General features: G+C 46.5%; 44 protein-coding genes (1 of these 44 running past the window's edge). 8 read left to right on the top strand and 36 right to left on the bottom strand.

All coding sequences use genetic code 11. The features are described 5' to 3' along the window. The 6 genes from xylB to G632_RS0105390 form a co-directional block, all read right to left on the bottom strand. On the bottom strand, positions 1–51 hold the 5' end (the start) of the coding sequence (gene xylB, locus G632_RS0105415; RefSeq protein ID WP_022768008.1) for a xylulokinase. 1,488 nt of this gene lie to the left of the window's left edge; only the first 51 of its 1,539 coding nucleotides appear in the window; it begins with the start codon at positions 49–51; the stop codon falls past the left edge of the window. A 137-nt stretch (positions 52–188) separates the two neighbouring features. Beyond that, positions 189–2,312, bottom strand: a complete 2,124-nt coding sequence (locus G632_RS0105410; protein ID WP_022768007.1) for a glycoside hydrolase family 3 C-terminal domain-containing protein — start codon at positions 2,310–2,312, stop codon at positions 189–191. Between the two features lie 195 nt (positions 2,313–2,507). Then, the gene (locus G632_RS0105405; RefSeq protein ID WP_022768006.1) at positions 2,508–4,229 is read right to left on the bottom strand and encodes an extracellular solute-binding protein; all 1,722 of its coding nucleotides are present in this window, start codon (positions 4,227–4,229) and stop codon (positions 2,508–2,510) included. Between the two features lie 122 nt (positions 4,230–4,351). Next, positions 4,352–5,224 (bottom strand): carbohydrate ABC transporter permease, encoded by an 873-nt coding sequence (locus G632_RS0105400; protein WP_022768005.1) that lies wholly within the window; start codon positions 5,222–5,224, stop codon positions 4,352–4,354. A 15-nt stretch (positions 5,225–5,239) separates the two neighbouring features. Continuing rightward, positions 5,240–6,181, bottom strand: a complete 942-nt coding sequence (locus G632_RS0105395; RefSeq protein ID WP_022768004.1) for an ABC transporter permease — start codon at positions 6,179–6,181, stop codon at positions 5,240–5,242. Between the two features lies 1 nt (position 6,182). Continuing rightward, complete coding sequence (locus G632_RS0105390; protein WP_022768003.1) at positions 6,183–9,038, bottom strand: glycosyl hydrolase 115 family protein; 2,856 nt, start codon at positions 9,036–9,038, stop codon at positions 6,183–6,185. 173 nt (positions 9,039–9,211) lie between these two features. Here G632_RS0105390 and G632_RS0105385 point away from each other — a divergent pair, with 173 nt between their 5' ends. Then, positions 9,212–10,072, top strand: a complete 861-nt coding sequence (locus G632_RS0105385; protein ID WP_022768002.1) for an AraC family transcriptional regulator — start codon at positions 9,212–9,214, stop codon at positions 10,070–10,072. A gap of 17 nt (positions 10,073–10,089) precedes the next feature. Here G632_RS0105385 and G632_RS18910 read toward each other — a convergent pair whose 3' ends face one another. Beyond that, positions 10,090–12,081 (bottom strand): alpha-glucuronidase, encoded by a 1,992-nt coding sequence (locus G632_RS18910; protein ID WP_022768001.1) that lies wholly within the window; start codon positions 12,079–12,081, stop codon positions 10,090–10,092. A 96-nt stretch (positions 12,082–12,177) separates the two neighbouring features. Between G632_RS18910 and G632_RS0105375 the strand changes: the two genes are divergently transcribed. Next, a complete protein-coding gene (locus G632_RS0105375) occupies positions 12,178–13,083 on the top strand; it encodes an AraC family transcriptional regulator (protein ID WP_022768000.1) in 906 nt (301 codons plus the stop codon). Between the two features lie 976 nt (positions 13,084–14,059). Here the strand turns inward: G632_RS0105375 and G632_RS0105370 are convergent. The 3 genes from G632_RS0105370 to G632_RS0105360 form a co-directional block, all read right to left on the bottom strand. Next, positions 14,060–15,964 (bottom strand): sialate O-acetylesterase, encoded by a 1,905-nt coding sequence (locus tag G632_RS0105370; RefSeq protein WP_022767999.1) that lies wholly within the window; start codon positions 15,962–15,964, stop codon positions 14,060–14,062. Positions 15,965–16,076: 112 nt separating this feature from the next. Beyond that, a complete protein-coding gene (locus G632_RS0105365; RefSeq protein WP_022767998.1) occupies positions 16,077–17,807 on the bottom strand; it encodes an SGNH/GDSL hydrolase family protein in 1,731 nt (576 codons plus the stop codon). A 42-nt stretch (positions 17,808–17,849) separates the two neighbouring features. After that, positions 17,850–19,331, bottom strand: coding sequence for a glycoside hydrolase family 43 protein (locus tag G632_RS0105360; protein ID WP_022767997.1), 1,482 nt, complete (start codon positions 19,329–19,331; stop codon positions 17,850–17,852). A gap of 175 nt (positions 19,332–19,506) precedes the next feature. On the opposite strand from G632_RS0105360, the gene G632_RS22500 reads away from it, so the two are divergent. The 4 genes from G632_RS22500 to G632_RS0105340 all read left to right on the top strand — a co-directional run bounded on the left by G632_RS22500 (position 19,507) and on the right by G632_RS0105340 (position 26,402). Then, positions 19,507–22,284, top strand: coding sequence for a carboxylesterase family protein (locus G632_RS22500; RefSeq protein ID WP_022767996.1), 2,778 nt, complete (start codon positions 19,507–19,509; stop codon positions 22,282–22,284). A gap of 341 nt (positions 22,285–22,625) precedes the next feature. After that, positions 22,626–24,434 (top strand): extracellular solute-binding protein, encoded by a 1,809-nt coding sequence (locus tag G632_RS0105350; RefSeq protein ID WP_022767995.1) that lies wholly within the window; start codon positions 22,626–22,628, stop codon positions 24,432–24,434. Positions 24,435–24,536: 102 nt separating this feature from the next. After that, a complete protein-coding gene (locus G632_RS0105345) occupies positions 24,537–25,475 on the top strand; it encodes an ABC transporter permease (RefSeq protein ID WP_026512402.1) in 939 nt (312 codons plus the stop codon). A 12-nt stretch (positions 25,476–25,487) separates the two neighbouring features. After that, on the top strand, positions 25,488–26,402 hold the full coding sequence (locus tag G632_RS0105340; protein ID WP_022767993.1) for a carbohydrate ABC transporter permease: 915 nt from the start codon (positions 25,488–25,490) through the stop codon (positions 26,400–26,402). 90 nt (positions 26,403–26,492) lie between these two features. Here the strand turns inward: G632_RS0105340 and atpC are convergent, their stop codons facing one another. Genes atpC through G632_RS0105290 form a run of 10 tightly spaced genes read right to left on the bottom strand, consistent with a single transcriptional unit; the run spans position 26,493 to position 33,703 of the window. After that, entirely contained in the window at positions 26,493–26,912 is a 420-nt protein-coding gene (gene atpC, locus G632_RS0105335) for an ATP synthase F1 subunit epsilon (RefSeq protein ID WP_022767992.1), read from the bottom strand. Positions 26,913–26,924: 12 nt separating this feature from the next. Further along, positions 26,925–28,316, bottom strand: coding sequence for a F0F1 ATP synthase subunit beta (gene atpD / locus G632_RS0105330; RefSeq protein ID WP_022766443.1), 1,392 nt, complete (start codon positions 28,314–28,316; stop codon positions 26,925–26,927). Between the two features lie 33 nt (positions 28,317–28,349). Beyond that, complete coding sequence (atpG, locus tag G632_RS0105325) at positions 28,350–29,210, bottom strand: ATP synthase F1 subunit gamma (RefSeq protein WP_022767991.1); 861 nt, start codon at positions 29,208–29,210, stop codon at positions 28,350–28,352. An 18-nt stretch (positions 29,211–29,228) separates the two neighbouring features. After that, a complete protein-coding gene (gene atpA, locus G632_RS0105320; protein ID WP_022767990.1) occupies positions 29,229–30,752 on the bottom strand; it encodes a F0F1 ATP synthase subunit alpha in 1,524 nt (507 codons plus the stop codon). A gap of 29 nt (positions 30,753–30,781) precedes the next feature. After that, complete coding sequence (gene atpH, locus G632_RS0105315; RefSeq protein WP_022767989.1) at positions 30,782–31,321, bottom strand: ATP synthase F1 subunit delta; 540 nt, start codon at positions 31,319–31,321, stop codon at positions 30,782–30,784. A gap of 29 nt (positions 31,322–31,350) precedes the next feature. Further along, a complete protein-coding gene (atpF, locus tag G632_RS0105310; protein WP_022767988.1) occupies positions 31,351–31,848 on the bottom strand; it encodes a F0F1 ATP synthase subunit B in 498 nt (165 codons plus the stop codon). Positions 31,849–31,865: 17 nt separating this feature from the next. After that, positions 31,866–32,147 (bottom strand): ATP synthase F0 subunit C, encoded by a 282-nt coding sequence (gene atpE / locus G632_RS0105305; protein WP_013279572.1) that lies wholly within the window; start codon positions 32,145–32,147, stop codon positions 31,866–31,868. A gap of 58 nt (positions 32,148–32,205) precedes the next feature. After that, positions 32,206–32,976 carry a F0F1 ATP synthase subunit A gene (locus tag G632_RS0105300; RefSeq protein ID WP_022767987.1) on the bottom strand — a complete coding sequence of 257 codons (771 nt, stop codon included), beginning with the start codon at positions 32,974–32,976 and terminating at the stop codon, positions 32,206–32,208. A gap of 10 nt (positions 32,977–32,986) precedes the next feature. Beyond that, the gene (locus G632_RS0105295; RefSeq protein WP_022767986.1) at positions 32,987–33,397 is read right to left on the bottom strand and encodes an ATP synthase subunit I; all 411 of its coding nucleotides are present in this window, start codon (positions 33,395–33,397) and stop codon (positions 32,987–32,989) included. 27 nt (positions 33,398–33,424) lie between these two features. Then, a complete protein-coding gene (locus G632_RS0105290) occupies positions 33,425–33,703 on the bottom strand; it encodes an AtpZ/AtpI family protein (RefSeq protein WP_022766435.1) in 279 nt (92 codons plus the stop codon). Between the two features lie 208 nt (positions 33,704–33,911). Between G632_RS0105290 and G632_RS0105285 the strand changes: the two genes are divergently transcribed. Then, positions 33,912–35,273, top strand: a complete 1,362-nt coding sequence (locus G632_RS0105285) for a GGDEF domain-containing protein (protein WP_022767985.1) — start codon at positions 33,912–33,914, stop codon at positions 35,271–35,273. Between the two features lie 28 nt (positions 35,274–35,301). Here the strand turns inward: G632_RS0105285 and aspS are convergent, their stop codons facing one another. Together aspS and mgtE are read right to left on the bottom strand one after the other, a co-directional pair. Beyond that, positions 35,302–37,110: an aspartate--tRNA ligase gene (aspS, locus tag G632_RS0105280; protein ID WP_022767984.1), complete on the bottom strand. Its 1,809-nt coding sequence runs from the start codon at positions 37,108–37,110 to the stop codon at positions 35,302–35,304. 236 nt (positions 37,111–37,346) lie between these two features. Beyond that, positions 37,347–38,711 carry a magnesium transporter gene (mgtE, locus tag G632_RS0105275; RefSeq protein WP_022767983.1) on the bottom strand — a complete coding sequence of 455 codons (1,365 nt, stop codon included), beginning with the start codon at positions 38,709–38,711 and terminating at the stop codon, positions 37,347–37,349. Positions 38,712–39,079: 368 nt separating this feature from the next. On the opposite strand from mgtE, the gene G632_RS21920 reads away from it, so the two are divergent. Continuing rightward, positions 39,080–39,232, top strand: a complete 153-nt coding sequence (locus tag G632_RS21920; RefSeq protein ID WP_022767982.1) for a hypothetical protein — start codon at positions 39,080–39,082, stop codon at positions 39,230–39,232. Between the two features lie 212 nt (positions 39,233–39,444). Here the strand turns inward: G632_RS21920 and G632_RS0105265 are convergent, their stop codons facing one another. The 14 genes from G632_RS0105265 to G632_RS0105200 all read right to left on the bottom strand — a co-directional run bounded on the left by G632_RS0105265 (position 39,445) and on the right by G632_RS0105200 (position 57,043). Next, the gene (locus G632_RS0105265; protein ID WP_022767981.1) at positions 39,445–41,904 is read right to left on the bottom strand and encodes an adenosine deaminase; all 2,460 of its coding nucleotides are present in this window, start codon (positions 41,902–41,904) and stop codon (positions 39,445–39,447) included. Positions 41,905–41,913: 9 nt separating this feature from the next. Continuing rightward, the gene (locus G632_RS0105260; RefSeq protein WP_026522381.1) at positions 41,914–42,681 is read right to left on the bottom strand and encodes a Crp/Fnr family transcriptional regulator; all 768 of its coding nucleotides are present in this window, start codon (positions 42,679–42,681) and stop codon (positions 41,914–41,916) included. After that, positions 42,674–43,234 carry an NUDIX hydrolase gene (locus G632_RS0105255; protein ID WP_022767979.1) on the bottom strand — a complete coding sequence of 187 codons (561 nt, stop codon included), beginning with the start codon at positions 43,232–43,234 and terminating at the stop codon, positions 42,674–42,676. The genes G632_RS0105260 and G632_RS0105255 overlap by 8 nt, the downstream gene beginning before the upstream one ends. A gap of 11 nt (positions 43,235–43,245) precedes the next feature. After that, complete coding sequence (locus G632_RS18905) at positions 43,246–44,400, bottom strand: serine hydrolase domain-containing protein (RefSeq protein ID WP_022767978.1); 1,155 nt, start codon at positions 44,398–44,400, stop codon at positions 43,246–43,248. A gap of 27 nt (positions 44,401–44,427) precedes the next feature. Next, positions 44,428–46,221: a Na/Pi cotransporter family protein gene (locus G632_RS0105245; protein WP_022767977.1), complete on the bottom strand. Its 1,794-nt coding sequence runs from the start codon at positions 46,219–46,221 to the stop codon at positions 44,428–44,430. Positions 46,222–46,295: 74 nt separating this feature from the next. After that, positions 46,296–47,213, bottom strand: coding sequence for a GNAT family N-acetyltransferase (locus tag G632_RS0105240; RefSeq protein ID WP_022767976.1), 918 nt, complete (start codon positions 47,211–47,213; stop codon positions 46,296–46,298). A gap of 2 nt (positions 47,214–47,215) precedes the next feature. After that, positions 47,216–51,001 (bottom strand): diguanylate cyclase domain-containing protein, encoded by a 3,786-nt coding sequence (locus G632_RS0105235; protein WP_022767975.1) that lies wholly within the window; start codon positions 50,999–51,001, stop codon positions 47,216–47,218. A gap of 351 nt (positions 51,002–51,352) precedes the next feature. After that, complete coding sequence (locus G632_RS0105230) at positions 51,353–51,613, bottom strand: HPr family phosphocarrier protein (protein WP_022767974.1); 261 nt, start codon at positions 51,611–51,613, stop codon at positions 51,353–51,355. Positions 51,614–51,623: 10 nt separating this feature from the next. After that, on the bottom strand, positions 51,624–52,568 hold the full coding sequence (whiA, locus tag G632_RS0105225) for a DNA-binding protein WhiA (RefSeq protein ID WP_022767973.1): 945 nt from the start codon (positions 52,566–52,568) through the stop codon (positions 51,624–51,626). Between the two features lie 3 nt (positions 52,569–52,571). Further along, a complete protein-coding gene (rapZ, locus tag G632_RS0105220; protein ID WP_022767972.1) occupies positions 52,572–53,441 on the bottom strand; it encodes an RNase adapter RapZ in 870 nt (289 codons plus the stop codon). 24 nt (positions 53,442–53,465) lie between these two features. After that, positions 53,466–54,380, bottom strand: a complete 915-nt coding sequence (murB, locus tag G632_RS0105215; RefSeq protein WP_022767971.1) for a UDP-N-acetylmuramate dehydrogenase — start codon at positions 54,378–54,380, stop codon at positions 53,466–53,468. Positions 54,381–54,398: 18 nt separating this feature from the next. Beyond that, on the bottom strand, positions 54,399–55,334 hold the full coding sequence (locus G632_RS0105210) for an ROK family glucokinase (RefSeq protein ID WP_022767970.1): 936 nt from the start codon (positions 55,332–55,334) through the stop codon (positions 54,399–54,401). Between the two features lie 31 nt (positions 55,335–55,365). After that, positions 55,366–56,313 (bottom strand): HPr(Ser) kinase/phosphatase, encoded by a 948-nt coding sequence (gene hprK / locus G632_RS0105205; RefSeq protein WP_022767969.1) that lies wholly within the window; start codon positions 56,311–56,313, stop codon positions 55,366–55,368. 163 nt (positions 56,314–56,476) lie between these two features. Continuing rightward, positions 56,477–57,043, bottom strand: a complete 567-nt coding sequence (locus G632_RS0105200) for a DUF6985 domain-containing protein (protein WP_022767968.1) — start codon at positions 57,041–57,043, stop codon at positions 56,477–56,479. Between the last annotated feature and the right edge of the window lie 628 nt (positions 57,044–57,671).

Here is a 57,671-nt window from a genome sequence, read left to right as displayed (position 1 = left end):
AACCGTCTTGGTTGCTGAAGTTCCAACATCAATTCCTATAAGATATTTCATATTCATACCCCCGTCTCACGCATTAAAATACGTGTTCAAAAAAAATATATAATAATACAACTTAAAATACAACATTACAAATTTGCAGAAAAAATGCCCGTGTTTCTATTCATTTTTACCATGCTTGTATTCGAAATTTACAAAAGCTGTACATCTTTAGCTGCGCATTTAACGCCGGTGAGTTCTTCCGATCTCTTATCGGGCTGTGATGTGCCTGCGTAGATGGTGAAATTCTTGGAAAAGAGATCTCTGACTCCCTCTTCATCTACAGAAGTAAAGGCCTTTCTGTTTATATCAACAACAACCTTTTTCTCTTCTCCTGCAGCAAGGTGAACTCTCTTAAATCCGCAAAGGCTTGGATTAGGGATTGCAAGCTCAAAACCCGTGTCCTTGATGTAGATCTGAACAACCTCGTCGGTATCTCTTTTGCCCTCGTTTACAACAGTAGCTGTAACCTTGGCTCCGGCAAACTCTCCCTTGTCGTCCTTAACAAGCTCAACGTCTACATCCTTTACGCTGCACTTACCATATGTAAGTCCGTATCCGAAAGGATAAAGAGGTGTTCCCTCAAAGTATCTGTAAGTCCTGTTCTTCATGGAGTAATCCTTAAAGTCAGGAAGGTCATCTGCCGACTTATAGAAGGTTACAGGAAGCTTACCTGAAGGTGATACGTCGCCGAAGAGGATGTCCGCAACGTCTCTTCCGCCCTTTGCTCCCGGATACCATGCCTGGATGACTGCAGCAGCCTTGTCCTGTGCAACACCGAGGTTAATGGAGCTTCCGGACATGTTGATGACTATTGTTGGCTTGCCACATGCAAGAACGGAATTAAGGAGCTGTCTCTGAGGAATAGGAAGCTCAAGGTTTACCTTGTCTCCTGATGCAAACTGGTTACCTGCATCTCCTTCCTCGCCCTCAAGGTTCTCATCGAGTCCGACTACAACCACCATTACATCTGAGTAATCAGCGATGGTCTGAACTTCTGAGAGTCTGTCAGGATAGTCCTGATCTGAGAGGTTGCTGAGGTTTGGCTTCCAGAGATCGCATCCTTCAGAATAAAGAACTCTTGCACTTCCCTCTACCTTATCCTCAATACCCTCAAGGACGGTAACGAATCTTGATGATGTTCCATGGTAGTTACCCTGAAGTGCTATTCTTGAATCGGCGTTTGGTCCTACTACACCGATGGTCTTAAGCTTTGTCTTATCCAGTGGAAGAAGTCCGTCATTCTTTAAAAGAACTATACTCTCAGCTGCAGCTCTGCTTGCAACCTTCTGGTGCTCATCGCACTCAACCACTGTAAACGGAATGTTGTCGTACTCAGTCTTATCAAACATTCCAAGAAGGAATCTTGTTGTGAAGAGTCTTACTGCTGACTCTGTAATCTGCTCCTCTGTGATAAGTCCTGCTCTGTAAGCATTCATCATCTTCTGGTAGGTACATCCGCAGTTCACATCGCATCCCATCTCAAGGGCCAGCTTAACCGATTCCTCAGCTGTTGCTGTAACCTTGTGATTCTCGTGGAAATCGCGGATAGCCCAGCAGTCTGATACGAAGTGTCCCTTAAATCCCCATTTGCCACGAAGAAGGTCAACCATAAGTGGCTTGTTGGCGCAGCAGGGCTCTCCGTTGGTTCTGTTGTAAGCTCCCATTACTGCCTCGACATTTCCTTCTTTTACGCAGGCTTCAAATGCAGGAAGGTAAGTCTCCTCAAGATCCTTCTTGCTGGCCTTGGCATCGAAGAAATGTCTTTCTCCCTCAGGTCCTGAGTGAACAGCAAAGTGCTTGGCACAAGCTGCTGCCTTCATGTACTCTCCATCGCCCTGAATTCCTTTTATAAAAGGAACTGCCAGGGTTCCTGTAAGGAACGGATCTTCTCCGTAGGTCTCATGTCCGCGTCCCCATCTGGGATCACGGAAGATATTAACGTTTGGTGACCAGAAGGTAAGTCCTTTGTAAATGTCTCTGTCACCGCGCTTTGCCTGCTCATTGTACTTGGCTCTGCCTTCCTCTGCGATAACCTCTCCGACCTGCTTCATGAGGTCCTCATCAAAGGCTGCAGCCAGTGCAATTGCCTGTGGAAACATGGTGGCTGTGCCGGCTCTTGCAACACCGTGAAGCGCCTCATTCCACCAGTTGTAGGCCGGAACACCCAGCCTGTCTATTGCAGGTGAGTCATAACGAAGCTGAGATGCCTTCTCTTCGACTGTCATCTTGGCAACCAGCTCTTTTGCCCTGTTTCTAGCTTCTTCTCTGTTCATTGCGTACCCCTTTTATTTATGTAATGTTGAAAAAAGGTCATTCTTACAAATATTAGTTTATGCTTCCGGGAGGTTTTTTTCTTATCACATTTTGGCATCTTATTCTTAAATATGGGGAGTCAGTGGGGACGGTTCTTTTTGACTCCCCACAAAAAAGGGCCGCGCCGTAAAGCGCAGCCCCTGAGGAACTTAATATTATGGAAGCATATCTGCATCGCCGAAGTACTCAGCCCACTTAGCTGTTCTCTCGTCGATGATAGCCTGTCCACCTGCTGAAAGGTAATCAGCAATACCGGCTTCCCAAACTGCATCGAAGTCAGCAGTAGAAGCAACTACAGCCTGATCATAAACCTGATCTCTCTTAGCTGAAAGTGTATCACCTACACCTGCCTCAGCCTCGATAACACCAACGTTGACGTTCTTAGGCTCAAGTCCGTCTGCCTTAGAGATCTTGTCAGCAGCACTTACAAGCTCAGGATCCTGTCCGGCATAACCATAAGCGATTGAAAGGTCAGCAAGCTTCTGATCACCGAAGTATGTTCCGTTACATGTGATTGTGTAGTCGATGTTCTTACCTGAGTTCTGGATTGCATCGCCTTCTGCTGCGATGATCTGGATAGCGCCAGACTCAAGAACTTCGTGTGTAACACCCTCTTCACCTGCCTGAAGGTACTTGATTGTCTCAGGCTTTGAAATGAAGTCGAGGTAAAGAAGTGATGCAAGAGGCTCTGTGTTTGTTGTAGGGAAGAAGAGCTTTCTGTCGCCTGCTGAAGAGTAAAGCCACTTAGCATACTTGCCGTCTGAGTTCTGGAAGCAGTCAACCGGTACGAACTTAGCATCAGGACCTACGTTTCTAATAAGGTTAGAGTTGATTGAATCCTCACCGTTTCTGAATACATAATCCCAGTTGTGCTGGAATGCGCCTACATAGCCGGCCTTGATCATATCGTCCTCAGTTGTGTCTCCGCTTCCGTAAAGAGCGAAATCCTTCCACATAAGGCCATCGTTGTACCACTTGTTAAGGAGCTTAACAGCTTCTTTTGTCTGAGGCTCTGTAACCATTCTGTCATCGAATCCGTTGATGTAGTACTCTTTGTCAGTGATCTTAGGATCCATGAAAGATGTGATGATATTAGATGCTCTCCAACCTACATCATAGCTTGTTGAGAAAGGAACCATCTTGGAAGCGTCTTTTCCAAGAAGAGTATCAGCATTGTCTCTGAATGCAACGAGCATGTCTTCGAACTCCTGAGTTGTTGTAGGAGCCTTCATGTTAAGAGCATCGAGCCAGTCCTGACGAACGAAAGTAACGATTCTCTGCTGCTCAGCACGTCTTCCTTCAAGTGCCCAAACTTCGCCTGTCTTAGGATCTTTGTCCCAAAGCATGTTCTGGTCGCCAAGCCAGTTCCAAAGGTTTGGTGTATCAGCCTTGTACTGCTCAATGAGGTCCTGAAGATCGATAACACCGCCCATCTGAGCGTATGTAAGAACTGTAGGATAGCTGTATGTTACGCAGATGTCAGGAGCTTCGCCTGCTGCAAGAAGGTTGTTGATATCATCAACCTCTGTCCATCTTGGAACCTTCTTGAAGGTTACTTCTACGTTGTGCTCCTCGAGCATTCCCTTTTTGATGTACTCTGTGTACATGTTGTTCTCAGGATCTGAACCGCCGTCATTTCCTCTGTCGTAGATCTCTACTGTGATCTTTCTTGTGTCAGCGAACTTACCGTCTGTAAGCTCTGATGCTGTCTCAGGCTCAGCAGCAGGTGCCTCTGCCTGTGTCTCTGTTGTAGCAGCAGGTGTTTCTGTAGTTGCTGCAGGTGTCTCTGTGGTTGCCCCACCGCCCTCTGATCCGCAGGCAACTATTGAAAGAGCCATTGCAGATGCAAGAAACATAGATAATACCTTTTTCTTCATAACTCTACCTCCATATTTTTTATGTGAATTTTTAATAATTACCAACAAGGAAGTTCTGCTCTCGCGCGAGCGCTCGCCAGAACAAGAATTCGTACTAAACTCGAAAATACCTCGCTAAGTACTCATTCTTTAACCGCTCCAAGAGTAACACCATGGATGAAGTACTTCTGCAGGAAAGGATAGATGCACAGGATCGGGATCGTTGAGAACATTACGATGGCTGCCTTAAGTGATGCAGCAAGTCCCGGAGCTGAGAAGCCCTCCTGTGTTGCAACCTCTACCTGGTTGATGTTGTTGATGATGTTGTACAGAAGGAGCTGCAGTGTGTAGAACCTGTCATCTCTCATGTACATCAAGGCATCTGAGTAACCATTCCATCTTCCTACTGCGTAGAACAGTGCAAGTGTTGCAAGAACCGGCTTGGACAGAGGAAGGTAAATGCTGATCAGGATCCTGAAAAGGCTTGCCCCGTCGATCTCAGCTGACTCCCTTAAGCTGTCAGGAATTCCATAGAAGAAACTCCTCATGATGATCATGTTGTAAACACTAAGTACACCGGGCAGGATCAGAACCAGTGGGTTACTGAGCAGGTGGAGCTTTTGCATCAGCAGGTAGTTCGGAATTGTTCCTGCGTTGAAGAACATGGTAATGGTGATAAAAATGTTAATTGCTTTTCTTCCCTTTAAGTGCTCAAAGATAAGGGGATAAGCACAAAGTGTTGTCATTGTAAGAGATGCTATGGTGCAGACAATTGTAAGAAATACAGTCCACACAAATGCTCTTATGTATTTGGGATCCTTAAGTACCGTTGCATAAGCATCGAAGTTAAGTCCCTTAGGTAAAAGATATACTTCATTTCTTACCAGGAAATCCGTACCACTCAAGGATTTGGCAAGAAGGTTCAGCATCGGGATGACGCAGATAAGGCTCACAAAGAGGCAAAATATCACGAACACCCAGTCCCATACTTTATCAGTCGTTGATTTTACTTTCATCTCTTTTGTCCTCCCTTACCAGATTCCTCTCTCGCCAAGCTTACGAGAGATAAAGTTAGCCATCAGCAGGAAGAACACACCAACAACCGACTGGAAGAGTCCAACCGCTGTTGTCAGCGAGAACTGAAGTCCCTTGATACCTACACGATATACATAAGTTGCAATAACGTCTGCCACCTTCATGACCAGGTTGTTCTGGAATGCGAAAGGACGATCAAATCCGCCGCCCAGGATATTTCCGAGGTTCATGATGAGAAGAACCACGATGGTTGGCTTGATGCCGGGAAGCGTGATGTGCCACATCTTCCTGAATCTGCCTGCTCCGTCAACGGCTGCTGCCTCGTAGAGCTCAGGGTTGATGCCGGCAATTGATGCCAGATATACGATAGAGCCCCAACCAAAGTTCTGCCAGATACCGAATCCGATGTAGCTGCCGATCCAGTGAGCTGCGTCGTTGAGGAACGGAATTGATGATCCGCCCATCTTCATAAGAACCATGTTTACAAGTCCGTCGTTTGGTGCAAGGAGCTGCAGAGCCAAGCTGTAGATGATGACCCATGAAAGGAAGTGAGGCATGTAAGCAATGGTCTGCACAACCTTCTTATAACGCTGGAAGCAAAGCTCATTTAATATAAGAGCAAATATGATAGGTGCCGGGAATCCGAAAACAAGATCCAGCAGGTTAAGTGTAAGTGTATTTCTAAGTGCATATCTGAAATCATTATTTCCGAATGCCTTGATAAAATACTCAAAACCGTGATTAGCTGCCAGTGGCAGTTTCCAAACACTCTCTACCAGTGAGTATTTCTTGAACGCAATCTGCACATAGATCATAGGTGCATATTTAAAGATCAAAAGATACAACAGTGGTAAAAATAACATCACATAAAGTTGCCAGTACTTTTTAAGATAGACACCGGCGCCCGCCTTATTTTGGGCCTTAGCTTGCCTGCTCATTTCATTCCTCCTCTAATCCCCTGATATAGCTCTCCCTGGGTCCAAGGTAGGACTCCGGGATTTTAATTCCTTTTTTTATAAGCACTATCCTCTCAAGAACGATGCCGGGACTGCAGCCATAAAACTTAAGTTCATTTTCCCCTTTTACGAGCTTTATCATGTCCGTAACGATCTTGACGCTGTTTATTGCTTCCTCACGCCACTGAGGGCTGAAGAAAAACTGGTTCTCCGGATCTCTGACGGTGTTTATTATCTTTGTCTTGCCGCCGTTAACCGAGTATCCCAGGTACTGCTCCGGCTTAAAAGTAACCGGTGTTGTAGGTGCCAGTAAAAAGACTGCCTCGTACTCACTGTTTTCCGTCGCCATAAATCTGTATGTGACACTGGGTCTTGTCTTTCCCCGATAAAAATCCTCTGTCACAGGAAATGCCTTGATGGCGCTTCCGCTTCTTCCATAAGGAGAAAGAACTTTAAAGCCTCCCTTTTTGGTGTTAGCCTTTTCGGAAAAATGCTCTGCCTCCATGCAGATATATCCGTCGCTCTCAATAAAGAGTCCCTTCGGAGCATCCGCAGGAGAAGCTTCCACCGTTACGTGTGCGCATCCGATTCCAATGCCTTCCACTGTAAACGTGCCTGTGATCTTTTCGGATAAAAGAGCTTTATTCACCGAAAGGGTTATCCGCTCTCTTTTTTTGACCTCGCCCTCTGTTTTTGAAAGCAAAAGCCAGCTGCAATCGGTGCTGATCCTGTATTTGTAAGGGATCTCACTTCCGCTTATCAGGTCAAATTCGATGCTGCTCACATCCGGTCTTAGCATGTCACTCCAGGTCTGGGGGTGATCATTCCATTCAAGGCCCGTCATGTAGTTTTCATCCTCTGCCCTGGAAACAAGCATCCTCGGCGAGTTTGCGCCATATACAAGATGCCTTATGGGATATCTGTTATCCTCTTCGTTCCAGTTGATAAATCCCACATGCTCCGATCTGCCAAAGCCTTTGTAGTAGCCGCCGTCCACCGTTTCATATTCATCAATGATACGGGCATCTTCTTTTACGCAAGCGTCAAGCTGCTCTGCAACATCGTTGGCTTCAATCCTGTTCTGCATTGCAAAGAACTTGTTCCTGCCGGCCAGTATCCACATCTTCATGAGGTTGGCCGTTCCGCAGGCCGGATAGTACAAAAGAGATATGAATGCCGATAGATTCTCGTCATTTATTCTCTTTTTAAGTGCAGCTGATTCCTTAAGTATCTCATCGCTGATGTTAAGGACCATGTCTGCCTCTCCAAAGTGAAGAGGGTGGTAAACATCTGCATTCATGATCTCGTGGCGCCTCTTTTCAAGAAGAGATGTGTAATCCCACAGGATCTTTTTTGCTTTGTTTCTTCCGGAGAGGGGAAGCATACCACCAAACTGCCTCTCCGCCCACTCATTTACGTAAGTCTCAGTGATGGCTGCATCTGTGCCGCCCCACTTATCTATGTCGTAAGCAAGGTCAAGGAAATATGAAAGACCAAGCTCCTGAGTGCCTATATCACCAACATTGGTGACCCAGATCTGTCTTACGCCGAACTCGTAAGCTGCTGTCATCTGCTCCCATACCCTTGGGAGGAAGGTGGCTCCTATCCACTTAAAGGAATAAGGACCACCGTGCATATCCATGTGATAGTACATTCCGAATCCGCCGGGATGATTTCTCATCTCCTTATCCGGAAGTGTTCTTGTGTAGCCGACGTTGTTATCGGAGAGGATTAAAGTTACATCCTCAAGCTCCGGATCACCCATAAGGCCCTTTGTCTTTTCATTGCCGTAGAAGAATTCTTCCACTTCGGAGAAAAGAACTATCTGCCTCGGAACGTTCTTTAGATCATCATCAATGGTCTCTTTGATAAGATCGTTCTGGGTCTTCAAAACGTCTTTTACCAGATCTATGTTATCCTGTAGCGAAGCATCATCCCCAAGTATCCTTGAGTCTCTCTCGCCTCGCATGCCAAGAGTTATTACATTTTCAAAGGACTTGTTTCTTATAAGTCCGTCTCGCCAGAAACGGGTGATTCCCTCTCTGTTTGCCCTAAAGTCCCAGGCATCTCCGTAGATTGAGTTCTCTCCCCGAAGGAGCCTGTACTCCTCTCCGCTTCTCATGCAGGGTTCGTGGTGGGATGTGCTCATCACCACTCCGTACTCGTCCGCAAGTCTTGCGCTCTCAAGCCCCGGTCCGTCCATGCTGAAGTTCGATGCCCACATGGCAGGCCATAGGTAGTTGCCCTTAAGGCGAAGGAGAAGTTCGAAAACTCTCTCATAGCAATTGGCGTTTATTCCGCCGAAGTGCTCTGTGGCCCAATTTCCAAAAGCCGGCCACTCATCATTTATAAAGAATCCTCTGTATTTAACAGATGGCTCTTTGCTGACCATGTTTACTTCATCTGTCAATGAAGCGTTTTTCTTCTTTTTGGGTAATACGTGATTCCAGTTAACAAGTGGTGATACCCCGAGAAGCTCCGAGAGATGGAACAGTCCGTAGATGGTTCCGCGCTTGTCGCTTCCGGCGATGACCACAGCGTGATCAACTCCATCCATCGGGCTGTCTATAACCTGAAAGCTGTAGACTTCCCACTTGCCTCTCACTTCCTCTAAATCTATGAGTCCCTTTTCTTCAAGCTCATCCAGGTAATCGCTCCTGCCGACGGTTCCGTAAATTATCAGGTTCTTACACTTACATCCCTTTGTATATTCACCTGCATGGAACCCTGTTACCAGGTACAGGTCCTGCCTGACCAGTGCTGCTACCTTATTGACTCCGGGAAAAGATTTAGATTCGTAAGTGAACATTAACCTGTTATCAAAACTGACCTTTGACACTTTTACCCCCACCAGGTTTTCTTTCCACTTTTGCTTGTTGATGTTTCCCCATTTGAATGCTATAAATAAATCATAGGGCATGGGATTTTAATACAAATACACAAAAAACCATATATTTTTTGCATTTTCCGATATAAAGTGCACAAGCTCTTTTCCCATGTATAAGGAGAGGTATGAAAAAGTGTCTGAACTTCCCGTATACCGTCATAGACAGCGAGATCATCTGTGAGCACAAGAAGGCCCGTGTCGATCCCACTGACATCAGCACTGTCCACAACCACGACGGATATGAAGTTGTTCTTTTCTTAAAAGGGGATGTAAATATGATGGTGGAACCCGAGCTTTTCAAGATGGAGCCCGGGGACATTTTCTTTATAAGCCCGCTGGTCTTCCATGGTGTTGACCTTGAGGATGTAAGCGGCTATGAGAGGATCGTCATCAACGTCCAGTACGAGTATCTAAAGAGCCTCGGTGATTCCGAGACTGATTTTAGCACGCTCTTTAGGAGCACGAATTCTGCAAACATGAATCACCTGCGCATTCCAAAGGAGTCGATCCCCAAGTTCATTGCCGTGGCAAAAAACCTTGAGGAAGCCCTCCACAGCGAGTGCTACGGCCACAGTGTCCTGGCGAAGGCCTACCTTGCAGAGTTCCTTCTTCTTACCTGCAAGTACTCTGAGAACGTTCCTCCGCAGAAAAAAAGCAGCACTATGCCCGTTGCCGTGGCAAAAGTGCTGGAATATATCGATAGACATCTCTCTGATGAGATCACTATAAATGCCATGTCTGCTGAGCTTCACTACAGCAGTGATCACCTTAGCCGCGCTTTTAGCGAAGCGACAGGTGACTCTTTAAAACATTACATTAATGCAAAAAAAATCGCTCTTGCACAAAAATTATTGCTGGAAAATAATTCCCCCTACGATGTGTGCTTCATGGTGGGATACAACAATTATTCCAGCTTTTCAAGGCGTTTCTCAACGCAGATAGGCGTCTCGCCCAAGCAGTATCAGTTATCGAACCGCGTGGGCTAAGCCTTCATATCTTTTGCTTAATAAATGGTTCTGCCTTTTTCGTCCGGAATGCCACATTTTCTGTAGAAGTAGGAGTTCACCTGATCTCTCCACTCTCTGGCATTATCCAGCTGAAGGTCGAACCTTTCTTTTACCCTTTTGTAGACTTCCTCGGGAACTGCATCTTTTAAGCTGTCCCAGTCTGCTGCAAGACCTCTTGCCTCTTCTTCTCCCTGGAAATGACTGTCGTAGATGTGCTGGATCAGTGTCTTTCCGGTCTTAAGCTTCCAGGTGTACGGAATGTGATGGAAGAAAAGAAGGAGTTCTTCCGGGCAGGTATTCGGGTCGTTGTACAACTTTGCATTTTCCGGGTAGTACTGCTGGGCATAGCCCGTTCCCCTATCTGTTCTGTCAACACCGATCCCAAGGTGATCAGCCCTGTGATAGGTTCCCCATCTTGAGTATTCATAGCCGTCAACGCTTGGTCCGTAGTGGCCGTTTGGTGTTACCATCCAGCCGATTCCAAGAGGTGATGTGTATCTCTCGTAGATCTCTCTTGAGCGAAGAAGCATGCTGCAGAGGATGTCCTCTTCCTTCTTTGGAAGATTCAGTGTCTGAGCGATCCACTCTCTTGCTATTTCTTCAGCTGTGAGCTCTGTGTTAAAAGACAATCTTCCGAATCCGTAGGTATTGGCTGCTGCCAGGTCATCTCCGGTCCAGTTCATGTCATTTCCGGTGTTGATGACTGCTGACATTCCTCCGAGATTGTTGCCCATGGTGCGACCACTTACAATGTCAGCCACAGTGTCTTTTTCCTCATTGCAATGTGTGTGGAAGTCGAGAACTTCCTTGAAAAGAGGGATGAGATAACACAGGTCGATCTGATGGCCTGTGTACTCCTGAGCTGCCTGAACCTCCAGCATCTGGTTGGTCTTTGTAAGGCCACCGAGAAGGGGAGATACGGGTTCGCGGATCTGGAAATCCATAGGTCCGTTCTTTATCTGAAGGATGACGTTGTCATGATATGCTCCGTCAAGGTCCTTGAAGTAATCGTAGCCGGCTCTTGCTCTGTCTGTCTTGGTGTCGCGCCAGTCCTGAGTGCAGTTATAGACAAAGCATCTCCAGATGATGATTCCGCCGTAAGGAGCTATCACATCGGCGAGCATGTTGGCGCCATCTGCCTGAGTCCTTCCGTAGGTGAAAGGTCCCGGTCTTCCCTCTGAATCTGCCTTTACAAGGAAGCCTCCGAGGTGCGGGAGATTGTCGTAAACTTCCTTTATCTTTTTCTCCCACCAGGAGATGACTGATTTATCAAGAGGATCGCAGGTGTCCATGCCTCCGATCTCGATAGGTGATGCGAAGTTAAGGGACATGTAGAGCTTTATTCCGTAACCTTCAAAGATGTCCGAAAGCTCTTTTACCTTATCAAAGTACCTGTCAGTGATGAGGTATGAAGCTGCTCCCTTTACATTTACGTTGTTGATGACAATGCCGTTGATGCCGATGCTGGCCATGAAGCGGGCGTAGTCTCTGGTTCTGTCGTTTATGATGATCTCTTCGTTTTCGAAGAAGAAAGAATTTCCTGAGTATCCGCGCTCGATGCTGCCATCCATGTTGTCCCAGTGGTTCATCATTCTAAGAGGGTTGGATGGAGAGGCTGTCTCGGCTACTTCGTCAGCTCTTTTACCACATGCTATTAGGCGCAGGATTGCGAAGACGCCGTAGAGAACGCCATTTGCGTCGGATGCGCTAAGGTCTATGCCGTTAGTGCTTCCTTTGATGCTATAGCCTTCTGCGGATATTGAAGCGACCTTTGCGATCTTAAGTGTCAGCGCCTTCTTGCCGGCTTCCGGCGAATCCGATACCTGCTCTCCGGTAAGGAGCTCTATGGCTTTTCTGAACTCGCATATTGCATTTGATATGACAACATCAGTGTCTGAAAATCCTTCAAGGGCGATATTCCATGCGCCATCGCCCTCGTAGACTCTGTGGTAATTCAGCCAAAGCTGTGTCCAATCAGTTGTTCCCATAAAAAGTTTTCCCTTCTGTTTCACAAATATTTGCACGCCCTTGGCGTAAAATGCTAGAATATGTACGAGTTAACATAAATCAAAGGAGAATGATCCATGATTGAAGATATTAACGCCCAGTCCAGAGAAGATATAATTTACGACACTTTAAAGGGCGTCCTTCTCTATCACAATACGCTCAACGAATATCCGCTCCACTGGCACAACGAGGTAGAGCTGATCCTTCCTTTGTCAGGGTCATTCCAGGTTAAGTTTCACAACGATTCTTCCGCAGTTGTTAACTGCGTTCCCGGAGATATAATGCTTATCGCTCCCGGAACCCTTCATGAGTACCTGTCTGTTGCACCGGGCGGTGAGAAGATGATCCTTCTCTTTGACTTTACCCGCTACTCACAGGTTTCTCTTATGGTTCCACTCCTTAAAACTCTTCCGCCCTACGTTCATGTTAAGCAGAGCCAGTTCCCTGTGGAAGCTGCGCGCCTTCAGAACTACTTCTGGGACATTGAGCGCCTCTACGGAGAGAGCGATGAATTTCTTCAGATATCTGTATATTCTCTGGTGACTCTGATCCTTGCCCAGATTGGAAGCATGCATCTTGTGGATGCTATTGTTCCCACCGGCACTTCAGATTCCCAGTCCAAAAACATTGAAAAACTAGTGGCTGTAACCAACTACATCGATTCCCACAGAAGTGAGGATCTCTCGGTTGAACAGCTTGCTGAGCTTGCAGGCTTTTCCAAGTACCACTTCGAGAGACTCTTTAAGTCCTCCATGGGCATCTCCTGCTATCAGTACATCACCAAGCGCCGCGTAATGATGGCTCAGGAGCTCCTTGGCGACACCGACCTCTCAGTCATGGACATCGCACTGCAGTCAGGGTTCTTCTCTCTTTCAACCTTCAACCGTGTATTCAAGGATATGAACGGCTGCTCACCCACCGAGTACCGCAAGATGTACCTCCAGGGTGCCGACGTCGCCGGCCGAACCTACACCAAGCAATAAGGTCCGAAAGCTATTGGCTGCTGTCGTCAAAAATTGACTCGGTCACCTTGAGCACGCTCTCGCTCGTCCTCGTTGGTAGCGGTGAGTCACCGGGGACGTTTCACTTTGTCTCATTTTGAGTCAGTGGGGACGGTTCTCTTTGACTCCTTTTCTATATCTTCTGTTGAGTTCTTGTCATATATATAGAAAACAGATCTTCTCAAAAACTTTGTCAGGCAGTTTTTCTATACTTCGAGACAACTTCTGCTCATATATATAGAAAACTCTTCACCCCAAAATCTTTATAAGCTTGTTTTTCCATACCCCAGAAATACTTTTTCTCACATATATAGAAAATTGAATCAACATACTTTTTCAAGTGTCCAATTTTCTATACCATGGACATAGTTTCAATTGTATATATAGAAAATCTTATGATCACACATTTTCTACGCCCCGAAGGCACTTTTCACAATATAGGTAGAAAGAATTTCTTAAACAAAATTCAAAATGCCTTATTTTCTACGCCCAACGGCCACTTTTGGGGATATAGGTAGAAAGATTCTCCACATTCATTTCTATTTTCTGTGCCCATAGATCACTTTTTTCTGTATAGGTAGAAAATAATCCCTAATGCAAAATTTTTCTCTCATACTTTCTACGCCCACAGCCTACTTTTTGCTGTATATGTAGAAAATCAGCAAAACCTCATCTTTCTGCCTGCACTTTCAATCTTGAATGCAACGCCCTTTTTCCTGCCCGCCTTAGTGACCAATATGTTCGGATGAATACCGGAGTCAAGGGACAGTACGCTGGGCGCCGCTTTTTGGCGCCCGGGCAGCACTTGGCTCCGGTATTCACCCGAACTACAATCGCCGGGCGCGGGCAGAATCTTCCGGATCTTGCAAAATGGGTCAATGTGAAACGTCCCCGGTGTCTCATAATGAGTCAAACTGAAACGTCCCCGGTGTCTCAAAACTGAAACGTCCCCGGTGACTCATTTTACTTCGAGTTCGAAGGGGCCCATTGGGAGGTTGGCCTTGTTGTAGATCATGGCTCCCGAATATGTATAGGCAACCAGGTACTTAACCTTCTTTATCTTTTCTACCTTAAGGTTTGTCTGAAGCTGAATTGCTTCGCCGACAATCTTAGCCTTGGCTTCGTACTCTTTTCCTTTATCATCAACTACAACAAAATCGCGGATCTCGCTGCCCTTGCCGATGTCTCTGGCAACCATTCCGTCGGCGTGATCAAACCTGATCTCTACAGTTGAGCCCTTCATAAGGCCTGAACCTGTAGCCTTAACTGAAACAGGAATAGGTGTAGGACCTGTGAACTCGCCGGCATAGCCGTAGCGAAGGTGCGCAGCCCAGAGGGCCAGGCGCTTGCCGATGCGGCGCTTGCCTGTGGGATGAAGATCGTTGTCTTCTCCAAGATCCATGTTTACTGTCATTCCAACCATCGGATCGTCCAGGAGCTTTGCCTGCTTTAATCTGAACTCAGGCCATGGATCGTCCACCGGCTGAATATCTATAACAAAGTTAGGGAGCTGAACCGTGATGTAAGGAAGGTTTTCCTCTCCCCACTTATCTCTGTAGCCCTTTATCATGCGCTTTGAGAGATCAACATAGTCATATGGCTCATAGGTATTTGACTCGCCCTGATACCAGATGATTCCATCTATTGGGAAGTTGTGACAAGGCGCAGTCATGGCGTTGTAAAGACCTGTCGGATGCCAGTTGATAAAGTCTGTGGGCGGAATCTCTCCGCATCTTGCAGCAACCTTGTAGTACCAGGTACCATCAAGCCTTACCTCAGCATCATCGTTGAATATCTTGTACTCCTTGTCCGGAGTTATCCTTCCAAGGCCGTACTCAACGCAGAGTCTTATTGCGATCACATTTCCTTTTTCCCTGGTAAGTCCCTCGGGAATATCATATTTCCTCGGCGGATACTGATACTCTATCCCGCCGACCTTCACTCCGTTAACAAATACCTCGTCCCTGTCTACCATTGTTCCAAGGAACAGTCTTGCGTTCTTTCCGGCAAGTTCCTCAGGCAGGTCAAAGCTCTTTCTGAACCATACCGATCCGCACATTCCGTTTAGCTCAGTATCCTTAAACATCACCGGAATATCCATTTCCTTCCAGCTGCGCTCGTCGAGCTCTTCTTTCATCCACTTCTCTGAAAGTCCCCTGTCAAGCTTATCGAGCTTCTCTCTCCAGAGCGTTCCGTTGATGACGTTTTTGTCCGCCTGATTCTTTCTGAAATCATCGTCGGCGTATTTATCCGCCTCTTCTATAAGTTCGTCATACCCCTCCAGCATCTCTTTTGACATCCAGGAGGAAATCTTGGATCCGCCAAGGGATGCATTTATAAATCCAACAGTCTGACCTGTGAGCTTCTGAAGATATGCAGCAAAGAAGTATCCGGTCGCAGAGAAGTCCATGATGGTATCCTTTTTAACTCTGCTCCATGCGCCGCTCCTCAGCTCCGCCAAAGGTCCGTGGAAATCTGTGTCCTCCACGATCTTGAAGGTCCTGATCCCGGGATTCTCCTCAATCTGAGCAAGAGCAGGATACCTGTCCTTAACCCTTGCGATGGGAAGCTCCATGTTGGACTGACCGGTGGCGAGCCACACGATGCCTATCATTACATCTTTAACCGCGATCTCCTCGTCCTTATCGTCTGAAACGATGAGCTCGTAAGGGCCTCCGCTCTCTTTTGCAGAAAGGTAGATATCAAACCTTCCTCTATCGTCAGCCTTTCCTGTGGACATGAGATTATCGAGCCTTACCTCGATTCCTCTTCCAGGCTCGTCCCATCCCCAAATATGTATTCTTTTACGTCTCTGAATGACCATTCCGTCCGAAATGATCTTTGGAAGTACTAATTTACCCATTTCGTTTTCCCCATGTTTCCCCATAGTCCTTCTATGGCTAATTATACAAAAACATGGCGACATGCTTCTTCACATTTTCCGCCATGTTTTTTCTCATTTTCTGATATCTATTTCAGCAGACTCCAAATCCGAGAATGGTAAACTTCTTATCTTCGTCTACATCCTTCATCTTAATGAGGACTTCCCGTTTCCTGCTCTCCGCCTCATTTACAAGGATCACGGCGTTGCAGTGGGTCCATCCGTTTACGTGAGGATCCGCATCCAGGACCTTCTTACCATCGACATAGACCTCAGCCGTGCCATGGCTTGCAGCAGCTGAATCCTTGAATATCAGAAGCAGTCTCTTACAGGTAAGCGTCATCTTAAAGGGCTCACTTCCGCCTTCGTGACACCAGTTGTGCGGAAATTCGGGAGTCATCTTGATATCCTTATCCATCTCCACAGCCTGCAGGTCTTCATCTTTTTGGTCAAAAGAGCCTTCGGCCACCTCTCCGATATCGTACTTCTTTTTAAGCGCATCCATCTCTTTCTTATCAAGAAGCTCTACCTGCTCAAAATCTGCTCCGATCACCGGCTCAATTTCCGCAAGAGAAATCTCTTTTCCCTGATCAGCAGGAAGAGGCCCTACACTTACCACCTCCATCAGGTTCGTCAGGCAGTCAGCCATGATCTGATGTCCAAGATTACTGGGATGATACACATCGTAGAAGTACTGGTTCTTGGAGATGACGCGCCCATCCTTAGGCATCAGCGGAAACTGCGGACTTACGGCATCAAGGACGCTGACCATCGGAAGATCATAATTCTTTCCAACAGGAGATAATCTGTCCTGAAGATTCCAGTCGTTTGAGAAAACTGCAAATAGCAGAACTACCGCTGGCTTCCAGGGAAGAGAAAGAGCTTTTCTCACAAGGCTCTCGTAGCATACGCCCTGAGTTTCATCGCCCTCATCGTTAACTGCAAACTCTATGACAACAAGGTCAGGCTCGCACTTCCCATCACGGAGCACATCTCTCTCAAACCTGATCATTCCAAGCTCTGAAGGAGTTCCTCCAACACCGGCCTTAACAAAGGTGCACTCTCCGCCCTTCATATATCTTTTTACAAAGTCCTCGTAAAAGACCCTTGCGTAGCACTTCTCATTGATGGGAATAGCGCCGGCTCCCTGAGTTATTGAGCCTCCGATAAATGAAAGAGTTACATCCTCTCCGGAAGCTGCCTTATCAAGGACCTTTCTGAGCCTTTCGGTATTACCGGTCTGCATAAGGCTATTGCCGATCATCTTTTTGTAGCCTTCAGAAGCGAAATCTACTGCAACTTCCTCGGGCTGCTCGGGAGCTTCAAACCCGTCATTAAGATAGAACCTTACATCTGCCGTGGCGCAGAGCCCCTCTTTATCAAAAAGAAATCTCATCTGCCCCAGCTCTTTATCGCCGTCCTTCCAGTCGACGCCATCAAGCTCAATTACAGTCTCCATGCCATCCATGGCAAGCTCCGCTTCAATGACGGTTACCTCTTCGCCGGGAGTATTCGGATACAGCTCTGCCACAAACCTTGTCTTCTCAGCAGCTTTCTCGCAGGATACGCTGACTCCGATGGAGTGGACCATCTTCTGAAGACCTGTTCTTGTGGTCAGGCTCTCTATCATCTCTTCATCTGTGACATTACCCGTGAGCTTGGCAGCATCGGTAAGTCTTCCCATATCCATGTACAAAAAGTGAGCAAAGCTTCCATCCGGCTGCGGAGCTCCGAATATTTCCTTGTCCTTCATAATATAGAAAAAAGGACGCTTCTTAGTTGGATCCTTGGGTGCCACAGGCCCCTTGTTTGCTATCTCTGCCATAATTTCCCCCATATCTTACAAAACAGTTTTCGCCGCGCAAGATCACTCTACAAATTTCCAGGAATAGAACTCAAAGCCTTCACCCTCAAAGACAAAGTACAGATCATGAATTCCTACAGCCTGAGTATCGAGCCTGTTTGAAATCTTAATGAGCTCTTCTCCGGCGTCCACTCCCTTTACAGGCTCCATGCCAACTTCAATCTCCTCTATGGGCTTTGACTCAGGTGAGTCTAGGCATACAAGGATCTTGCCTCTTATCTTATCTGACCTTCTTCCGTCAGCTCTTTTCACCATAACTTCCACAAGCCTTGCAGGATCTGCGCCAAAGTCCACACCACTTATCTGCACCCAGCTTCCGCTCTTGATTGCAGTCAGGATCATGTCGCCGGAGCCGTATTTAACTGCCTCTTCTCCGTACTGCCTTGTGGCAACACCTGCTGAATTTGACATGGTAACTGCTTTTGTCTCCACGTAAGGATCGACGCACTTAAGCTGCCTAACACCCTCTCTTGTAGCAACGCTGGCAGAAGGCTGCCCCTTCTCATCGATCACAAGCTTGTCAATGCTGGTGCTGCGATAGCCCTTAAGAATGCCCATGCTCTCCTCTAATATCCTTGAGTGGTAGGTGATGTAATACTCGCCCTCAAACTTAAACATACAGTGGTGGTTATTTCCGCCAAGTCCAAAGAAATGCTCAGGATTCTTAAGAACAGGATTTGCCATCTCAAAAGGTCCCATGGGATCATCGGAAACCATGGTTACTATCTCGCCCTGCTCAAAGCCTTTTTCCTTCTCGGCTTCAGGTGTCATGGAGAAGTTTGAGCAGTAGGAATAATAGTACTTTCCATCAATCTTATTTATGCCGGAATCCTCAAAGAGATAGGATACATTTTCTATGGGCTTCGGATCTCCCACGATAGAGATCATGTCTTTTCCAAGCTTGACAACCCTTGCTGTTCCGGGATCAGAAGCTTTGTCATCAGACGGAACTCCGCCCCCGAAATATATGTAGCTCTCGCCGTCATCATCCATGAGAACTGCAGGGTCAAAGAGCCATGTTACCTCGGCACAGGTGGGTGTTTCTCTTGATATAAGCGCATGTCCAAGAGGATCGGTAAACGGTCCTACAGGGCTGTCTGCCGTAAGGACTGCGATTCCGTTTCCGCTGTTAGCAAAGTACAAAAAGAACTTGTCCTTCCCATCTATTGTCTTCCATGCTGCTGCCGGCGCCCAGGAATTTCCGCCCCATTTCGCCTGGCCGTTTGCACCTGCTGCATAGACCGTTCCGTGGTCCGTCCAGTTAACAAGGTCGTCAGATGAAATGACGCTGATCTTGTCGATCTTACTATAGGTATTCTCCTGGATTTCCCCGATGTCATTGACCTCCGGATAATCCAGTGTCATGTAAATATATACTCTTCCCTTGTACTCAAGTGCATAGGGGTCAGCTCCGAATCTCTGCACCATTACAGGGTTGTGGTCTGAAAGCGCCTTGTAGCTGCTTAGGATCTTGATATCACTCATTTTGGTAATCCTCCAAATTTAGGTTCATGTTATAGAAAAATATACACCAAGATTTATTTCCGTTTCTTTTCATAAATTGCTAATTTATTGCCATTATTTGATTGGAAGATGGTGGCCGTCGAGAATAAATTAAAATTAATGAACTATATAATTCATGAGAATAAGGGGAAAAATCATGCTTAGAGAAACAGTAACAGAAAACGGAAAAGTCAGGGGACTTCCCGGAAATGACCCTCGTATCACGGTCTTTAAGGGCATCCCTTTTGCAGCACCACCTATAGGAAAAAACAGATGGAGAGCGCCACAACCGGTGCAGAACTGGGAGGGGACACTGGACGCCTTTGAGTTTGGTCCCATCTCAATGCAGGATACACCGGGCATCGGCGAGCTCGTTTATAACCGCGAGTGGCACGTTGATCCCGAAATCAGAAACAGCGAGGACTGCCTCTACCTCAACATTTGGACACCTGCCAAAAAAGCCGATGTAAAACTCCCCGTCCTTGTATGGATCTACGGCGGAGGCTTCCAGTGGGGCTACACGGCAGAGATGGAATTTAACGGAGAACCTCTTGCTGAGAGAGGTGTCATTGTCGTTAGCATTGCCTACCGTCTTGGATGCTTTGGCTTTATGGCTCATCCCGAGATAACAGGCGAGTCACCTGCTTCTCCTTCCAACTTCGGTCTTCTCGACCAGAAGGCAGGCCTTGACTGGGTTAAAAGAAATATCGCCTCCTTCGGCGGAGACCCGGATAGGATCACTATCGGAGGCCAGTCAGCAGGCGGAGCCAGCGTTCAGCATCAGCTCAGCTGCGAAGACAACAAAGACATCATCAAGGCTGCAGCGATCTTTAGCGGAATCATAAGACTCGATAATTCAGATGCAGACATCTTCCATCCATTAAACCTTAAGCAGGCAGAGGACCTCGGAAAAGAATTCTTTGAGAGCCTTGGTGTAAAAGATCTGGAAGAAGCACGAGCTCTTTCTTCAAGGGAGCTTCTTGATGGCTACAACAAATTTGCAGAAACTCACAGAAGAATGTTCCCGATCATCGACGGACTCTTTTGCAAGGATGATCCCACAGAAAATATTGCAAACGGCAAGAGCCTTAATGTTCCCATCATTTCAGGAAACACCACGGATGAGTTTTCAGAAGCCGGCGTAAACATGGTTGAGCGCTCTGTTAAGCAGGTGTTCTTAAAAGCAAACGAAAATCGTCCTGATCAGAAGCTTTACTACTACAGATTTGATCCCGACATTCCGGGAGACGGTCATGCGGGAGATTCTTATCCCGGCACTTTCCACTCGGTAGATCTGTGGTTCTTCTTCGATACACTTCACATGTGTCACAGGCCCTACGCAGGAAGGCACTTTGAGCTGGCCTGTCAGATGTGCGACTACTTTGCAAACTTTATCAAGACAGGTGATCCCAACGGATGTGGCAAGGACAGAACTCCTCTTCCGAAGTGGGAGCCTTTTGCAGATGCAGCCAGAAACGAAATGGAGTTTCTTGGCCGCGGAGCATCACCAAGGCAGGAGGGCGGCATAAGACAGGGCAGCAAGAAGCAGGCAGTCAACCCCTATCTTCCATCCTGGGAATACATCCCGGACGGCGAACCTTACGTATTCGGAGACAGGGTTTATGTCTACGGTTCACACGATCTTGTGGGAGGAGAGACCTTCTGCCTCGGAGATTATGTGTGCTGGTCAGCGCCTGTTAATGACCTCGGCAACTGGCACTATGAGGGTGTTATCTATCCCAAGACTTCAGATCCTTTAAACCCTGACGGACATCAGTGCCTCTATGCACCTGATATCACAGTCGGACCGGATGGCAGATACTATCTCTACTACGTCCTCGACAAAGAAAATGTCGTGTCGGTAGCAGTAGCCGATACTCCTGCAGGACCTTTTGAATTCTACGGATATGTTCACTACGAAGACGGAACAAAGCTTGGCAAAAAAGCCGGCGACGAGCCACAGTTTGACCCCGGTGTAATGACAGAGGGAAATATCACTTACCTCTACACAGGCTTCTGCGGACATGGCGACAAGTCAAGGCACGGTGCAATGTACACAGTCCTTGGAAAAGACATGCTGACAGTAGTCAAGGCTCCGGAGATAATCGTGCCCGGTGCCAAGTACAGCCAGGGAACTGATTTCGAAGGACACGCTTTCTTCGAAGCTCCATCCATCAGAAAACGCGGTAATACCTACTACTTCATTTACTCATCGGAAGTTATGCACGAGCTGTGCTATGCAACATCTGATAAACCGGAAGGCCCATTTACCTACGGCGGCGTTATCGTAAGTAACTGCGACCTCCATATAGATACCTACAAAAATGCCGAGGATCCATCCGGTTACGGCGCCAACAACCACGGCAGCATCGTGGAAATTGAAGGCAGCTGGTATATCTTTTACCACAGACATACCCATGGCACCTGGTTCTCAAGACAGGGCTGCGCAGAGAGGATCGAGTTTACAGAAGACGGCAGGATCCCTCAGGTAGAGATCACTTCCTGCGGGCTTAACGGCGCTCCTCTTAAGGACATCGGTGAATACCCTGCTTACATTGCCTGCAACATCTTCACTCCCGAGAAGAAGATGTATGTTGAGGACAGCGCTCCAAGGGTTGTCCAGGAGGGTGGCGATGGCGACCAGAACGACGGCTACATCAAGGGAATCACAGACGGAACGACCATTGGATTTAAGTACTTTGATTTTAATGATGTTAAGGGACTTCGCATTAAGACAAGGGCATACTTTGATGGCCACTTTGAAATTAAGACCGATCTTTCAAAAGAGACTTTGGCTCTTTTAACAGCAATCGGATCAAACATCTGGACAGCCCACGAATGCAGGTTTGATGCGGTTTCCGGAGAAAATCCGCTTTACCTTATATATAAAGGAAGCGGGAGCTGTTCTCTTAAGTCTGTTGAGTTCCTTCACTGAGCATTCATTGGCAAGACCTTGCCAATATTTGATTGGAATGGGGTGGTCCTGATGTTATACATTACTATTAACATTAGGACAGTCATTCAGACTTTATATGGCAATATGACAAGAAATTTGGCACAAATTATTAATTATACCAAATAAACATGTCCATTTTGCACAATAAAAAGAAACAAAAAGTAAATTTTCTGTTAAAGAAGTAAAAAAAGTGCTTATTGAAGTAAAAGAATTCCATTCTATCAAAATTTTCTGAGTTCTATAATAATCCATGAAAAGTGTCACATAATCATACTTTTTTTGGACCAAATAAAAAAAGTAAAAGGGAGAAAGGGGTAATTATGAAAAACAAAGCAATGAAAAAAGTTGTTGCTCTGTCAATGAGCACAATGCTCATGGCAACTGCTCTTGTAGGTTGTGGTGAAGCAGCTCAGAGCACAGGCGACAGCGCACAGACATCAAATGGGGGCACAGAGACAGCAGCACCTGCTACTACAGACACAGCAGCAGACACAACAGCAGCTGCAGAAGAAAAGACTTATGCACCTGACGAGATCGTTGACTTCACATTCTTCGCAGGAATGCCCGGAACAGAGATCAACAGCGGTAACAACGAGATCCAGGACATGATCGCAGAGAAGACCGGTGTTCGTCTTAAAGAGACATGGCTGACAGGTCAGACAGTTTCAGAGGCAATCGGATCAATCATCGCATCAGGAACATATCCTGACCTTATCGATGGTGGTGACGGATCTACAGATCTTTACAACGAAGGTGTTCTTATTCCTTGGGATGAGTACCTTGAGAGTGGCAAGTATCCTAACCTTACAAACTACTACACTCCTACAGAGTGGGATCAGTTCAGACAGGATGACGGACACATCTACTGGTGCAACGTATTCCAGAACACAAAGGGCGCTCCTACAGGAACAGCTCACAACGACGAAGCATTCTGGATTCAGGCAAGAGTTCTTGAGTGGGATAACTACCCGGAGATCAAGACACTTGATCAGTACTTCGATCTTCTTGAGAGATATGCAGCAGCTAATCCTAAGACCAAAGACGCTAACGGCAACGAGATGGATATCATCCCTTACACATGCCTTTGCGATGACTGGAGATACTTCTGTATTGAGAACGCTCCTCAGTTCCTTGATGGATATCCAAACGACGGTTCTGTAATCGTTGATTTCGAGGGCAAGGATCCTACAATCGTTGACTACAATACAACTCCTACAGCTAAGAGATACTTCGCTAAGCTGAACGAAGAGTATAAGAAGGGTATCGTTGATAAGGACTTCGGAACACAGAAGTACGACGACTATATCCAGAAGCTTTCAAACGGTAACGTACTTGGTATGTGCGATCAGTACTGGGATTTCCAGCAGATCAACGACGCACTCCTTACAGCAGGTCTTGATGTTCAGGGCTGCAACTACGTTCCTCTTGGACTTACAATTGACGAGGGAATGGACAACCGTTGGCATACATACGGCGACACACTTAACACAGCTTCAGGTATCGCAGTTACAACAAGCTGCGCAGACCCTGACCTTGCATTCTCATTCCTTGACAAGATGCTTGACCAGGATATCATGAACCTTCGTTTCTGGGGTGTTGAAGGTGTTGACTACCTCGTAGACGATAACGGACTCTTCTACAGAACTCCTGAAATCAGAGCGAAGGTAGCAGATCCTAAGTACAAAGCAGATCATATGTGCACATACAGCTACCTTCCTCAGTACGGCGGAACAAGCGACGATGGAAAGAACGCTAACCTTCCTGAAGAGCAGCCTTCAGAGTTCTATGATAAGTTAGCTGAACCTCTTAAGAAGTGCTTCGACGCTTACGGTGCTAAGAACTATCCTGATCTCATCGGATCAGTTGTAGAAGATGTAAACGCAACACATCCTTGGTTCCCTATGTGGTCATACTCAAACAACCTTGATACATCAACACAGGGTGGTGTAGCTTGGACAAAGATGGGTGAAGTTAAGCACGAGTGGCTTCCTAAGGTAGTTATGGCTTCAGACTTCGAGAGCGAGTGGAACAACTACATGAAAGCTTATGAAGGATGCAATCCTCAGGACTTCCTTAGCCAGATGCAGGAAGAGCTCGACAGAAGAGTAGCAGCAAATTCAGGCAACTAATGCTTTAATTCTTGTTCTAGATGATAAGGCAGCCATATGCAGCTTAATAAGTATATGGCTGCCTTTTTATACAGAATTATTAAACGAAAGGTACCAAAAGGGATGAGTAAAACCGCCGCAAATAAAAAGAAAACGGTCATCACAAGAAAAGAACTCGCCAAGCAAAAGGTTCTTATAGCATGGTCTGCAGTATTTGTAATCTACGGATTTATCTTCTGTTATCTGCCCCTGGCCGGCTGGTTGATGGCTTTTGAAAACTATAAAAACAAGACAGGCCTCTTCCACTCAAAGTGGGTTGGACTTGAAAAATTCAGATTCCTGTTCTCGGATGTAACCTTCCTTAAGGTTATCAGAAACACTTTCTGCATGGGAACATTGAATCTTATCTTCACTACTCTCACAGCTATCGTCTTTGCGATCCTCTTAAATGAGTTCAGACTGCTGAGAGCCAAGAAGGTAGTACAGACAATCTCCTACCTTCCACACTTCCTTTCATGGATCATTGTTACAGGTATTTTGAATGATGCCCTTTCATCAACAGGTATCATAAACGAGCTTTTAGTTAAATTTGGTTTAGTAAAAGACACCGTTCCGTTCTTCTCGATACCGGCTCTGTTCTGGCCTATCGTAACCTTCGCACATGTTTGGAAGGAAACAGGATGGAACGCGATCATATATCTTTCAGCTATCACATCCATTGATCCCTGCCTGTATGAGGCAGCTTCCATCGATGGTGCAGGTAGATGGGGCAAGATCAAGAACGTTACATTGCCCGGAATCAAGCCTACGATTATTATCCTGCTTATTATGAACATGGGAAATCTGCTTAATGCAGGTTTCGAAGTACAGTATCTCTTAGGAAACGGACTTGTAAAGAGCGTATCAGATACCATCGATATCTACGTTCTGACCTGGGGTATCAGCCAGAATGACTATTCCCTCGGTACTGCAGCCGGTATCTTTAAGAGTGTAGTATCCATAGTGATCATAGTACTTGCAAATCAGATCGCTAAGAAGACCGGCGAAGAAAGGTTATTCTAAGGGAGGTGCTGTATGGAAAAGAATGAGATTAAGTCAGGTGGACTTCATAAATTAAGTGCATGGGATGTAGTTTTCTACATTTTCCTTTATCTATTCATGCTGATCTTCTGTATAGTAACCATTTACCCGGTACTTAACACACTGGCCATTTCGTTTAACGACGGTGTCGACGCCATGAGAGGCGGTGTACATCTCTGGCCAAGAATCTTTACTACACAGAACTATTCCGCAGTACTTGCCCTTCGTAATATCGGACGCGGCGCTGTTATTTCAGTTTTAAGAACCGTTCTCGGAACAATTTTCGCAGTTGCAGCCAATGCGCTTCTTGCATTCATTGTAAGCCAGAAGAACTTCGTGTTCAGATCACAGCTTTCACTCTTCTGGGTTATCACAATGTATGTTAACGGTGGTATGATCCCTGTAATGCTTTTGTACAGAAACCTTCATCTCACCAATTCCTTCTGGGTATATGTAATCCCGGGAATGATAAGCGGTTTCAACATGCTGGTTATGAGAACCTACATGGAAGGTCTTCCGGATTCACTTCAGGAAGCAGCACAGATCGACGGTGCCGGTTACATGAAGATCTTCTTATCGGTTGTATCTCCTTTGTGTAAACCTATCTACGCAACAATTGCTCTTTTCGTTGCTGTAGGTCAGTGGAACTCCTGGTTCGATACAATGCTTTACAACCGTATGGCAGATCAGTACACAACACTCCAGTACGAGCTGATGAAGATGCTTTCAGCCGTTACCTCCCTTAAGGGTAACGCAGGTGCTGCTACTACAGGAACACAGGTTAACATCACTCCTGTTTCCGTAAGAGCTGCAGCTACCATCATTACAATGGCTCCTATAGTTATGCTCTACCCGTTCCTGCAGAGATACTTTGTTGCAGGTCTTACAATCGGCGGCGTAAAGGAGTAATTATATATAACCCTTACACAATTAATTGGAAATGCCCCCGGCGTAATGCCGGGGGCGTTTTCTTTATGTTTAAAACTCTTAATACAATTCTTATTTTTCGCGATCCTGATGACCGGTGGAACCAAGTCGTACGAGCGCTCTGTAGAGCTTAGCCTCAGCTCTTACTCTGGCTTCCTTGTCCAGGAGCTGGTCTGAAAGTCTCTCTTCAGCTTTTGCTTTAGCAGCCTTAGCACGCTCAATATCAATATCTTCACTCCACTCCCAGGTGGTAGGGAAGACTTTGACTTCACCCTTTAAGACTGAAAGCATTCCACCGATACAGGCTGCTTTTCTCTCTGTGCCGTCTTCCATGGTCACTCTCGCTGTGCCCATTCCAATAGCGGTACAGTAGTCAGTGTGGCGAGCAAGGATCTCAACATCACCGTCTATTGTACGCAGAAGCAGCTTCTGAACTTCTCCATCGAAATCCAGGCCATCCATGGAGACAACCTGTAAATGATAACTAGACATAAGTCGCTCCTTTTACTTTTTAGCCTTTTCGAAGACTTCGTCAATGGTTCCAACAAGAAGGAATGCTGACTCCGGAAGATCATCACACTCACCGTCAAGGATCATCTTGAATCCACGGATAGTCTCCTTAAGAGGAACGTACTTTCCGGGAAGTCCTGTGAACTGCTCAGCAACTGAGAAGCTCTGTGACAGGAAGTTCTGAACCTTACGTGCTCTGTAAACGGTAAGCTTATCTTCCTCTGACAGCTCGTCCATACCCATGATAGCAATGATATCCTGAAGTTCACGATATCTCTGAAGCACCTGCTGTACTCCCTTTGCTACTTCATAATGCTCTTTTCCTACGATATCAGGTGAAAGGATACGGCTTGTTGAATCTAGAGGATCAACCGCCGGATAAATACCCTTTGAAGCGATATCTCTGGAAAGAACCGTTGTAGCATCCAGGTGAGTGAAAGTTGTAGCAGGAGCAGGGTCAGTAAGGTCGTCCGCAGGTACGTATACGGCCTGAACGGATGTAATTGAACCCTTCTTGGTTGATGTGATACGCTCCTGAAGAGCACCCATCTCAGTAGCCAGTGTAGGCTGATAACCTACGGCTGAAGGCATACGTCCAAGGAGGGCGGAAACCTCAGATCCGGCCTGTGTGAAACGGAAGATGTTATCGATGAAAAGAAGCACGTCCTGATTCTTTACATCACGGAAGTATTCAGCCATTGTAAGTCCGGAAAGACCAACTCTCATTCTGGCTCCCGGTGGCTCGTTCATCTGACCGTAAACCAGTGCGGTCTTATCGATAACTCCACTTTCCTTCATTTCTCCGTAAAGATCGTTACCTTCACGGGTACGCTCTCCAACACCGGTGAATACTGAAATACCACCGTGTGCCTTAGCAACGTTATTGATAAGCTCCATGATAAGAACGGTCTTACCAACTCCGGCACCGCCGAACAGACCGATCTTTCCACCCTTAGCGTAAGGGCAGATAAGGTCTACGACCTTAATACCTGTCTCGAAGATCTCTGTAGCCGGAACCTGATCCTCATAAGAAGGAGCAGGACGATGGATTGGCCATCTCTCTACATCCTCCGGAGCAGGCTCGTTATCTACAGGCTCTCCGAGAAGATTGAAGATTCTACCCAGGCACTTGTCACCAACCGGTACAGTGATTGGGCCTCCTGTGTCTTTTGCATCAACGCCACGAACAAGACCGTCTGTGGAACTCATGGCAACGCAGCGAACTACGTCGTCACCGACCTGCTGAGCAACCTCAGCGATAAGTCTTCTGTCCCCAACCATAATCTCAATAGCATTGTGAAGATCCGGAAGCTCACCCTCTTTAAAGCGGATGTCAAGTACAGGGCCTGTAACCTGTATTACCTTTCCAATATGATTTTCACTCATTGTGTTTGACTCCTTAATTTATTAGTAGCATGATCAGCTTTCCGCACCAGCTACTATTTCTGTAATTTCCTGCGTAATGCTTGCCTGACGCGCTCTGTTATAGTACAGACTCAAGGTATCGATCATCTCTTCTGCATTGTCTGTTGCAGCTTCCATCGCGGTTCTTCTGGCCGCAAGCTCACTGGCATAAGAAATGTTGATACTGGAATAAAGAATTCCCGCCAGATATTCCGGAACAATAGCATTGAACACTGTCTCTGAGTCCGGCTCGTACAAGATCAGATCCCTTGCTTTTCCATCAGACTTCAGATCTTCGGATCTAAGGTCCGAGAGAGGAAGAAGTGATGCTGCTGTGGGCACCTGTGAGAGCATGGAAATAAAATTCGTGTAGCACAGGAATATATGTCCGAACTCTCCTGACTTATACGCTTCACAGATCAGCTTGGCAACCTGGAAACAATCCGAGATGTTTACCTTGGCAACCTCTGCGTACTCTTCTGTGAAAAGAGGTACGTTTCTGTGCTTAAAGTATTCTACGGATTTTTTTCCGATGGGAAGAACTGTTACATTATCTCTCCCCTTGGTCTCCTGCTCCATGAACTTAAACAGGTTTGAGTTGTATCCGCCTGCAAGACCTCTGTCTCCGGCGATTACAACGTACAGCCACTTTTCGTTCTCCGCAGCCTTTGTAAAAGGCGACTGGAAATCCGTATTTGAATTGGCTATATCTGTAAGAGTTCCAAGCATGGTCTCAAGGTAGGGCTTAGATGCATCAGCTCTCTCTTTTGCCTTACGAAGTTTGGATGCAGCAACCAGCTGCATGGCCTTCGTGATCTGCATCGTGCTCTGAACGCTCTTGATTCGGAGTTTAACAGCTTTCATTGATCCAGCCATTATCTTATCCTCCTCTTATCAGCCTTTCTGCTTAATGAACTTGTCTGTATAAGCGTCCAGTGCCTCTTTTAACTTGTTCTCAGTTTCAGCCTCGAGCTTACCGGTTTCACGGATGTCACGCATTGCTGCGATTCCGGAAGGATCTGCATCGAGGAAATCATAAAGTCCTGCCTCATACTCTGCAACGTCTGCAACATCAACCTTCATCAGGATGTTGTTGACAACCGCGTAGAGGATAGCAACCTGTTTCTCTACAGGAACCGGTTTGTTCTTATCCTGCTTAAGAACTTCCACGATTCTTTCACCCTGAGCCAGACGGTTCTTGGTATCCTCATCAAGGTCGGATCCGAACTGTGCAAAGCTTGCCAGCTCACGGTACTGTGAATAAACAAGTTTCAAAGTTCCGGCAACCTTCTTCATGGCCTTGATCTGAGCGTTACCACCAACTCGGGATACTGAGATACCGGGGTTAACCGCCGGCATGATGCCTGAGTGGAAGAGCTCTGTCTCAAGGAATATCTGACCATCAGTGATGGAGATAACGTTTGTAGGAATGTATGCCGAAACGTCGCCTGCCTGTGTCTCGATGATAGGAAGGGCTGTAAGTGATCCGCCTCCGTTCTCATCAGAAAGCTTAGCAGCTCTCTCAAGGAGTCTTGAATGCAGGTAGAATACGTCTCCGGGATAAGCTTCACGTCCCGGTGGTCTTCTGATAAGCAGGGAAAGTGCACGGTATGCAACCGCGTGCTTTGAAAGGTCATCATAGATGCAAAGCACATGCTTACCCTGATTCATAAAGTACTCACCCATAGCACAGCCTGTGTATGGTGAAATGTACTGCAGCGGGCTTGGCTCTGACGCTGTAGCTGCTACAACGATGGTGTAGTCCATAGCGCCGCCCTTCTTAAGATCTTCAACCAGTGCTGTAACGGTTGAACGCTTCTGTCCTATAGCTACATAGATACAGATAACGTCTTTTCCCTTCTGGTTAAGAATTGTATCGATGGCGATTGTTGTCTTACCTGTCTGTCTATCGCCGATGATCAGCTCACGCTGTCCTCTTCCGATAGGGATCATGGAATCGATAGCCTTGATACCTGTCTGAAGCGGCTCCTTAACGGGCTGTCTTGCGATAATACCGGGTGCAGGTGACTCAACCGGCCTGTACTCTGTTGATTCGATCGGACCCTGGCCATCGATTGGCTGTCCAATAGCATTTACTACACGTCCGATCATCTGCTCGCCTACAGGAACAGATACGACTCTTCCTGTACGCTTAACGGTCTGTCCTTCGCTGATTCCAACATCCTCGCCGAACAAAACCGCTGAAACTACTGTTTCCTCGAGGTTCTGAGCCATTCCGAATGTTCCGTTCTCAAACTCAAGAAGCTCACCGGACATACAGTTCAAAAGACCGCTGACACGTGCGATACCGTCACCGACTGTGAGAACTGTACCCGTCTCGTTCTGAATGATTGCGTTCTGATAATTCTTTATCTGGCTTCGAATGACCTCGGATATTTTTTCTGGTTTTAACTCCATATCATCCTCCGATGTATTAGTTCATGTAATTAGATGACGATGTCATCAACTCTTTTGCGAAGCTCGGATAACCTGCCCTTGACTGATCCGTCAAAGAGCTGTCCCTCCAGGTCTACTCTGACACCACCCAGGATGCCGGTATCCACTTTCTGTTCCAAAAGGACTTTCTTACCGCTGATCCCTTCAAGTTTCTCTTTTAACTGCGACAGCTGTGCATCCGATAAAGCAACTGCTGTTGTTACCAGTGCATCTGCTATGCCGTGGGCCTCATTATAAGATTTTCTGAATCTCTTATAACAAGCTGAGTACTCACGAAGCAGTCCTTTTTCTATGAGTATCTTGATAAAGTTCAGATGGTAAGTATTTAAGCTGCTTCCCAGCGACTCGTCTACGAGTTGCAGCCTTTCCTTCTTTGGGACTGAAGGCTCCGACAGGAGTGTTATGTAATCGGGATTCTCTTTAAAGATCTCCCTAACACTCACCATTTCGCCCAGTATATCATCCGTAAGGTTCTCTTCCGCTGCCAGATCATACAGGCTCTGCCCATAAAGATCTCCAGCTTTGCTCATTTTCCTTACCTCTTTTCTTCGAAAAAATCTTATGCTCCGACTTTGTTAATAAAGTCCTCAATAAGTTTTTTGTGATCAGCTTCGTTGATCTCTTTCTCAACAACCTTACCTGCAATGTCCATTGCAAGGGAGCTGATCTCGTCCTTGGCCTCGTTGATAGCCTTTTTCTTTTCCTGTTCAATATCAGCAGCCGCTCTGGCTTTAATGCCTGCTGCCTCTTCCTGTGCATCCCTTACCAGTGTGTCAGCCTTACTCTGGGCTTCCTTCTGAGCATCGGATACGATCTGTGCAGCTTCGGCATGAGCATTTGTGAGACTGCTCTCATACTGTTCTTTCAAGGAATCGGCTTCAGTCTTAGCCTCTCTGGCTTCCTTGATCTCTTTATCAGCAAGGTTTCTTCTCTTTTCCAAAATGTCATTGATTGGCTTAAAAAGAAACTTCTTGATCAGAAAGACCTGAATAAAAAGGTTAATGATCTGAATGATAAAGGTCCAAGGCACAAGGGTTACTAGATCTTGTGTCTGCATATTTTATCTCCTTTTTATTACTGAAGGTAATTCATAAACATACCAGGTGCAACGAAGATAAGAAGAAGTCCGGTAACGAAACCGTAGATACCGGTTGTCTCAGCAACGGCACATCCAAGAAGCATTGTTCCTGTTACATCGCCCTTACACTCAGGCTGACGTCCGATAGCTTCGAGAGCCTTTGAAACAGCAGTTCCTTCACCAATACCAGGTCCAATACCTGCGATAAGTGCACATCCTGCACCTATTCCACAACCTGCAAGTGCAATACCTTTTGCCAGCATCTGAAAATCACCCATAATTCTTTTGCCTCCTAAAGCATTTATTGTTTTTTAGTGTTACGTACGTATTAAGTTGTTATCCTTCCTCAGCCGCATTGGCGATGTACATGACGGTCAGCATACAGAAAATGAACGCCTGCATGCATCCTGAGAACCAGTCAAAATACACTCCGGTCACAGCCGGAAGACCAATTCCGAGAATAGGAATGTTGGAAAGGAATTTTCCAACGGCACCGGGTATAAGTCCGAAAAGCGCTGCTGATGCAAGGCCCAGAGCCCAGTAGATCAGTCCGTCAATAACAACACCCGACAGGATATTACCAAAATGACGGCACGCCATACTAACCGGTGTTGCCAACTCAGACAGAATATTGAATGGTGTCATAACTGCAATTGGAGTCGTGAATCCTTTCAAATATCCGCCAAATCCGTTGGTCTTAATCTTTGTAGACGTAATCATGATGAACACGACTATCGCCCAGGCAGCTTCTGTTGACAGATCTGCTGTAGGACTTCTAAGTCCCACAAGACTTATCAGGTTTGAAACCACACTAGTGGCAAAAAGAGCTGATACAAAGGGTATCAGTTTATCAAACTTGTTTCCTCCGGTATTATTGCGGACAAAATTGTTGCCCATCTCTACCAGCATTTCTGCAAAAGCCTGCCTTTTCGAAATGTTCTCGACCTTAAGGTCTCTTGTCAGGAAGATACACAGCCCGGTGATTATGATCATTACGATCCAGCTCACTATGAGGGTCTCGGTGATCTTTAAATCTCCAAGGATCGGAATACCGGTCTTGATAGTCCAGTATATCTTCGCATAATCAACTTCGAAGCTTTGACTCATGCTTTCGCCTTCAACCTCCTTTCCCCGCAGAAATGATACCGCGTAGTTTTATAAATAATGCAGGAACAAGTAGCGGAACTATGCCCGATACAGGATTAAATACCGGGACAACGATCGCCAGTATTATCCACAAGATCTGAAGCAGCAGACGATATCTGTAGCTTACGCCCATTGTAGATCTCGCCGCCTTTTCATCATCCATGGATGCAACTTTTTGCACAGTGATACCCATCCACAGGAAATTTACGACAGCTACTATAAATCCGCCGATTCCTCCCAGGATGACTTTTATATCAAATGGCGCCCAATTAGGAACGACCATGTGCAAACAAAAAAACACTGCGTACATGACAAGTACGCCTACCCCTGTCGCGATGGCAATTCTCCCCGTTTCAGTCTTAACAGCCGGCTGTAATTTCATACCTATATATTCTCCCCAAAAATAGTTTTATATATGCTTACTGAAATAAACCTCATTTGGGTTTCTCTTTATTTTCTTTTTCTCTTCTTTTTGAACAACTGACAGATAAACCTTGTAGGCGGTTGTCATAGAAGCCCCAAGTCCCAATATGAAACCGGGGATATATATCCAGACCGGAAGAGATAACTTGGATACAAGCAGATAACATGCGAAAAGACACATCAGAAGCGGCATCAGAAGTGATAAGCCAAGCTGGCCAACCATGGCGAACTGTCCAATAAGCTTTGAAACATTTCTTACTTCCATCAGGCTTTCTGTGCTCCTTTCTGAAAAATAAAGACCCATAGTCTATTTTACTGCATTTTTAGGGCTTTCACAATAAAAGTGCGACAATTTAAAAGGCTATTTATAAAACTTTTATCAAAATTTCGCCAATTTGAAAGCATTATCTGTTGCTAACAAGACTTATTTTCTGTTAAATTCAAAATAGACACGATTCTAGTATGGAGGTAGTATGCGACGGTTTAAAAGATATCTCATCTGCGTAGATAATGAGCTTAATATCGTTAAAAATGACAATGCATTTTTAAGCTATCTCGGCATGAAAGAATTACATAATTTAAGCCAGATCATTCCGCCGCCTGACATCATGCAGCTCCAGAACTGCATGTTTGCCATAGGGTACGGATCGACAAATCTCACCTGCTTTCGCGTAAGGGCCGGCAACAACAACCTTGACTGGTTTGCGGCCAACATCGAAAAGCCGGAAAATCCTGAGGAGCCGATACAGGTGGAGCTGAGCGATATCCAGTCAATGAAGACCGGAAGCACTGACAGCTACTACGACAAGATGACAGGGCTCTACAACAAGAACACCATCACCGAGTATGCCAAGGATCTGATGGAAGACAAGAGCCATAAGCCTTTTTATTTCTTCCTGATGGACATAGATAACTTCAAGTCGGTGAACGATACTTTCGGCCACATGAGGGGCGATGAGATCATCACCGAGGTAGCTCATATTGCAAAAGAGATCGTTGGAGATAACGGCGTTGTCGGAAGGATTGGCGGCGACGAGTTCATGCTGGTCCTTGAAAAAATCAGCACCGAGCAGGACCTTAGAAACACCCTCATGACCATCCGCAAGACCGTTGAAGAAAAATATCAGAACATCGGAAACAATGTCTGCGTAACCGTATCCATGGGAGGAGCTCTTTTCCCGACAGATGCCATGGACTATGAGAGCATGTTCATGCTAGCGGACAAAATGCTGTACATCGCCAAGACCAAGGGCCGTAACCGATATATCTTTTACTCGCCGCTCATACATGGTAAGGTGCTCTACGACGGGAAGGTAATGACAATTTCCCAGAACATGCTGATGAATCGTGAAAAGAGCAATATGATGATGGGGCTTATGGACAAGCTCATTTCCGAGGGGAATCTGCCTTGCGAATGCGCCTTTGAGCAGATAATAAAGGGCTATACCATAGATGAGATATGCGTGGCGGATCTTGACGGGGAAAAGAGCTATTACAGTCTGCAGAGCCATACCGGAGATGACGGAGAAATTTCTTTTACCCATAACGAATTAGAGCTCCCCATTCTGACGTGCGGAGAGCTGGATGATAAGATTGAAAAGGCGCCTATCTGTGTGATCGGGTTTGATCTGGACAGGGAAAAGAATCCTCAGATAGCCGCGTTTATGAAGAAGAACGACTTAAGGGTCCTTGTGATATACAAGATGAAGCATGGCAAGAGGCCGGGATATATTCTGTACATGAATCACACTCAGAGTTCGTGCAGGCTTTCGCTGACGGACCTGGCGGATCTGACGTATTTTTCTCACATGATAGAAATAAGCGGACAGTGCTGATACACTGCCCGCTCTTTTTTTGATTTTATTATTCTTCTGTCTTAACATCTACGGTTCTGATGTGAAGCTCCTCAAGCTGCTTGTCTGTTACGTATCCGGGAGCGTCCATCATTACGTCCTGAGCATTCTTGTTCATAGGGAACGGAATGATCTCCCTGATGGTATCCTCGCCTGCAAGAAGCATTACCATACGGTCTACACCGGGTGCGATTCCTGCGTGTGGCGGAGCGCCATAGGTGAAGGCGTTGTACATAGCAGGGAACTTGGCCTTAACGTCGTCCTCGCCAAGTCTTACCATCTCGAAGGCCTTGATCATGATCTCGGGATCATGGTTACGAACGGCACCTGATGAAAGCTCAACACCGTTACATACAAGGTCGTACTGATCTGCTGTTATTGAAAGAGGATCGATCTCGCCTCTCTCTGCCTTAAGAAGTGTCTCAAGTCCGCCGGATGGCATTGAGAATGGGTTGTGGCAGAACTCGAGCTCGCCTGACTCCTCACCGATCTCGTACATAGGGAAGTCAACGATCCAGCAGAATGCGTACTGCTCTTTGTCCATGTGACCGGGAACTGCTGCTCCGAAGGTCTTAACGATAACACCGGCTGTCTTCTGAGCTGCGCCGAGCTTGCCTGCTGAGAGAACCACGAGGTCTCCAGACTTGAGTGAAAGAGCTGATACTACGCTGTCCTTGATAGGAGCAACAAACTTGGAGATTCCTCCGACAAGCTCTCCGTTCTCGTCCATTCTGAACCAGTAAGCCTTGTTACCTGACTGAACTTCAACATCGCCGATTGTCTTGTCGATGAACTTACGGCTCTCCTTGAAGTCTGAAATTACAACGGCCTTGATCCTTACGTCTGTGTCCTGTCCGTCCTCGCTCTTACTTGCGAAAGGTCCGAAGCCGCAGTCCTTAAGGGACTCGGTTACGTCAGTAACTGTAAGGTCGATACGAAGATCAGGCTTATCTGATCCGTATTTCTCCATGGCCTCAAGGTATGGGATCCTCATGAAAGGTGATCCTGAAGCACGGTTGTATGTGCCGTATTTAGCAAAGATTGGAGGAAGGACATCCTCACATACTGAGAATACGTCCTCCTGAGATGCAAACGCCATCTCCATATCAAGCTGATAGAACTCTCCCGGGCTTCTGTCTCCTCTCGCATCCTCATCTCTAAAGCAAGGTGCGATCTGGAAGTAGCGATCAAACCCTGCTGTCATAAGAAGCTGCTTGAACTGCTGAGGTGCCTGTGGAAGTGCATAGAACTTACCGGGGTGCTTTCTTGCAGGAACCAGGTAGTCTCTTGCTCCCTCAGGTGATGAAGCTGTAAGGATAGGAGTTGTGATCTCCAAAAATCCGTGCTCTGTCATTGACTGACGAAGAGCTGCAATAACATTGCATCTAAGGACAATGTTCTTCTTAACCTCAGGATTTCTGAGATCTAAGTATCTGTACTTAAGACGTGCTGTCTCATCAGCCTCTCTTGAGTGATTGATCTCAAAAGGAAGCTCGTTGTGCTGGCATCTGCCAAGAACCTCGATTGACTCAGGAACAACCTCGATATCACCGGTTGCCTGCTTAGGATTCTTGGAGCTACGCTCTCTAACAACACCCTTAACGGAAATTGTTGACTCTTTATTGATAGCCTTGGCTGTCTTAACCATTTCTTCTGTATCAAGGACAATCTGAGTTGTGCCATAGAAGTCACGAAGAACTACGAATCCAAGTCCCGATCCGACTTCACGCATGTTCTCAAGCCAGCCTACAAGTGTTACGCTCTTGCCGGCATCCTCAATGCGAAGCTCACCACAGTTATGTGTACGTGATTGCATCATTTGTATTACTCCATTTCTACTCATTACTACTGTTAACCACAACATTTTAGACCATTAGTCGCAATTATTCAAGGGTGAGTCACCGGGGACGTTTCACTTTGACTCATTTTGAGTCACTGGGGACGTTTCAGATTGACTCATTTTGAGTCAATGGGGACGTTTCACTTTGACTCATTTTTGCAAAAATAAAACCTCCGGGTCTGGATAAGAACCAGATTCCGGAGGTATTTCTTTTGCTATGCTACAAGATGCAGCATCCTGGTTGCGATGTTGAAGTAAACCAGAAGAGAGAGTGCATCGACAATTGTTGTAATAAATGGGCTGGCCATAACTGCCGGGTCGAAGCCGATCTTGGATGCCAGCATAGGAAGGCAGCAGCCGACGAGCTTGGCGATGAGCACTACAAAGAGCAGCGTCAGGCAGATTACTGCAGCTACGAGAAATGATACTCTGTCCAAAAGCAGGAGCTTGGCAAAGTTTGCGATTGCCAGTGTTAAGCCACAGAGTACAGCAACTCTGATTTCCTTCCAGATGATCTTGAAGAGATCCTCGAACTCAATCTCTTTTAACGAAAGACCACGGATGATGGAAACGCTTGCCTGGGAACCGGCATTTCCTCCGGTATCCATCAGCATCGGGATGTAGGCGGTGAGTACAACATAGGCTGAGAGTGCATCCTCAAAGCCTGTGATGATGGCGCCTGTAAATGTGGCGCTGATCATGAGGAACAATAGCCACGGTATTCTGTTCTTGTAAGTTTCAAATATACCAACCTTGGGATAGGGCTTGTCGGATGGCACGATAGCTGCCATCTTCTCGATATCCTCGGTAGCCTCTTCTTCAAGGATGTCCACTACGTCATCGATGGTGATGATTCCGACCATACGAGATTCGTTGTCGACAACGGGCATCGCTGTAAAGCCGTATTTCTGGAACATTCTGGCTGCTTCTTCCTGGTCGGTCATGGTTCCGATACTGATGACGTTGGTGTTCATGATGTCACCGATCACGTCGTCAGGCTTCATGATGAGCAGGTATCTAAGGGCAACTGTTCCTACCAGAATCTTCTGCTTGGTTACGACGTAGCAGATGTTGATGGTCTCTGAATCAACGCCCTTTTTCCTGATTCGCTCTATGGCCTCGCTGACCGTCATATCTTCACGCAGGTCAACATACTCCACGGTCATGATGGATCCGGCTGAATCCTCAGGATAGCGAAGCAGGTGGTTAATATCGGCCCTTGTCTCAGGGCTCGCATTGGCCAGAATACGCTTAACAACGCTGGCAGGCATTTCCTCCAGCAGGTCTGTAGCATCATCGGCCATCAGGTTTTCAATTATGTTGGAAGCTTCTCGGTCTGACATGGACTGAATGATGTACTGCTGTACGTCCATTTCCAGATCGGCAAAAACGTCAGCCGCCATATCCTTGGGGAGGATTCTGAACATTTTAAGGGAATCCTCGTCCGCCATCTCACTCATGGCAGCAGCGATATCTACTGTGTTCATCTCAGAGATGGTCTGGCGAAGCAGCGTATATTGCCTGGATGATAGAAGTTCCTGAAGTGTTTCAACGAGAGTCTTTTCTTCTTCTTTTTCCATGGTAATCTCCTTTGTATGTGGTTTTTATGGTACTTCGACCGGGAGCAGAATCACTACTGCATATATGTGAATCAGACTTCATTAAAAACCACCACCTTTCTGTTGGAGATTAGTGCATTGGAATATCTGCATAGAAAGCAGTTGCACTTCAGCACTCTTACTTTATCACAACTACGCTTAAAAGTGTACAAGTATAATCCGCAAATTCGAAATTTTTGATGCGAAGGCAAATGTGACATGTGAATTCATAAAAGAAATAATTCACACAATTTTCAGACATTAAACGATATTTAAACAAATATTGTGATTAAAATTATCTTGAGACTCGTGAGGGGGTGTTGAACAAACACTGACAGGAGGTATCAAAAATGGGAGAACTTAAGGGTATAGCGCAGTACGAAATTGATATGCTGAAGGAGAAGCTTCATGCGAAGGCACTTCATCGCAGGAATGTTTACTTCATGAAAAAAGAAGTTGAGAGAGAAACACAGGAACTTAAGAAACTACTTAACACTCGTTAGGGGCAAAAGACGGGGCGGCGAACATTTATCGTCGCCTCGTCTTATTTTTGAGTCAAAGTGAAACGTCCCCAGTGTCTCAAAATGAGTCAAACTGAACCGTCCCCATTGACTCAAAATGAGTCAAACTGAAACGTCCCCAGTGTCTCAAAATGAGTCAAAGTGAAACGTCCCCGGTGACTCAAAATGAGACAAAGTGAAACGTCCCCGGTGTCTCATCCGGGGACGCCTTTTTGTAGGTCTTTGATTCGGGAGACGAGGCCGTTTGCCTCGTCGAAGGTGTATACATAGCCGCCAAGGGTGCTGACCTTGGGGCGCAGGTTCTTGGAGTGGCTCCAGACGAGGATCGCAGACTTACCCTTGCCGTTTCGGGCCTCCTGGATGAGGTTTCCGGCGGCGCTGTTGCCGTCGAAGGCCACAACCATGGATGGGCGGCGCTCAAAGATCTCGTAGTTGAAGCTCTTGTAGATTCCCATGCCCTGGGACTCTGTGGAGACTCTGATCTGAAGATTGGGGTACGACAATAGCCTGTCCCTCTCCTGCGCAGTGACAAGAGCCGGAACGACTGCATAAACCCTGAAGCCCTTCTTGTTGTGATCCAAAAGATATTTCTCATACCCCGAGATCTTATGCCCGATAACAAAGCACACTTCCTCAGGATTTAAAAACTTAAGAAGCGAATCCAGTTCTTTCTTACCGGCCTCGGTGATCCTGGTGGCGCGGTTTTCCGTGTTAAAGCTTCCGCCAAGCACCACAACCGGGAATCTGTCCCAGGTGATATCGCTGATACGGTCCTTGAACTCCCTGTTGGCATCGAGCTTTTCTTCGCCGCCCGACAATGCCCCGGATATCTTAACCTTCTGCATCTTCTCAAGGAGAACTTCTTCCATATCCCTGCCCTTAAGAAGTCTGCCAAAGGCTTCTTTCTTCTCAGAGTACGCTTCCTGACTGGACTTGATAATTGCGCTCTCGGCATCCTTCATAAGCCCAAGCTCTGCATCCGTCAGTCCCAGCATGGTCTTTAAGGAGAGCTCCTCATCTATAGAAGACGTTCCATAGAGTGCAGCTCCATCCGTTCCCTGAACACACCAGATTCCCTGTTTCAAGTACTGCTTCAGGGGATGATCCTTAAGCGAATTCAGGTTGTTAAGTCGTACATTACTTGATATCTGGAACTCCAGCACAACCTTGTTTTCCTTGAGCTGCGCCAGAACTTCCTTGCCCTTTTTGGATCTTGGACTATAGGTATAAAGACCGTGTCCCAGCCTCATCCTCGGCATCTGCTGCCCGGGTGCCAGACAGTCCTTGACGCACAGGATACTGTGGGCGATGTTGTCCTTCTGGCTGTCGTTCTCTCCCGCATGAACCCTGATCACGAAGCTCGGATCCTTGGCGGCGATCTTCACGATCTCCTTAAACGCCGGCTTAAGCGTAATGATGTCGTTTATCTCCTCGCCGACAAAATCACACCCTGCCACATACGGATCCAGCGCCGTAGCCTTCAAAACCTCCAGGTTCTGCTCCAGATAATTATCCGGAGTTACAGCATCCTTAACGATAGTAAGCGGAATCCTTCTGATGGCAGCCAAGAACCTGATCATAACGCCCGTCTCCTGATAGATCTTGGGCATGACCTCATGAACCTGCCTCAGCATCTCTATTGATTCATACTTCTTAACCAGTGTCGTGTCGCTAATCTCCGCATAGCACACGCCCTGCTTCTTGTAGCTTCTTGCAATCCAAAGGAGCTTGTCCTGAAAAATCGTATTTCCGCAATAATCCGGATTCTCCCTGTCTCGCAGCATCTGTTTCAAATGCCTCTTAACATCATCATCGGGAATCTGATCAATCCCGCTAAGGTCAATCTTGTCCTCACTCTCCTTGCCTTTGCAAAAGACATAACGGTACAAATATACCTTCTCCAGATTGGTAAACACCGCCTGCCCGTCCTTGATAACCGCCAGCGAGCCACGGATCTTAACAATGTTCATCTCCGCATTATCAAGGTTGTTGAGGATAAGGTCCGCAAAGTTGATAAAGGTATTATCATCGATCTTTCTGTCCAGATACTTGCCCTTCAGATCCGAGGAAGTCCACTGCCACGCAACCTTCTTCCTCTGCGCAAGAACCTTCTCCCACTGAGCATTTGTAAGGCCCAGCTGAAGCTTTTTTACATAGTAAAGCGGATATCGTATCTGGTGCGCTATTCCCAGCGCTATCAGAATATCCCCGGAGAGATTACCGTTCATGTGTGTGTGAAGGTCTCCGGCGAACTTAAGCTCTTTCCTGATATGCGTCTTAAAGACCGTCTTCCTGAGATCAAAGTCCGGCTCCTTGGTCTGACTCATAAGGGTCTTGGCGATGGCAGGAATTGAAGCCTTTGTCTCAACAGTCCCATCGAGATAAATATTCGCCACCTCGATATCACCAAGGCTGAAGATATAGCACTCCTTATTATCGGCATCCACATAGCAGGGAACTTCGCCCCTTATCTCCAGCATCCCGTCTTTGTTCTTCGTAAGCGGAAGTCCGCAGGTGGAAGCCAGATTCCTAATAAGGTTTCCGGTGCCGTGATTTGGTGTTGAGAGCACAAACATAAGCCTGTCCAAATCTTTGTACAGGCTTACGATAATGTCTTTTTCGTTATCAAGGAAAAAGCATGTGAAATATGTCATAGACGCTCCTTACTGAGAAACGTATATCTCCTTAAGTCCATCGCGATCCAGCACTCTGATCCTTGCGTGCCCGAGCCTCTCAATAAGGCCTTCCCTCTCCATTTCGCGAAGCTTCCTGGAGACGGTCTCGGTACGAAGACTTACGCTGGCTGCGATATCATCGAGCTTTAAAATAACATCGTCGTCGATACTTCTGTCGACTCTGTATAAAAGAAATCCCGCCAGCCTTGCCATCGGGTCCTTAGTTGAAAGAAGCATGTTCCTCTCATTGGCATCATGCAGCTTCTTGCTAAGAAGTATTATGGTGTTCATGGCTGCGTGGGGATCATTGACAACTTTGATGAAATCATCCCTGTGTATCTGACAGATGGAAGCGTTGGTGAGGCATACAGCAGAATAGGGATAGATACTGCCGTCAAGGAACATGCCTTCCCAGATGATGTCGTGATCTGCAAGAATAGTTACTATCTGCTCTCTTCCCAGAGAGTCATATCTGCAGAGCTTGACCCTTCCCTTTCGGATTATACATATTGAATCAACAGGTTCGCCCTCTCTGAACAGGTAGCTGTTCTTCTTGAGGTTCTCATGGATCGAGTGCTCCATCAGGCTCACCTGGGCATTGACAGGAAGCCCCTCGATAAGGGGCACGCTCTCGGTGCAAAAACCTCCGCATTCCTCGCAAATGTTTAGGCCCGATATTCCTCTCTTGAGTTCTTCACCGCGACTCTTGTCCTTGGCGCGGTAGATTCCGCCTGAACTGCCCATCTCTTTACCCATTGATCCAACAATAGCAATATGCCTGTGTTCTTACTGCAAACGGCTCTGTAGCCAGCAGCTCTTTTACCTCACTCTTTGTGTACCAGCGGGGCTCAATCTCCTCCTGGAAGGATGTGCTCTCGGAAAAAGACCCTCCTGCCACACCTACGCAGCAGGCATTTCTCTCATTTGAAAAACCGATGGCGCTGTAGCACGGTCCCCACCACTGGTCTATCCTTAAGATATCAAGGCCTGTCTCTTCCTTGAGCTCTCTCTTTGCTGCCTGTTCCGGAGTCTCTCCGGGATCGATAAGGCCTGCTGGGAAGTTGTAGACCCATCTTCCTGTGGCCATTCTGAATTCTCTGTTAATGAGGATCTTCTCGCCGGACTCATCATGCATGATGATGGCAACTGCATCCTCCTTGCGGTTCTGAAGGTCTTCAAAGGTCTTAAGATCAGGGTTTCTGCTTATCATCTCGTAGACCTTCTCGTTTCCGTCCACCATCTTGTAATGAACGTCATAGCGGTTGATGAACCTGCCCTGCTCTTTCTTTTCTATATATTCAAATTCCATTACTTACTCCGTTAACATGCACCGTAAACTATTTGCTTGAGTCCTCTTATGAAGCTGAAGTCACAGCCTCCCTCAATCTGCTGCATGTATATAAATATCAGTTCTTCCTCAGGGTCAACAAAGAAGTATGTTCCGCCCAGTCCGTCCCAGCCAAACTCTCCAACGCTTCCGTTTGAGCAGGCAGTAGCCGGATCTGTGAGGATCCTGAACATATTGCCATAATTGCATCCCTTGCAGGATTCGAAATCCAAAGTACTGAGCTGCTGGGGATTAAGCTGAGGCGATGTCATGAACTCAAAGGTTCTTCTGCCGATGAGCTCCTTGCCGTGGTATGCTCCCTTGTTGAGAAGCATCTGTGCGAAGTGCGCGTAGTCTGCAGCTGTGGAATAAAGACCTGCTCCGCCTCTCTCAAACCACGGATCCTTACTCGGATTCTCCATCTGAAGGCGTCTTCTTACGTCATCCTCGGCTCTTACAACCTTGCCCTTTTTATCTCTTCTGTAAAGGACTGCTGCCCTGAACTCTTTTCCCTCGTCGATCTTAAAGCCTGTATCCTCCATGTTAAGAGGAGTGAAGATTTCTTTCTTGAAAAACTCAGATAACTTCTTGCCTGTGACAACCTCGATGATGCCACCTAAGATGTCCGCAGAATATCCGTATCTGAAGTACTCGCCGGGCTCAAAGGCAACTCCTGCCTCTGCCAGCTTGTTGCAGATATCGACGTTACTCTTTAATATCCCCGATTCCCTCTGGGCTCTGGCCTCTTTTACGATCTTGGCCATGAGTCTTTCGGCTTCACCGAACTCTCCCGGCATCACGATACCTGAGGTCATGTTTAAAAGATCTTTTACAGTAATGGGGTTTACTGCCTTTCTGATACCTTCGGCAGAAACCACGTTAACACTCTCATACGCCGGAAGGTAGTCAGACACCTTGCTCATAAGATCAAGGTCGCCTCTCTCATACAGGATCATGGCAGCCATGGCCGTTACGGGCTTGGTCATGCTGAAGATCTTGTAGATGCTGTCCTCCCTGTCGGGCTCGTAGTGGTTTTCGTAAACTCTTTTTCCCTTGTGCTCAACGATTATCTTGGCGCCCTGAAGTGCGCCTGCCTGTCTTTGTTTCTCTATAAGTGTATCAAGCCTGTTCAGCTTTCTGATGTTCATAACACAATTATCCCCGGTAAATATTTCTTAGTACTTAACTGAAGGAAGCAGATACTTTCTCTGATAGAAGTCGACTGCCTTCTCGAATTCTTCGCCCTTGTCGGCCTTGAGGTGCTCGATGTACTCGTGAGCATCGTAAGCGTCCTCATCAACCTCAATAAGACCAACTGCGATATTACTGCAGTGATCGGCGATACGCTCAAAGTCCGTGCTAATATCCGTGAGGTCAAAGCCCTGCTCGATGGTGCACTTACCTTTTCTGAGTCTCCTGATATGTCTTCTCTTAACCTCCATGTTGATGCCGTCAATGGTCTCCTCAAGGGGTTCGATCATCTTGGCAAGGTCAACATCCTGAGCCTCGAAAGCTCTGACGGAGAGGTCAACGATCTCTTTTACCGCATTGGAGAAGATCTCCATCTCGGACTGTGCCTTTGGCGTAAATTCTCTCTTAGACTCGCTCATGCCCCTGGCCTTCTGCATGATGTTGAGGGCATGGTCACTGATACGCTCGTAGTCTGTGATGCAGTGCAAAAGAACTGACAGAGTATGCGAGTCTTTTACACCGAGGTGATGAGCGTTGATCTGCATAAGGTATGTTCCCAGCTGATCCTCGTAGGTATCGACCTTTCTCTCAAGGTAATCGACATTCTGAGCCTTCTCTTCCTCAAAGTTATCAATAAGTCCGATAGCCTCGTAAAGAGCATCCTTGCACATGTTAGCCATGGCAATTGCTGCAATCCTTGCCTGCTCAAGAGCAAAGGGCGGGTTTGAAAGGAAGCGGGGATCCAGTGTGCGGATACCTTCCTGCTCCTCCTGCTCCTTCTTTTCCTTCTCGTCGATAGGGATGGTCTTCAGGGCCATGTTTACAAGAAGATTTGAGAAAGGCAGCATAAGCGGAGTTGCCACAAGGTTGACCAGTGTGTGGATTCCGGCGATTCCTACCATTCCGATATCATTGTCCATGAACGCGAAGTTCACGATGGAATGTATCAGATAGAACAGGATCATAAAGGTTGTTGCCTTGATAAGGTTAAAGTACAGATGCATAAGAGCTGTTCTCTTACCGTTCTTGTTAGCGCCAAGAGATGAGAGAATAGCTGTGATACAGGTACCTACTTCCGCACCAACTACAACAGGGATAGCCATGCTGTACTTGACCTTGACGGAAAGTGATAACGCCTGCAGTACACCGATGGTTCCGGCTGAAGACTGGATGGTCATGGTGAAGAGGATACCAACAAGGAATCCGATGATGGGATTACTGAAGCTTGTAAGTACTCTCTTGAAGCCGTCTACATCCTTAAGAGGTGAAACAGCGTCTGACATGGTGCTCATTCCAAACATAAGAACCGAGAAACCAAGAAGAATTGTTCCGATATTTTTCTTCTTATCATTCTTGGAAAACATGTAAAGCGCAATACCGATAAGCGCCAGGAAGGGCGTAAAGGACTTGGGCTTTAACAGATTGATTATAAAGTTTTCACTGCTGATTGCGTTTAATGAAAGAAGCCATGCAGTAAAGGTTGTACCGAGATTGGCACCCAGAATAACATTAACTGCCTGCTTAAGAGTCATTATCCCCGAATTAACAAGACCAACTACCATGACGGTAGATGCTGATGAAGACTGAACCAGCGCCGTAACGCCCACACCAAAGAGGTATGCGATTACCTTGTGCTCAGTCACTTTTGCAAGCACGCTCTCGAGCTTGCCTCCTGCGGCTTTTGTGAGTCCGCCACTCATTACATTCATTCCGTAAAGGAACATTGCAAGGCCACCGACCAGGCCTGCGATTAGACTAAATACTTCCAGTGAGCTCATTTTCTCCTACCATTAATTATTCTTTGTCCATTTTTCTACGTTTACAGCTATATCTTACAGGATTAAGCTAAAAATTACCATAAAAATATCATTCTCACATACTTGCCGAGCCTGGATTCACTGAGAGAAACTCTTTTTCCGTCGTTGTAACCGTCGCCGTAGATGTTCTCCTCAACGTCCACATCCTCTGTCTTTTTAAAGCCAAGTCTCTCGCAAATGTGGATGGATACTGCATTCTCAGCTTTGACAAGAGTCTGCACCTTATCAAACTGGAGGACATTTCTACCATATTCCATGATGGCTTTTAGAGCTTCCATGCAGTAGCCCTGTCTCTGGAACTCTTTTCCAACAAGAAAGCCCAGCTCCGGCTCATCAAAGCCGTTTCTTACGGAATACCCTGCCCTGCCTATAACGCGGTCATCTTCCTTTCTGACAAGAGTCCACACGCCAAAGCCCAAGAGGCCATAGACCTTCTCAATGTAATCCTTCTGATATCTTTTTTCATCTTCAGGGTCATCGAAGAGCCCCTCCATATATCGCGTCATCTCAGGGTCGCTGTAGATCTTGTAGAATTCATCTACGTCTCTGACCGTGGTCTCACGGATAATGAGCCTGTCAGTCTCAAGCACTGTCCAGGGCTCGCCTGCGTACCTCTGATAGACCTTTACGAATGAGTCGATATCAACTTCTTCTATATCGGAAAAGACATATTTAAGTCCCGGAAAAGACTTCCCGGCTTCACCCTCATGTAATAGCCCAACGCAGAAGTACCCTTCCTCCGACAGCTCTTTTGCCAAAAGAGGGTCATCTGTCAAAACCAGCATCTCCTGCCGATTTTCGGACATGGAAAGTGGCAGCGGATCCTTTCCATCTGCCACGTAAACGCTGTATCCATTTTCTTGTATGTAGGCTGCAGTCTCTTTTACAGCCTCCTTAAAACTCTCATCCTCAGGGCCATCTCCCCCTAGGACAAATGCTATGGTCTTAAGCAATCTTAAAGCATCTCCTTCTCGTAAGTTACTTTAAATCCTTCGTTCTTCGAATTATCGTTCCACTTATTTATCATTCTGTCGGCTATCTTGCCGGCGATCTCCTGACTGACATCAGAGAGGAGCACAATGACTCTGTTGCCACTGTCGTTGCCGTAAACGTCAACGTTGCGCAGGTTTTCCATGAGAGTATCAAGGAACAGCTCCATGATCTCGGGAGTTACCTGAGCCCCTTCAGGACCAAGGATGGTAAAGTGCACCAGCGCGGAATTGAGGATTTCATTGTCGCCGTATCTGACAAGAAGCCTGTAAATATCCTGCATACGCTCGCGCTCGACGCGATATGGCTTATCGGACTTGCCTCTCTCTCCAAGAATTGCCTTAAGCTCCGAGATGCCGGTTATATTCGAATCATCCCCAACCATTGCCACGATCTCTTCGTAGAGCTTGCAGCCGTGCTTGCCTGCGTTCTTGACGGAATAAAGCGCTCTGTCCGCTCTTCTGAAGAGCTCATCATACTCAGTCTGACTTCCGACAGGAACAGATACACCACCGACAGAAACGCCCAGAGGAATGCTCATGTCATCGCCCATGTGCTTCCTTGCCGACTCCAGGATTGCTTCGTTGAGGAACTTTGTCTTTATCTCCATCTCATTCGGAGTTGTATCCGCATAGAAAGCCAGGAATTCGTCTCCTCCGATTCTGCAGAGCACATCTTTGGAATCGGCGCTGTGCCTTAGGATCTCGGCAAGGTCGATCAGCATACGGTCACCCATATCGTGTCCGTAGATATCATTTACCGGCTTGAAGCTGTCAAGGTCAAGAATAGCCAGAATACCATTACGCTTACCAAGTACGTCCTTGAGAGCCTCAGTCGATCCCCTCTTATTCAAAAGACCTGTCAGAGGATCCTTGGATGCTTCCTGCTCAAGACGCTGGATGCTGTTCATATCCTGTACCAGTGATGCTATTGCCCAGCCGATGTAAGCAACCAGTAAAAAGCTTACCACAAACAGATAGATCCTGAAATACTCTCGCTCGTAGAGCTGGGATTCTTTGACCACCGGGAATATCTCTTCTCTGATAACGTGCTTGCCGGCTGTATCAAGAACCTGCACATGAAGCCTGTAATTGCCGTACGGGAGGTTTGTATAGGTCAGGGACTGCATGTTTCTCTGATAGCAGGTGACACCCTCGTCCTCAGTGCCCTCCAGGAAAATATGGAGAAGCGGATTGGAAAGAGCATAGTTCATCACCGCAACATCAAAGACAATACGTCCTGACATCGCAGGAATTCTGTAAATGCCGTTTACCGGCTCTATCGGCTCTTCTCCGGCAAGTATCTCCGAAACCCTGATCTGATACTTGTTGTTAAAAGAGTCATAGTCTGAAGTGGAGACTTTTCTTACACCGTCGGTACATGGAAGGTAGAGATTGTCTCCTTTGAGCGAATAGAACCCGTTTGCTGTAATAGAAGTGCTAAGTCCCCTTGTTCTGTTAAGAAGCATGTATTTGTTTGCTTTATTTGCCAGAAGGTCCCTCTCGTCTAGCACAAATATACCGGCGCTGGAGAGTACCCATGCCTTCTTGTTTTCATCTATAAATACGTCGTAGTTATTGCTGTAAGGGAAGGAATTCAGCGGCTTTATCTCAGCGCCGTTGTTGTAGTAAATGGCGTTACTGGTCACATAGAGGTATCCGCCTCTGCAAGGTGTGATCTTCATGACAACCTGTGACTTAAGGCCGTCCTCTGCCCCAATGGTATCCACCACTTTGAAGTTTTTTATGACAAATATTCCTCCGCCGTCGGAGCCTGCGTATATGGTTCCGTCAGCGTCCTCAACCATGCACAGCACCTGAGTTGTTATGCCGTCATCTTCACCGAGTTTTTTGAAGATCCTCTCGTTTTTGATGAAGTTAAGGCAGGTTGATGAGACTGCCACAATTGTTCCGTCCGAGAGTTCAAAGGTACTCCTGAACTTTTCGCCTTCAGTTCCGTCATACTTGCGGGTATAGGTATTTATGGTCTTGTCAGGATGCATCACCACAAGTCCGCCCGGTCCATAGGTACTGAACCATATGTTGTCATCGCTATCGCTCATGACACACCTTATGCGGACATCTCTTAAAACCTCAGGATGAGGAATGGGCACGGAATAGAAGGTCTTAAGATCTATGGTCTTAAGGCCTGAGCCGGTTCCGGCATAGAGAACTCCGTCTTTTACAAGAACGCTGTTAACAACCTCGTTCTCAAGATGTGCTTTGGCATAGATATCCTCAAAAGGATTCCAGGAGAACTTCTTGATGCCCTGTTTACTTGAAGCAAACCATACGTTGTCCTGATAATCAACGTATATATCAACAATGGATGTGTTGAAGTCGGAGGTGGAAAGATCCGTCACAACACCTGTATCCGATATAAATCCCAGACCGTTCTCGCAGGCTATGAAATACCCTTTAAAGGTCTTGGAATAAAGAATGTCATTGAAGTAGGTAAGCTTTCCGGCAAGGTGCTTGGACATGATGTCCGTCATACCATCCTTGATATAAAGCCTTCCTGTCATGTTGCTGCTATTTCCTATTATATAATTGCCTTCATCTTCTTTTGTTATATCCGTGTAGTTTCCCGCAAGGACATAGATTATCTTCTTATCCCTGAAGATCATAAGGCTTCCGTCACTTCTAACGCCGGCCACGGTATCTCCGCTGGAGCTCAGCTTGCTGACACCGTAAAAGCTCTTTGCCATAAAGACTTCTATCTCGCCTTTTTGGTCTATCTTGCAGAGCTGCTTGATGGTTGCCACATAGATATTTCCTTCAGAATCCTCGCAGATTGCTCTTATAGCATCGGAAGCAAGACCTCTTCCCGTATCGAAGAATTCAATTTCTCCCGTGTCAACATCGTAGCATCCGACACCACTGTCGTTGGTTCCTATCCAGAGTCTTCCCTTGGAATCCACAAACAGTACTATAACGTTCTTGATTCTCTCGTCTATGGCAAAAGACCTGAACCTGTAGCCGTCGTATCTGTACAAGCCGGAGTATGATCCTACCCACATGTAGCCGTCCTTTGTCTGGGCAATGGCATTTATCTCAACCGACTCAAGTCCACTCTCTGTGTCATATATAGTTCCCGCATATTCAGACCCAAAGTCAGCAGCGCTTGACTTAACAGGATAAAGCATAAGGGGAGCTGTCACTGACAGAGCAAGTAATGCGCCAAAGGCTTTAGCTGCCGTTCTGTGACTTTTGCTCACAAGACCTATCAGCTTCATGAGGCAAAAGGCTATGATAAAGCTCACCACTTTATCCGGAATATCAACAAAGGCTTCGCCCAAAAATGAGTTGAGAGCCTGGACCTGAATATCGCTGGAGAGCATGTCCATAAAGCTGTCTCCCCAGGCATTTCCGGTCTTTCCGTCATAAATGATGATGTTAAGAGGAGTTGATATGACTGCAGAGAGAATTCCGGTCATAACCATGGTGGATATGGCCTTGAAGACATTTCTTTTTCTTCTGGGATAAAAGACTCCTACGCAGACGCCGATGGCTATTGACACAGCCATGTACGGCAAAGATACCGGATCCGCAAAGGATATGATGGCATTAAGAAGCAAACCACAGACTGCACCGGCAATAGGTCCCAGTACAACTGCAGCAAGGATTGTTCCAATCGAATCAAACCAGAAAGGAATTTCATAGCCCGAGGCTATAGTCCTTCCCAGCAGGTTTAGACCGACGCATATGACGATAACAAACCAACCTACCCATGATTTAAGTTTATTATTCATGCTATCCTCAAAATTGATGGCACAATCAAACAAAACGAAGCCAAATATAGATATGCGTACTCACAATAATTTTATCACTATTTCGAACGTTTTCCCAACGGTTAATTGTGAAATATCTATTAAAAAAACGTCAAACAATCGGCACGTATGCGCGATCTTTGACGTTTACAATTTGTTAACAATTAATTAAAAGAATAGTTACTTCAAATCATCTTTTAGACACATTAGCTTGTTAATATAATATTGTCAGATGAGTTAAGACAATACCAAACAAAAACTTTTTCATAATATGCCAGGTAAGGAAGCTTACCTGGCATCCTCCCTTTTATAGGGCTTTTTTTATTTATAGGATTATTTCTGTGATCCCTGAAGGAACTTCTCAAGATCTGCAACTGCAGACTCCTCATCACTTCCCTCTGCAATAACCGTAACCTCCTCACCGGAAGACAGGCTTAGTGTCATCATTCCCATGATGCTCTTTGCATTCACTTTCTTGGACTGAGCCTCGATGTGAACAGTGCTGTCATACTTACTTGCAAGCTGTACAAGTTCCGCAACAGGTCTTGCCTCAAGTCCTCTTGGGAGCTTAATTTCGATAGATTTTGTGATCATAATATCCTCCTTAAGATCTCAACTTGTCCGCCAGCTCTGAGAGCTTGCGAAGCCTGTGGTTAACTCCTGACTTACCCACGGGCGGGTCGAGAAATTTACCAAGTTCCAACAACGTTGCATCAGGATGCTCAAGTCTGACCTCTGCCATTTCCTTAAGTCCTTCCTGAAGTTTACTAAAACCATAGTGGTCTCTGATATAGGTTATATCTTCTACCTGCTTGGTAGCAGCATTAACTGTCTTGGTGATATTGGCCACCTCACAGTTTACCTTCCTGTTGATGGAGTTCCTCATCTCCTTGAGAATCCTTAGGTTCTCAAGATTCATCAGACTGACCGGCGCCTCCATTATATTCAGAAGATCCACGATTCCGGATCCCTCTTTAATATAGAGAACGTAGTACTTCTTGCGCTGTACTATCCTGGCCTCAATGTCAAAGCTCAGGGTCATGTCAGCCAGTTGCTGCGCCAACTCCGGAGTGCTGCATACATACTCCAGATGATACCCTTTATTGGGGTCGCTGATAGAGCCGATGCACAAGAATGCGTCCCTCAGAAATGCCCTCTTGCAGCAGGAATTTCTGGTGACCATCTCGCTCACTTTAGCACCTGTTTCTTTCAGGTTTCCATTCTGATCCATCAGCCTGATCGCCATTAAAACGGATTCCACATCATGCTCTGAATCAAGGACAGGGCGGTAGATTCGGCCTCCTGCCTTAACATCGGGAATCCCCTCTAAAATGCTAGTAACTATATTAAATGCTTTTTTTAATAATGTAAAGAACTTTCTAAGCACCTGTGCGTTATCCGCCTGCAGATAAAGCACCGTATTTCCTGCATTATCGGCTTCCACATGGCCTATGCAGGTAACGATGGCCGAGATTTCAGCCAGCTGACAATGCCTGGATGATGCAATGCGCTTTGAGAGTTCCTCTTTTACCTCCGAGGAAAAAGACATATCTCACCTTGCCTGTTTAACGTCCCTATGAGACAGATTAAGTCCGTAGTTACCGCCGGATGCCTTTAGTCTCTCGTAAACCTCATTGGCGATGGTAACACTTCTGTGCTGACCGCCGGTGCAGCCAATAGCTACCACCAGCTGATACTTGCCCTCCTGAACATATCCCGGGATAAGGAAGTTAAGCATATCTACGAGCTTGTCCACAAATTCGCCGCAGGCAGGGAAGCTCTTAACGTAGTCCTGAACAGGCTTATCGTTACCTGTCAGGTGCTTGAGCTCATCGATGTAATAAGGATTTGGCAGGAACCTTACGTCAAAAACAAGGTCTGCATCAGTAGGGATTCCATGCTTAAATCCAAAGCTCATAACGTTGACCATCAGGGAGTTGTACTCCTTGTTCTCAACAAAGATCCTATCCAGCTCCTTCTTGAGCTCTCTGGTAAGAAGGTTTGAAGAGTCGATGACATAATCAGCCTTCTTCTTGATCTCCGCAAGGACTTCTCTCTCCTTGGCAATTCCGTCCTCGAGCCTGTCTCCGGCTGCGTTCATTGGATGGATCCTTCTGGTCTCTTTGTATCTTTTTATGAGCACCTGGTCTGAAGCATCCATAAAGAGGATCTCAACAGGAATTCCTCTTTCCCTCATGGAATCTATGATTCCGGTCACGCCCTCAAAGCTCTGACCGGCTCTTGCATCAACGCCAAGAACAACTTTTGTTATCTCGCTGTTGGGAGCAGAAATAAGCTCCGTGAACTTTCCAATAAGAGATACCGGAAGGTTGTCAACGCAGTAGAATCCTGCGTCTTCAAGCATATTTATAGCAGTGGCTTTTCCTCCGCCGCTCATACCTGTTACAATTACAAATCTCATTTTTCCGGTCCTTTCAATACCTCTTTATTCAAAGTCTCCAACCAGGATAACTTCCGGCTCAAGGCCAACGCCCGAGTCCTCAAGTACTCTCTTTTGCACTTCTTTTATAAGCGCGTATATATCTGCAGCCGTGGCCTGTCCCTTGTTGATGACAAAACCGCAGTGCTTCTCGGATACTGCTGCATCTCCAACGCTAAATCCCCTAAGGCCCGCATCCTCTATGAGTTTGCCGGCAAAGTAGCCTTCAGGTCTCTTGAATGTTGAGCCTGCGCTTGGGTACTCCAGGGGCTGCTTTTCTTTTCTCTTAAGTGCCAGTTCCGTCATAAGGTCTGTTATCTCTTTTTCATCACCCTTTTTTAACTGCAAAAGAGCTGAGAGAACAACGTAGCCTTCTCTCTTTAATGCACTGGTCCTGTAGCCAAAATCGCAGGTTTCTGCCGGCAGCTCTTTTACCTCTCCGGTAGGAGTAATGGCTCTTACGGACACTGTGATCTGCTTCATCTCTCCGCCGTAAGCGCCGGCGTTCATGATCATGGCTCCGCCTATGGTTCCGGGAATTCCGGCAGCAAACTCAAAGCCTGCAAGTGCGTTTTCTTTGGCAAAAGAAGCTATCCTGGAATTTAGTGCGCCGGCCTGTGCGCGGATGGCTGTATCGCCCTCAAGGCTTATCTCCGAGAGGCTTTCAAGACTTATGACAACTCCGTCATAGCCCTTGTCGGAAACCAGGAGATTACTGCCGTTGCCAAGGAGCATAAAGGGTGCCGATTTGTCTTTTAACAGGGCGATAGCCTTTATGAGTTCTTCCTCGGACTGTGGGCGCAAAAATAAGGTGGCAGGCCCACCACATCGAAATGTAGTGTGCCTGCTCATAGGTTCATTTATTAATGTATTTTCTTTTGAAACAATCTGACTTAAAGCTTCTATTACTTCTGTGTTCACTATATGTCCTCAACAAGATCAGTCGATAACGAGCTTGGCTGCTCCGAATACACCTGCGTCATTTCCAAGCTTGGCAAGTGCGAACTTGGCATCTGCACAACCGGGGAATACGTACTTCTTGAAGCTTGGCATAAGAAGGTCAAAGAGCATGTCGCCGGCCTTTGAAACGCCGCCGCCGAGAACGATGATCTCAGGGTTTGTAACTGAAGCAACTGCTGCGATACCCTTTCCGAGGTAGTAGCCGTACTGCTCAGCAGCCTTCTTGGCAAGAGCGTCGCCTGACTTGGCGGCATCGAAGATGTCTCTGCACTCGAAATCTTTGCCGCGAAGAACGCTGTCCTCTGTAGTGGAAGCAAGGAGTCTCTTGGCAAGTCTTACTGCGCCTGTTGCGCTGGCATACATCTCAAAGCATCCGTGATTTCCGCATCCGCAGGTCTCAGGCTCATCATCTACAAGATGAAGGTGTCCGATCTCTCCGCCCGATCCCTTGGCACCGTTTAAGATCTTGCCGTCAACGATGATTCCGCCGCCGACACCGGTTCCGAGAGTAACAAGGAGCATGTTGGGATAGCCCTGTCCGCCGCCCTTCCAGGCTTCGCCGAGAGCTGCAACGTTAGCATCGTTACCTGCCTTAACAGGGAGTTTGAGCTTTGAGTGAAGCTCGTTTACAACGTTTACCTTCTCCCATCCGAGGTTAACTGCCTGGTGGCACATACCATCAGAATTAACTGCGCCGGGTACGCCGACACCTGCACCTACAACCTGTGTGTCCTCGATGTTCTTCTCTTTCATCTTAGCTCTGATGGACTCTGCGATATCGGGAATGATATTGATTCCGTGGTCCTCCGTTCTTGTGGGGATCTCCCAGAAATCCACCTTTTCACCGGTCTCTGTAAGAAGTCCGATCTTAACTGTTGTTCCTCCAACGTCTGCGCCAAATACGTATCTTGCCATTTTTATTCCTCCGATTTTTTAATAGGGTTTATCATTCGTCGTCGTCATCCTCTGACCTTCTTCTGGCCAGGGAGTTCTGTACTCTGTTGTAAAGCTCCTGAGCTGCGTTGTAGCCCATTGCCTTCTGTCTGTGGTTAACCGCTGCCGACTCACAGATGACAGCCAGGTTTCTGCCGGGACGGATAGGAATCCTGTGGCAGACAACCTTGTTTCCGAGGTACTCTGTGTACTCCTCTTCAAGGCCGAGCCTGTCGTACTCTTTGTCTTTATCCCAGTCCTCAAGCTTGATCACAAGATCGATGTTCTGGGTCTCCTTTACACTTGATACACCGTAAAGGGTCTTTACATCAATGATTCCGACACCGCGCATCTCGATGAAGTGCTTGGTGATGTCGGGTGCTGAACCGATGAGGGTCTCTTCACTTACTCTTCTGATCTCGACAACGTCATCGGATACAAGACGATGTCCTCTCTTTATCAGCTCGATGGCTGTCTCTGATTTACCGATTCCGCTCTCACCTGTGATAAGAACGCCGACACCAAAGACATCCACCAAAACACCATGGATTGAAATGCATGGAGCAAGCTTAACATTGAGCCATCTGATGATCTCTGCCATGAATGCAGATGTTGATTTCTTGGTAATAAGTACGGGTACTCTCTCTTCAAGAGCTATCTTTACAAAAAGAGGATCCGGAGCAAGCTCTCTACAGAAAACTACTGCCGGGATGTCAAAGGATAAGAACTCCCTGTACATCTTCTCCTTATCTTTCTCAGGAAAATTCTCCATATAGGTGTACTCAACGAAACCAATTACCTGAAGTCTTGTGGCTTCGAAGTGCTCGAAATATCCTGCCAGCTGCAGCGCCGGTCTGTTGATATCCGGCTGAGTGATCCTGATCTTCTTGGCATCGATCTCAGGTGTCAGGTTCTCGAGCTTCATTTTTTCAATGATGGTTTTAAGACTTACACTCGACATGCTATCCTCCTAGCAATATTATTGATAATCTGTGAGTTATTATATATTAATCACACGGAATTTGCACCCTTTTGTAATGAGTCACCGGGGACGTTTCACTTTGTCTCATTTTGAGTCACCGGGGACGTTTCATTTTGTCTCATTTTGAGTCAGTGGGGACGTTTCATTCTTCCTTATCCACATAGTTAATGTTCATGTCTTTTTCCGGATCATAATATCCATACTTCTCGATTATATGCGCCAATCTGCTTGTGTTAGGACCATAGTCTTCAAATGCACCTACATACAGTATCTTTCCATCAGATATGGTGATCTCAAGTCCGTGCTCAACTTCCCATTTGCATCCACCTTCTATATGGAACTCAATCCTATCCTGTCGGCAATGGTCATCAACTATCACAGACCCTATCCTGATAAGCTTTAAAACAGAATCTTCGTTTACCATTCCCATATCAGCTTTCTGTTCATCATCTAAAAACTGCTCAAAATCCTTATAATACCTTACAAGATATTTGCAGAGTCTCTGCTCTACTTCAAAAGGCATATTATCAAGATAATCAAGACATCTCAGCGCATAAGAAATCTGCTCTTTAGATCTGCACATCAGCCTAAAGTCTTCACCCCATTTATTTGATGTGGTCATAGCTGTTATTAGCCCTGAAGCAGACTCTTTGGTCTCCTTGATAGCATAACCTTCATTCTTTTTCTTCCCAAAAGAAAAAAAATCCATCAGATTCTCCATTCTACATATGTTTTATTTGCTTTCTTAACAAAAGATATCATGCACCGGGAGTCAACGGGGACGGTTCTCTTTGACTCCTTTTGAGTCACCGGGGACGTTTCACTTTGACTCACTTTGAGTCGCCAAGGCGGCTCTCTTCAACATATCGTCCCATTTTCTATGCCCATCGGGTACTTTTTCTGATATATGTAGAAAGATTTTGCCTCCAAAATTTTTGAGCGCCAAATTTTCTACGCCCACAGCCAAGTTTTTGTCATATATATAGAAAATAAAAAATCAGTACTCACCAATTTCTACACCCACGCCCCACTTTTATGCATATATATAGAAAAATAGCTCAACAATACTTTTCGTCTCAAATATTTTCTATGCCCAAAGGACACTTTTTCTGCTATATGTAGAAAATTCCATCCTTAAAATTTCTTCGACATAACAACTACCAGACTACAGATCCTTTGTGATGTACTCCTCATCAATTCAAGATAAACGTCATAGTCTCTGCATAACCCGTGCCCCATCTTACCGGCCCGCCTTAGTGACCGACCGCTCATATAAATACCGGAGTCAAGGGACAGTACGCTGGGCGCCGCCCTTTGGCGCCCGGGCAGCCCTTGGG

It is taken from the genome of Butyrivibrio sp. NC2007 (assembly GCF_000421405.1).
GTDB lineage: Bacteria > Bacillota > Clostridia > Lachnospirales > Lachnospiraceae > Butyrivibrio.
The sequence above is the reverse complement of the archived record's forward strand: the minus strand, read 5'-3'. Positions and strand labels throughout refer to the sequence as shown.

Coding starts and splice junctions, on each gene's coding strand:
- G632_RS0105410 (WP_022768007.1), bottom strand. CDS start 2,312: ATGAACAGAGAAGAAGCTAGAAACAGGGCAAAAGAGCTGGTTGCCAAG.
- G632_RS0105405 (WP_022768006.1), bottom strand. CDS start 4,229: ATGAAGAAAAAGGTATTATCTATGTTTCTTGCATCTGCAATGGCTCTT.
- G632_RS0105400 (WP_022768005.1), bottom strand. CDS start 5,224: ATGAAAGTAAAATCAACGACTGATAAAGTATGGGACTGGGTGTTCGTG.
- G632_RS0105395 (WP_022768004.1), bottom strand. CDS start 6,181: ATGAGCAGGCAAGCTAAGGCCCAAAATAAGGCGGGCGCCGGTGTCTAT.
- G632_RS0105385 (WP_022768002.1), top strand. CDS start 9,212: ATGAAAAAGTGTCTGAACTTCCCGTATACCGTCATAGACAGCGAGATC.
- G632_RS18910 (WP_022768001.1), bottom strand. CDS start 12,081: ATGGGAACAACTGATTGGACACAGCTTTGGCTGAATTACCACAGAGTC.
- G632_RS0105375 (WP_022768000.1), top strand. CDS start 12,178: ATGATTGAAGATATTAACGCCCAGTCCAGAGAAGATATAATTTACGAC.
- G632_RS0105370 (WP_022767999.1), bottom strand. CDS start 15,964: ATGGGTAAATTAGTACTTCCAAAGATCATTTCGGACGGAATGGTCATT.
- G632_RS0105365 (WP_022767998.1), bottom strand. CDS start 17,807: ATGGCAGAGATAGCAAACAAGGGGCCTGTGGCACCCAAGGATCCAACT.
- G632_RS0105360 (WP_022767997.1), bottom strand. CDS start 19,331: ATGAGTGATATCAAGATCCTAAGCAGCTACAAGGCGCTTTCAGACCAC.
- G632_RS22500 (WP_022767996.1), top strand. CDS start 19,507: ATGCTTAGAGAAACAGTAACAGAAAACGGAAAAGTCAGGGGACTTCCC.
- G632_RS0105350 (WP_022767995.1), top strand. CDS start 22,626: ATGAAAAACAAAGCAATGAAAAAAGTTGTTGCTCTGTCAATGAGCACA.
- G632_RS0105345 (WP_026512402.1), top strand. CDS start 24,537: ATGAGTAAAACCGCCGCAAATAAAAAGAAAACGGTCATCACAAGAAAA.
- G632_RS0105340 (WP_022767993.1), top strand. CDS start 25,488: ATGGAAAAGAATGAGATTAAGTCAGGTGGACTTCATAAATTAAGTGCA.
- atpC (WP_022767992.1), bottom strand. CDS start 26,912: ATGTCTAGTTATCATTTACAGGTTGTCTCCATGGATGGCCTGGATTTC.
- atpD (WP_022766443.1), bottom strand. CDS start 28,316: ATGAGTGAAAATCATATTGGAAAGGTAATACAGGTTACAGGCCCTGTA.
- atpG (WP_022767991.1), bottom strand. CDS start 29,210: ATGGCTGGATCAATGAAAGCTGTTAAACTCCGAATCAAGAGCGTTCAG.
- atpA (WP_022767990.1), bottom strand. CDS start 30,752: ATGGAGTTAAAACCAGAAAAAATATCCGAGGTCATTCGAAGCCAGATA.
- atpH (WP_022767989.1), bottom strand. CDS start 31,321: ATGAGCAAAGCTGGAGATCTTTATGGGCAGAGCCTGTATGATCTGGCA.
- atpF (WP_022767988.1), bottom strand. CDS start 31,848: ATGCAGACACAAGATCTAGTAACCCTTGTGCCTTGGACCTTTATCATT.
- atpE (WP_013279572.1), bottom strand. CDS start 32,147: ATGGGTGATTTTCAGATGCTGGCAAAAGGTATTGCACTTGCAGGTTGT.
- G632_RS0105300 (WP_022767987.1), bottom strand. CDS start 32,976: ATGAGTCAAAGCTTCGAAGTTGATTATGCGAAGATATACTGGACTATC.
- G632_RS0105295 (WP_022767986.1), bottom strand. CDS start 33,397: ATGAAATTACAGCCGGCTGTTAAGACTGAAACGGGGAGAATTGCCATC.
- G632_RS0105290 (WP_022766435.1), bottom strand. CDS start 33,703: ATGGAAGTAAGAAATGTTTCAAAGCTTATTGGACAGTTCGCCATGGTT.
- G632_RS0105285 (WP_022767985.1), top strand. CDS start 33,912: ATGCGACGGTTTAAAAGATATCTCATCTGCGTAGATAATGAGCTTAAT.
- aspS (WP_022767984.1), bottom strand. CDS start 37,110: ATGATGCAATCACGTACACATAACTGTGGTGAGCTTCGCATTGAGGAT.
- mgtE (WP_022767983.1), bottom strand. CDS start 38,711: ATGGAAAAAGAAGAAGAAAAGACTCTCGTTGAAACACTTCAGGAACTT.
- G632_RS21920 (WP_022767982.1), top strand. CDS start 39,080: ATGGGAGAACTTAAGGGTATAGCGCAGTACGAAATTGATATGCTGAAG.
- G632_RS0105265 (WP_022767981.1), bottom strand. CDS start 41,904: ATGACATATTTCACATGCTTTTTCCTTGATAACGAAAAAGACATTATC.
- G632_RS0105260 (WP_026522381.1), bottom strand. CDS start 42,681: ATGGGTAAAGAGATGGGCAGTTCAGGCGGAATCTACCGCGCCAAGGAC.
- G632_RS0105255 (WP_022767979.1), bottom strand. CDS start 43,234: ATGGAATTTGAATATATAGAAAAGAAAGAGCAGGGCAGGTTCATCAAC.
- G632_RS18905 (WP_022767978.1), bottom strand. CDS start 44,400: ATGAACATCAGAAAGCTGAACAGGCTTGATACACTTATAGAGAAACAA.
- G632_RS0105245 (WP_022767977.1), bottom strand. CDS start 46,221: ATGAGCTCACTGGAAGTATTTAGTCTAATCGCAGGCCTGGTCGGTGGC.
- G632_RS0105235 (WP_022767975.1), bottom strand. CDS start 51,001: ATGAATAATAAACTTAAATCATGGGTAGGTTGGTTTGTTATCGTCATA.
- G632_RS0105230 (WP_022767974.1), bottom strand. CDS start 51,613: ATGATCACAAAATCTATCGAAATTAAGCTCCCAAGAGGACTTGAGGCA.
- whiA (WP_022767973.1), bottom strand. CDS start 52,568: ATGTCTTTTTCCTCGGAGGTAAAAGAGGAACTCTCAAAGCGCATTGCA.
- rapZ (WP_022767972.1), bottom strand. CDS start 53,441: ATGAGATTTGTAATTGTAACAGGTATGAGCGGCGGAGGAAAAGCCACT.
- G632_RS0105210 (WP_022767970.1), bottom strand. CDS start 55,334: ATGGCAAGATACGTATTTGGCGCAGACGTTGGAGGAACAACAGTTAAG.
- hprK (WP_022767969.1), bottom strand. CDS start 56,313: ATGTCGAGTGTAAGTCTTAAAACCATCATTGAAAAAATGAAGCTCGAG.
- G632_RS0105200 (WP_022767968.1), bottom strand. CDS start 57,043: ATGGATTTTTTTTCTTTTGGGAAGAAAAAGAATGAAGGTTATGCTATC.